The following is a 57,671-nucleotide window of genomic DNA, read 5'->3' as shown; positions in this document are numbered from 1 at the left end:
ATAAATTACATCACGTAATCTTAAATCGGAAGGGTAAACGTGATGAAGCAGACTAAAAAGCTAAAAGTAGTCGTAATTGGTGGTGGTTCGAGCTATACGCCAGAGTTGGTAGAAGGATTGTTGACTCGACATCAAGAGCTACCAATATCGGATCTTTGGTTAGTAGATATTGACGAAGGAATGGAGAAAGCAACGGTGATTGCTGATCTGACCAAAAGAATGATCGCCAAAGCCGAGTGCGACATTACCGTGCACCTGACGACAAATCGTCAACAAGCTCTAGTTGATGCAGATTTCGTTTGTTCTCAATTTCGGGCGGGCCGGATTGAAGCCCGACTACGTGATGAGAGAATAGCGTTAAAATATCGAGTTATTGGGCAAGAGACTAATGGCCTTGGGGGATTCTCCAATGCGTGTCGAACGATCCCTATAGCGTTGGAAATTGCGAAGGAGATGGAAGCGCTATGTCCTAATGCATGGTTGCTTAATTTCACCAACCCTTCGGGTATGGTTACTGAAGCGCTGACTAAGTACTCGAAAATAAAAACCGTCGGACTGTGTAACGTCCCTGTGAATATGGAGCGAGGTGCTGCTGAAATGCTGGGTGTTGATCGTAAAGACATCACTATGCAAATCGCTGGACTGAATCACTTGGTGTGGGCTCGAAAAATTCTTCATGATGGCAAAGATAAGTGTGAAGAGGTCATCAATGAACTACTTGCTGGTAACGACCGAATGACGCCGAAGAACATCCCTCCGTTTAAATGGGATGAAGGTATCATTAAGAGTTTAGGTATGGTGCCTTGCGCATACCTTCGCTACTACTATCAATCGCGTGACATTCTCGATAAAGAGTATGCTGCTTCAGCGAGTAAGAGTAATCGAGCTGATCTAGTGGCAAAAGTAGAAGCTGAGCTGTTGGAAATCTATAAAGATCCTACGTTGGATACCAAGCCTAAACTGCTTGAAGAACGTGGTGGTGCTTACTACTCTGAAGCAGCCTGTGAACTGATGAGCAGCATTCACAACAACAAGCGTTCAATCATGCATGTGAATACTCGTAATAATGGTGCGATTCAAGGCTTGCCTGATGACTGTGCGGTTGAGGTGAGCTCTATTATCACAAGTAGTGAGATTATTCCGTTAAATGTCGCGCCATTTGAAACCGGAACATTACGGCTAATTCAACTGATGAAAGAGTTCGAAACGTTAACGGTGGAAGCAGCAATTACGGGCGATATTAATCTTGCCAAGCGTGCACTCATGCTTAACCCAATTGTTGATAGTGGCCAACACATTGACGAAGCGCTAAGAGAAACGATTCGAGAGAATATAGGCTTTATGCCAGCGTTTACGCACTTCTTATAAGAATAATCAAGGTTAGTAGTTATGAAACTCATTTTGAACGCAGATGACTTTGGGCTGACTGAATCGGTGAACTTAGCTATAGCAGATTGCTTCCATGCTGGAATGGTGAAGTCGACGACGATTATGATGAATCAGCCTGCTGTAGAGCATGCCGCTGAATTGTATCGACGAGGGCTTATATCGGAGGTTGGCTTACACTTTACCGTTACCGCAGGTAGACCGATCTCAGATCCTGATCTTATCCCTAGCTTGGTGAATGATGACGGAGAATTCTTTGATAAGACGATACTGTTTAACAAATCAGATGTTTCGAGTGACGAGGTAGAAGTTGAGCTGAAGGCTCAGTACCGCGCTGCGTTAGATATGGGATTCAATATTAATCACATCGATAGTCATCATTTTGGAGGCGTCTATCGACCCCTAAAACAAGGTTTTACTCAAGCGGTGAACAAGGTTGGACTTCCCGTGCGGAGAATCGATAACATCATCCAAGGGCAAGAGTTGTTAGCTGTCCCTACACCGGATGTATTTGATATGGGGTTCTATGCTGAGGGAGCGACGATCGAACACTTAAAAGCGATGCTTCTTGCTTACCAAGAGCAAAAGCCGAGTGGTACGATAGAGCTCATGTGCCATCCCGCTCGAAAGGTTAGTGAGGAGCTTGTCGCACTCTCAAGTTACACCGACTCAAGGGTTGAAGAATGGCGAATTCTCACCAACTTAGAGATGTCATTGTGGTTGCAGCAACAAGGAATTGAGTGTGTCGGCTTTGATGCATTGAACGTATAAAATCATTTACGAAAATTCAATAGAGCAAGGTGAGGATATTCACCTTGCTCATTGGCTTGTGAAATTTAAGAAAATTAGCATAAATCTATTATTAATTAATGAGTTGCTGGCAAGGCACGATTCTCTCGACTATGTTTTAAAGTACATTAAGAACAAGGCAGTTGAGAATGAAGAGCAAGCTTTCCTTTTTGGCGATAGTCGCCAGTCTTATAAGTGGCTGTGGACAAGAACCACCGCCAATTCCTGAACCGGACTCTCGTCCAGCCAAACTGTTTAACGTCGCTGTCGGCAATAGTAAATTTGAGCGCACATTCCCTGCTACTTCAGAAGCGGGTGATAAAGCCGTTCTCGCTTTCCGTGTTCCCGGGCAATTAGAGCAAATAGTAGTCCGCGCAGGCCAACCCGTTTCTAAGGGACAATTACTTGCTCAGCTCAACCCCGACGAATATCAATTATTAGAGAAGCAAGCCAAGGCGAATTTCCAATTGGCGGATGTTCAATATCAAAGGGCTCTTAAGTTACGCAAGGATAAAGTCGTGTCCGAACAAGACTTTGACCAAGCAAAGGCAAACATGAATTCCGCTCAAGCCAATTGGTCTCAAGCTAAGGCCAATTTACGCTATACCAAATTGCTTGCCCCGTATGACGGTACTATTTCCATAATCCCTGCAGACAATTACGAGTACATTCAAGCCAAAGAAGGGGTTATGAATATCCAATCGAATCAACTTATTAAGGTTATTTTTCAGCTGCCTGATCTATTGTTGAATCGATTCCAATCGAAAAATCAAGTAGATGCTTCCATGGTCTTTGATGCTTATCCATCACGTGCTTTCGAACTAACTTTTCAAGAAATTGATACTGAGGCTGACCCAAAGACGGGCAGTTACAAAGTGACCATGATCATGGAGAGACCGACAGACGTGGGGATCCTACCTGGAATGGCTGGTCAGGTAAGCGTAGTCACTCGCAGCACTGGCGCTACGGTAATCCCTCAGTCAGCACTGTTTATGGAAGGGGATACTAAGTGTGTTTGGCGGGTTAGTGAACAAGGAATTGTCGAGAAAGTAGCAGTAGAGCTTAACGACAAGCGACAGGTTATTAGTGGGCTAAACGATGGCGATCAAATAGTAGTTTCTGGGGTGCAAGGGATTGAATCAGGTATTAAGGTCCGTGAGTGGGTCAAGGAAAGAGGGCTTTGATATGCATAGTCGCTTAGTAAGCATTCTAGTTCTTGCTGCAATAATATCAGGATGTAGCAAACCCGAAGTGGGAACGAGAGAGGAAGTTCCTAAGGTGAGAGTCACGGAGATTGGCAAAACCGAGCTGAAAAATAGTCTTTATTTTCCTGCTCTTGCTATGGCGGCGGACCGCTCTCACCTCAGCTTTAGAGTCGCAGGAGAAATCAGCTCTATCGATCTTAAAGAAGGTGATTTTGTGAAAAAAGGTGATGTGTTGGCAGTGCTTGAACCCACAGATTACCAATTGGCGGTAGATAATGCGCAAGCACGGTTTGGCGTCATTGACAGTCAATTTCGTCGCTCAAGCCCTTTGGTTAAAAAGGGACTATTAGCGCAATCACAATTCGATGAAATTGCAGCACAAAGAGCCTATGCAAAAGCGGAACTAGAGCTTGCTAAGTTACGACTATCTTTTACAGAGCTTCTTGCTCCTGTGGATGGTGTAATATCGCGAGTGTCAGCAGAACAATTTGAGAACGTTCAAATCGGTCAGCAAGTGGTCAATATCCATAGCGTTGATGAAGTAGAGGTGATTGTTCAACTCCCTGACAGCTTTTCACTAAACCAACCTACGAATCGCGATCTAGCTAGCATTGAAACTCTCGTCCGCGTGCCTTCTGGTAATGAATATACCGCACGGCTGAAAGAGTTTACCACCGAGCCTGACCCCTCCTTGGGTACTTTTACAGCTACATTAGTGCTGCCTATGCCGAAAAACGAATACATTCTAGATGGTATGGCGGTGGACGTGACATCCAAAGCTAAAGATGTTGGTCTGAATTTGACCCGAGGAGTGAGTGTTCCAATAGAGGCTGTCTTTAATCAAGATGGCGATTCGCTCAATGACAATGAGAAATTCGTTTGGCTGCTAAATGAAGACAGTACGGTAACTAAACAGAAAGTGACGACGGGTAAAGTTTCTCAAACCACAATTCAAATAGTCGATGGCTTGGAGCAAACGCAACAGATAGTGATTGCTGGTATTGCAAGGCTCAGAGACGGCATTAAAGTGGAAGTACTCTCGCAGGAGGCGAAGTGATGAACCAAGAAAAACAACAATCATTGCCTCAATCGGATGACGAGGTTACGGGCGTTGCCGCGTATTTTATTCGCAATAAAGTCATCAGTTGGATGGTGTCGTTAATATTCCTGATAGGTGGGGTTTCTGCATTCTTTGGACTGGGTCGATTGGAAGACCCGGCATTTACGATAAAAGATGCGATGGTTGTGACCTCGTACCCTGGTGCGACGCCTCAACAAGTGGAAGAGGAAGTTACGTATCCGATAGAGAAAGCTATTCAGCAGCTCACTTATGTGGATGAGATCAACTCCATATCGAGCCGTGGTCTGTCTCAGATAACTGTGACTATGAAAAACAACTATGGTCCTGATGACTTACCTCAAATATGGGACGAACTGCGTCGTAAAGTAAATGACGTGAAAGGCTCGTTGCCTCCAGGGGTGAATGAGCCATCGGTAATTGATGACTTTGGTGATGTATATGGCGTGTTGTTTGCCTTAACGGGAGAAGGATACAACTACAAAGAACTTCTAGATTATGTCGACTATCTGCGACGTGAATTAGAACTGGTAGACGGAGTCAGTAAGGTCTCGGTAACAGGTGACCAACAAGAACAAGTATTTATTGAGATTTCGATAAAACGGATCAGCGCTCTTGGTATTGCGCCAAGCACGATTTTCAATTTGCTTCAAACTCAGAACATTGTTTCTAACGCAGGTGCAACCCGAATTGGTGATGAATACATTCGTATTCAACCAACCGGAGAGTTTACGGATGTGTCGGAGCTCGGTGACCTTATCCTTACGGAAGGTGGAGCTCAAGGTCTGATCTTCTTGAAAGATGTCGCAGAGATAAAGCGAGGGTTTATCGAAGTCCCATCGAACATCATTACTTATAATGGCGATACTGCACTCAACGTAGGAATCTCGTTTGCTAGTGGCGTCAATGTAGTCGAAGTTGGTGACAGGTTATACAGACGATTAGCGGAGCTAAAATATCAACAGCCAGTTGGTATCGAAATTAACGAAGTTTATAGTCAACCAAAGGAAGTGGATAAATCAGTTCGTGGGTTCGTAGTTAGCTTGGGGCAAGCCGTTGCCATTGTAATAGTGGTGTTGCTGTTCTTTATGGGACTACGCTCGGGCTTATTGATTGGACTGATTTTACTGCTTACGGTCCTTGGGACTTTCATTTTCATGCAGTACATGGCTATCGATCTTCAAAGGATTTCTCTGGGAGCCCTAGTCATAGCGTTGGGGATGCTGGTGGATAATGCCATCGTGGTCGTTGAAGGGATATTAATAGGAACACAAAAAGGGAGGACTCGGCTTCAAGCCGCAACCGATATTGTGACGCAAACGAAATGGCCGTTGCTGGGGGCGACTGTGATTGCGGTTACTGCTTTTGCGCCCATTGGCTTGTCCGAAGACTCAACAGGCGAATATTGCGGCACGTTATTTTCCGTACTATTAATTTCACTCATGCTAAGTTGGTTTACTGCTATATCTCTTACGCCTTTCTTCGCCGATCTGTTTTTCCGAGGTATGAAGGTGAAGGAGGGAGAGGAAGGCAATGATCCTTATAACGGATTTGTTTTTGTTGCTTACCGAAAGTTCCTTGAGTTTTGTATGCATCGAGCTTGGTCGACGGTGGTCGTATTAATTATGGCACTAGTGGCGGCCTTATATGGATTTACTCAAGTTAAACAGTCATTCTTTCCAGCCTCTACAACGCCGATGTTCCAAGTGGATGTTTGGCTACCAGAAGGAACCGACATTAGAGCAACCAATACCAAGCTTAAAGCAATTGAAACTTGGATCTCTGAGCAACCAGAAGCTGACCATATCACGACAACGGCGGGTAAAGGGTTGCAGCGATTTATGCTGACTTATGCACCGGAAAAGAGTTATGCCGCTTATGGAGAAATTACCACTAGGGTCACTAGCTATGAGGCATTGCAGCCACTAATGGCTCGGTTCCGAGATTATCTAGACGCAACTTTCCCTGAGATCAACTACAAGCTTAAGCAAATTGAACTCGGTCCTGGAGGTGGTGCAAAGATTGAGGCGAGAATCATTGGCTCTGACCCGACGGTACTTAGAAGTATAGCGTCGCAAGTTATGGATATTTTGTATGCCGACCCAGGTGCTTACAACATTCGACACGATTGGCGCGAACGCACTAAAGTTCTTGAGCCTGTGTTTAATGAGAGTCAGGCTAGACGTTACGGTATTACAAAATCTGATGTGGATGATGTGCTAATGATGTCCTTCTCCGGTAAGTCTGTTGGTTTGTACCGAGATGGAACAACCTTGATGCCTATTGTGGCAAGGCTACCAGACGAAGAGCGAGTGGATATTCGTAACATAGAAGGGATGATGATTTGGAGTCCCGCACTGAGTGAGTTTATTCCATTCCAACAGGTCACACAGGGATATGATACTCGCTGGGAAGACCCGATCATTGTCCGCAAGAATCGCAAACGGATGCTGACGGTGATGGCAGATCCAGATCTACTGGGCGAAGAAACTGCTGCTACGCTCCAAAAGCGTATCCAGTCTAAAATTGAGGCGATAGACCTACCGCCAGGTTATTCATTAGAGTGGGGGGGAGAATATGAGTCTTCTGGGGACGCGCAAGAGTCTCTGTTCCAAACAATGCCTATGGGCTATCTGTTCATGTTCTTAATTACTATCTTCTTGTTTAATGCGGTGAAGGAAGCACTTATCGTCTGGCTAACTGTGCCTCTGGCCGTCATTGGTGTTACCACCGGACTACTTGCCTTAAATACTCCATTTGGTTTTATGGCATTATTGGGTTTTCTAAGTCTGTCAGGGATGTTATTAAAAAACGGTATCGTTTTACTTGACCAGATTGAGATAGAAATTAAAACCGGAAAAGAGCCGTATTTAGCGGTTGTTGATGCGGCGTTAAGTCGAGTGAGGCCAGTGTGTATGGCAGCGATCACTACTATCTTGGGGATGATTCCGTTATTACCGGATATCTTTTTCAAGCCGATGGCGGTAACAATTATGTTTGGTTTAGGATTTGCGACTGTATTGACGTTAATTGTCGTTCCAGTGCTGTATCGTATCTTCCACAGAGTTAAACCAATCTAGATATTTGGGAGCATTACGCTGCTCCCAAATACCTCTATCCATTAAGGAGAAATGAATTCGATGTGCAAACGATGCCCATGGCTTGATGAAACCAAGCAAGATTATGTGGAATATCACGATAAGGAGTGGGGTGTCCCCGTACTAGACGACCAAACTATGTTTGAGTATCTAGTGTTGGAATCCGCTCAAGCAGGATTGAGTTGGTATACCATCTTAAAACGTCGCGAAGGGTATCGAAACGCATTTGCTAACTTTGATGTAGAGAAAGTAGCCCGTTTTACCGAAGAAGATGAACGTCGTTTACGGGAAGATAGTGGGATTATTCGCAATAAATTGAAAATCAGCTCAACTATCACCAACGCTCAGCATTTCATTGAGATACAAGAAGAATTTGGTAGCTTTTGTAATTATATCTGGTCGTTTGTCGACAATAAGGTATTAGTAACTAGTCCTAAGACGCTAGAAGATTATCCAGCCACGTCTGAGGTCTCGGATCGGTTAAGTAAAGACCTTAAGAAGCGCGGCTTTAAGTTTGTTGGGTCGACCATTATCTACGCCCACCTTCAAGCGGCGGGGCTAATCAATGATCACAGTGTTTCTTGCTATCGACGCCAAGAAGTTATCGATAGCTATCCGCAGCTTGGCCTAGAATACCAGTTAGTTTAGAGGCTACTCTATGGTGTTGGAAACCTGCCCGATCCCTTCAATTGAGACCGTCACAGTATCACCCGACCTAAGTGCTCTTGTTCGACCTGGTGTACCAGCAAAAATCATATCACCAGGTCGTAGCGTAATGTATCTACTGATATAGCCAACGATTGTTGGGACATTGTGAATCATGTTTGCCAGTGTTTCTTGTTGCATGATTTTGCCATTAAGACGCGTAACGATTTCTTGTTTGCCGATATCGACATCGGTTGTAATGAAGTTAGATACAGGACCAAAACCTGTTGCACCTTTAGCACGCCACCACTGCAGGTCTTGAGCTTGCCAACTGCGCTCTGTCAAATCGTTGCCAGCTAAGTACCCAAAAACACAACTCAGTGCATTTTGATAGCTTGTGTCGTGACATGTCTTGCCGATCACAATGACAAGCTCTCCTTCAAAATGAACATTATTTGCTTCATCGGGAAATGACAATGCACCACTTAACCTAACAGCGTCGATAGACTTGAAGAAAATCTCCGGCTTTGCAGCTCCAGAGTTGCCTGCATGACTGCGAAAATTGAGGCCGACAGCGTAAACGCTACCGTGAGTAATAGGGGCCAGTAATGTTGCTTCATTAGCTGTGATTACTTTTACGGTAGAAGGACTATCAAATGGCCTTGAAGACAAAAGGTCATAGTGGTTTGGGCTTTGTTTTGAGACGCGTACCCAGTGTTGTTTGTTTTGATACTCGACGAGTCCATATTGTGCCGCTATCGATTGAAATGGTAGAAAAATCAGTAACAGTATAAGTCTCATTGCCGCCGTCCTAGAATAGGTTCCTGAATACATCTATGAAAGTGTGCTCAACAGAGTATAGTGATGAGTCATTAATTACGTGAAAATCGATGTCTGGTTCAATAGAACTTAGTAGGTAGTGGAAAGATATGGAAAAATTTGATTCGATTTACGCCAGAGCGGCAGATAGAAAAGGTGGCGAGCAAGGACTTGAGTCGATCGTCTCCAAACCACTGAGCCGAGATGAGGTGGCAGCTATTCCTGAAGATCGTTGGTTGTCTGCGTTTTCAATGAAAGTGTTCCAAAGTGGAATATCGTGGAAAGTGGTAAGAAACAAATGGCCAAACTTCGAGGAACATTTTTTCCAATTCAGAATCGACCCGCTACTAATGCTGTCTGAAGAACAGTGGGAACAAAAAGCCCAAGACCCAAAAATCATTCGTCATATGACTAAAGTCATGTCGATACCAGTTAATGCTTCGATGATCCAAGCCGCTCGCTACGAGCACGAGTCTTTTGCGCAAATGGTAGCCGATTGGCCGAAAGAATCGATCGTCGAACTCTGGGCACACCTTAAAAAACATGGCGCAAGACTCGGCGGAAATACTGGACCTTATGCGTTAAGGCAATTGGGTGTAGACACCTTTATTTTATCAAATGATGTAGAAGGCTATTTACGTAATACTAATATCATTGACTCGGGTAGAGGGACAAAACGTGCGATGAATGCTGCAAACAAAGCATTTATGGAATGGCATCAAGAGTCGGGTCGGTCACTTTCAGAAATCAGCCAAATCATTGCTTATGGTTTTGGCGATAATCGAGTTTAGCTAGGTAAGGGAGACTTTCTCTTCCAATGTCTTTGAGACATAAGTTCCCCCTGCTGCGCAGGGGGAAGATTTAGTTGGGCAAACTCTTAAGTAAATCTATTTATGATTCCAGAATCACTCGCGTATCTTCACTCAACGATTCTAACTCACTTGCCACATCTTTAATTTGCATTGCTGCAGGTATTTTGAGCGCCATTGTTGCTGTAAATAGGCTTGAACCAATACCACCGCCCCCTGCGATAAATACACGCTGGCAGTCCATATCTAGAATACGAATATCTTGCCCATCTAAGAACTGGGTGATTTCGTTAACGATACCGGCTCGGTCGTTAGCATCTAATCGTAACTGGAATACCTCTTCTTGGTCATGACGATGCTCAGCGGTATCGGTGATTTGAACTAATAACCCTTGCTGTTCACTGAAAGCACTTTTGACTGCTTGAACATTGTCCGTAGGAAGTTCGACTTTTATGACGGCGGCCACATGGTCTTCGATAAAATTCACTTTGCTCACCAGCCATTTACCGCCGTTTTCGTGGGTAACTGATGCAAGGTTTTTAATGGTGGCTGGGCTAGCTTGGCCAACAAAGTTGACAATGAAAGTACTGCTGCTCATACGATTCCCTCCACAGGTTTAAAACCAACAACTATTTGAATAGTTAACTCCAGTTTAGATCTAAAAAAGGTCGGTCGCATGATGAACGTCAAGTATTCACTCTAAAAACAAAACAAGATTATTGAACTGTAGTTAGGCGCACAATTTTCATGGTTTTTATTTGGTCAACAAAGAGTTAGCCATAATACCTCTCCCTTTCGCAGACCTAATTTACAGTTCTCTGACATTTAATTACTAGACCGACCGGTTTGTTTTGATTATTGTGTGATCACTTTCTTAGGAGGACAACCATGCAAAACACGACTTTTGATGATTTGAAACTCATTCACAAGCGATTAAAAAAGCACTATCAAAGTGAACCAATGCCAAGCTATGAGGCTCGTGTTGCCGTGCTTACGTCGTTAAAAGTGTCGTTGCAACAATTCAGTGACGCGCTTTGTGATGCTCTGGATAAAGACTATGGAAAGAGAAGCCGACAGGACACATTAGTTGCCGACGTCTTGCCATGTATTGGCAATATTGACCACACCCTATCCCAGTTAGCGCAATGGATGAGTCCATGTCCGAGAGACGCGGGCCCATTACTTTCAAGCTCAACTGTAGAGGTGGTGTATCAACCTAAAGGAGTTGTCGGCATCGTTACTCCTTGGAACTTCCCTGTCATGCTTTCTATTGGTCCTTTGATATCTGCGATTGCTGCGGGTAACAGGGCGATGATCAAACTGAGTGAGTTCACCCCTGCCACCAATTCGGTCATTCGTGAAATGCTTGCAAGCTGCTTTAGCGATACTGAGGTTGTCGTCATTGAAGGTGAGGCCGATATTGCTGCTCAGTTCACCTCTTTACCATTCGACCATTTGCTCTTTACTGGCTCGACAGAAGTTGGTCGTAAGGTCATGAAAGCTGCGTCAGAAAACCTAACGCCAGTCACCTTAGAACTTGGCGGCAAGTCGCCAGTTCTTGTCGCGGATGACGCTGAAATTGAGATGGCTGTGGAACGCATTATTTATGGCAAGAGTTTGAATAATGGTCAGGTGTGTGTAGCTCCTGATTATGTATTGATTCCCGAAGGCAAGCAGCACGCTTTTGTTAAGGCATATGTCGAGCATTATCAAAAACTGTTTCCCCAAGGGGTAAACAGCGACTCGATGACTAGTCTGATTAATCAGCGTCAGTTCCAACGTCTTCATGATTTGCTCTCCAATGAAGTAGCGGCAGAGTCTCATGTTACTGCCTGTCATAAAGAAGCGCTCGACGTGGAAAGACAACTGATGGCGACACACTTAATTGTTAATCCATCTCTGCAATCACCGGTTATGACTCAAGAAATTTTTGGTCCCTTATTGCCGATCATCACCTATTCCAACATTGATGGTGCAATTAACTTTATTACTGAGAGACCAAGGCCCCTAGCACTTTATCTGATGAGCGAAGATGACTCATTGCAACGCAAAGTTGCTAATCAGGTGCACTCTGGTGGCATGTGCATTAATGACTGCGTTTTCCACCTAGCGGTCGATGATGCGCCATTTGGAGGTATTGGTGAGTCTGGAAAAGGGGCTTACCACGGTAAAGAAGGCTTCCTAACTTTCTCTCACGCCAAGACGGTGATGACGACCGATGCACAGCAACACAATGTCAGCTTATTACTTGGCCCTGAAGATAACGAATTCAAACGTGCAGTACTAAAAACACTGTGCGCATAACTGACTAATTGGAGATTCAACTATGAATAACTTTACTTTCAACCTTAGAACCGTCGTTCACTCTGGTGCATCATCCGTAGAAGCGATCCCAACCCTGTTTAAAGCGAAAGGGGCGCAGCGAGTGTTGCTGGTCAGCGACAAAGGTCTTGAGTCATTAGGTTTTGTCGAGCGTTTGGCATCGCTGTTTTCGACGGAAGAGAACGTGAAGCTTGCGGGTATTTACACCGATATTGAAGCGGACGCGAGCTGTTTGGATATTAATCGCGCTCTGGAATTTGCAAAACAGGTGAATGCAGACAGTATTTTGGCGCTCGGCGGGGGGAGCGTTATCGATGCATCAAAAGGTATCAAATATGGTTTAGAACATAAGCTTGATGATATCCGTGATGCGATTCAAGGTGGTGGGCGTCTTGAAGTTGGTCCTGATGTAAAACCGTTTTCAATTCCTCATATAGGCGTACCGACTACGGCAGGTACAGGTGCAGAAGCATCGCCTATCGCTGTTTTTTATAATGACAGAGAGCAGGTTAAAGCGAGTTTAGTCGTCTCTGGACTTGAGTGCGATATTGCGGTTTTAGACCCTGAGCTGACAGTGAATTTGCCAGCAGCGTTAACAGTATCGACAGGTATGGACGCATTAACTCATGCTATTGAAGCGTTGGCATCGCCGTTAAGTAATACCTTCACTGATGCTTATGCGACTCAGGCGTGTCGCTTGATATTGAATAACCTACCGCAAGTACTTCAGTCTCCGCAAAATGTAGCGGCTCGTAGTGAGCTCCTACAAGCAAGTACCATGGCTATTTCTGCGTTCTATTCGTCTTTAGGTGGTATACCGATCCATAACTGCGCGCACGCATTTGGCGCGATAGCGCATATCCCACATGGTGATGCCAATAGTGTCTTATTACCAGTGGTGATTGAAGCACTTCCAGAGTTTTACCTCCCAAGCATTAACAAATTAGCAGCGGTGTTTGGTATATCACCTAGCTTAACAGACGCCGAAAAACACCAAGAGGTTGTACATTCATTACGTGCCTTCCAGACGTTAGTGAATGCGACGCAGAGCTTTGCCAAATGGAACCTAGATGACAACAAAAAAGCGCAGATTGTCTCTGGGATAGAAAAAGACATCAGTTTCCAGTTCTACCCGATTGCTCAAGAAAAGGTCACCGCAATACTCGAGACTACTTGTTAATTTTCCAACTTACTCATTGCGGCATAGGGATGTGCCTCACTTTTTGAATACTAGGAGGCAACTATGTTTTTTACTCAACACGTCAACAAGATGCTATTGGTTACCGGTATTGGGACCGCGGCGGCTTTCGCTTATGCATTTTTCCCACAATGGGCCATTACTCACATCGGGCAATTACCTTATTTGGAGCAGGATTTTGTGTTCTATCAACACTGGGGTGTCATGGTAGGCATGATGGGAGTGATGATGGTGGGTGCGGCTTTCAAACCTAAGTGGAGAGAGAGCATCATGCTTTATTCTGCGGTTGAGAAAGGCTTTATGGTGATTCTTCTTCTGCTTAACTACAACAGCCCTCATATTACCGGTTTTTTACTTGCAGGAGCCATGGATACGTTCGTTGTGATTTGGACGTTAGCATACTGGAAAGAGCAGAAAACCATACGTTTACAAGCCTCAACCTTGCAACACTAGCGTCAAACTATGAATAAACGCATTCAAAATTGGTCGCTTAGCTTTCTCTGGTCGCTTAGCTTTCTCTGTTTGCTTTTTATTGGGACGGCATGCCTGGGGTACGTAACAGACACACCAAATACCTTATCTAGTGATGTTGGTACTACGTTTCAAAACGGTTATGCGGGTGACGCTGCGGCGCAGTACGAGATTGGTATGTTTTATCTGCAAGGTGTCGAATCTGAGAGTGAATATCTTGAATCTACTCAAGAAAAAGCACGCAAATGGATATTACGAGCAGCGACTCAGGGGAATGCAGACGCTCAATTACAGCTTGGTCTTATGTACGCAGCAGGGACTGGTGGCGAGAAAGATCATTCTCTAGCGGTTAGCTGGATAGGCAAAGCCGCTGAACAGAATCATCCTAGAGCACTGGATATGCTCCATTGGATGTCACAAAGTGCTCACTAAACAAGGGTGAACCATGAATAATTCCAAAACTATCCTATGCACGGCCATAGCAGCCTCTTGTGCACCAAATGCATTTGCTACGCAGGAAAAGCCTAATATTTTACTCATCGTTGGTGATGATGTCGGATTTGCTGATACGCAACCTTATGGCTCTGAAGTGTCAACACCAAACCTGATGCAACTGGCTGAAGAGGGGGTGAAATTTACCAACTTCCACGCTTCACCCACGTCATCTGTCACTCGCTCTATGATGTTAACGGGTGCCAACAGTCATGAGGTTGGGCTAGGCACGTTCGACTATGCCGTCTATCCGCCAGCTATTGGCAAGCCAGGTTATGAAGGCTACCTCACTAAAGATGGCGTAACCGTAGCGACGTTACTTCGTGATAATGGCTATCATACTTACCTTTCTGGGAAATGGCACTTGGGTCATGATGATGGTTTCCTGCCGGATGATCGTGGCTTTGAACAGAGCTACGGGATTTTGGCTGGCGGTTCGAATCATTTCAATAGAGATATGATGTTCCCGGCGAAAAATGAAGCAACAGCAAAAGCGTTGCAAAAAGGTGAAATGCCCGGCGTAGAGGTCGAGCCGACTTATCAAAATGGTCAACAAGTAAAAGATAAGTATCCGGGAGAGTATTCAGACCAAGGTTATACCGAAGAGTTAATCAGCATGATTGATAGTAATAAGGACTCCGGAAAACCTTTTTTTGCCTATTTACCATTCACAGCGATTCACTTGCCACTACAAGCACCTAAAGCATCGTTTGAAGATAAGATTGCTTATTACGTAGAGCACGGGTGGGACTCAGTTCGAGAAGACCGCTTTAAACGAATGCAACAGATGGGCGTAATTCCAAAGAGCGCTACGATGTCCGATAGAAATTCACTGAGTAGACCATGGGATGATCTGTCAGATGAACAAAAGCAATGGTACGGCAAAAAAATGGCCATTGCTATGGGAATGATGGAGCTTCAAGACCAGCAGATAGGTCAGGTAACTGATTATTTGAAGAAGATAGGTGAGTACGACAATACGTATATTATCTATCTCGCAGACAACGGTCCGGAAGCGACGGATATTACGGGGAAAAATGTTAGTGATCTGATTCGTACTTGGACCGATTATCACTTTGACAATAGTACCGAAAATCTGGGTAACGCAGACTCAAGCGTCTCATTGGGCCCAGAATGGGCAAGTGCATCCACCGGTGGATTGTCTTGGTTTAAAGCGTACACAGCAGAAGGGGGAGTACGTGTTCCTCTGATCATCAAACCTGCCAAAGGTGTTCTCGGAGATAAGGAGTCACTGGAGGCCGGAACTCAAACTAATGAATTGGCACAAGTAAAAGACCTTGCTGCCACAATATTGGATGTGGCCGATGTTGAACCCGCTGGCGGTGAATATAAAGGCAGAAAAGTGGCCCCAATGAGCGGTCAAAGCATTATGCCCTATCTACAAGGTGAGCAAGAGACTGTCCATAGCGAAGACAATGCTATCGCGTTCGAGTTATTCGGCAGCGGCATTCTTCTTCAAGGGGACTTTAAGATCATTCGAATTTCGAAGGGGATGGGAGGGGACAGTGAGTGGCATATGTACAACACCAAGTTAGACCCTGCTGAAATGATAGACCTGAAACACCAACGTCCTGAGCAGTTCCAACAAATGTTAGCTGCTTACAAAGAGTACGAAAAAACAATGGGTATCGTACCAGTGGATGAACAATGGAATCCATTTGAAAACGTGAAGTAAAAAATTTCGCCTCAATGCAAACTGACCGGTTTGTATTGAGGCGAGTTCATCCATTTAAAAATGTTGAACAGTTTAGATACTTTCTTAAGAGGAACACACCATGTCCCACTATCATCTTAATGTACCTCAGTACCAAGGTCAGCCTCATGCTAAGTTTCAGGCGTTGGCGAAACCAATTGGAGCGGTGTGTAATATTAACTGTGACTATTGCTATTATCTGGATAAACAACAGCTACTAGAGTATCCCAAGAATCGCTCGTACAAGATGAGTGATGAGATGCTAGAGCGTTATATTCGCCAGTACATTCAAGGTCAAAACACGCCAGAGATCGTCTTCTCTTGGCATGGTGGCGAGCCAACGATGCTAGGTCTTAGTTATTTTGAGCGAATAGTAGAGCTTCAAACAAAATACGCCAAACCCTATGTGAAGATAGTGAATGATATTCAGACCAATGGGCTGTTAATCAATGACAAATGGTGTCAATTTTTGGCGAAACACGCGTTTAGTGTAGGTTTGAGTATTGATGGCCCAGAACAGCTTCACAATACATATCGCAAGAACCGCTGCGGGCAGGGGACGTTTAGCAAGGTGATTGAAGCCGCAGAACGTCTAAAGCGTCATGGTATCCACTTTGCGACGCTGACTTGTGTCAACAACGTCAATGGAAATTACCCTCTAGAGGTGTATCGCTTCTTAAGAGATGAGATTCAACCATCACAAATTCAATTTATCCCAGTTGTTGACCGAGATGAAGAGATAAAATGGGCTCAGTGTTCTGAAGCTGCAATCATCCCTGTATCCGCTCAAACAACAAGTTGGAGTGTCGCTCCGACTCAATGGGGAGACTTCTTAACGACCATTTTTGATGAATGGATGAAGCAAGATTTTGGCAAAGTTCATATTCCTTACTTTGAAAACTTTTTCGGAATTTGGATGGGTAAACCGAGTTCGATGTGTACGTTGAGCGATATATGCGGCAAGGGCATTGCTGTCGAACCTAATGGCGATGTTTACGCCTGCGATCACTATGTTCATCCTGAACACAAAATTGGCAATATTGAGCAGACGCCATTGGCGGCAATCGCTTTATCCAAACAGCAAATGACCTTTGGTTTTGCGAAACAAAGAGCGTTACCCAAACAATGTTTGGAGTGCAAGGTGAGGTTTGCTTGTCATGGTGAGTGTCCAAAGAACCGAATCATAAAAGATAAGTACAGTAACCCTGGACTCAATTACTTATGCCAAGGTTGGCAACAAATATTTCATCATGTTGACCCAGTGATTACGCATATACTTGAGCTAAATGGAATTGCGAAAACAACATGTAAAGCTATTGGGTGAGAATATGGATAGTTATTTACTACTCGGCTTGGTCATGGCGCTGCTCAGTATTTGGAAAACCTATTCTGGTCCCGCATTAGCAGGTTTTGTTGGTTTTAGTTATCCAGAGATGTTGCTGTTTAATGTGGTTCCGGCATTAATGGCAGGCTATTTCGGCTGGTTTATCGGACGATATTCCTTTTACCTTTATGCGAGAAAGAATTTTCAGCCCTACAGGCCTAAGTTGAGGAGATTCGTAACCACGTGGAAAAGGTATGGTAATAAGACTATGGCCACACTTGCTCCTGTTCTAGTTGGCATCCCTCTCTACACCTTGGTCGCTAGGCGTCTCAGGCAAAGTCACATTACTACCTTTATTTTACTTTCATTGTCTATTTTGTGTTGGAGCGGTTTGAGTTATAGCCTAGTCAATGCATTAAATCTTAGTACACATCTCAATTTACAAGGCTTACTTAGTCAGATAGGGCTTTGAGCTAACTTACTCTATTAAATCTGAAAATTTGCTTTATAGATACCAGCAACTAGTCTGTAAGAATAAACAGGAGAAGCAACATGACGCGTACACAAAAGTTCTTGTTATTGGCGGTCCTTGGATTAATCCCTATTGCCTTAATGTATGGCTTGGTTCCTAGCATTACCTTACCTTTCCTGTTTGATATTGATGCATCACCGATTAATGTGAGTCATATCTTTCGCGCTGTTATGGGGCTTTATCTTGCATTGGCGGTTTATTGGCTTATGGGGGCTTTCGGGACGCAGCAAATGGCGCGTTCTGCACTACAAAGTCTGATTGTGTTTATGTGGGGGCTGGGTTTAGGTCGTGCTATTAGCATGGTCGTCGATGGGATACCAAATGGGTTGTTAGTCGTTTATCTTCTCCTCGAAATAGGATTTGGAGTAGTAGGGATTGTGCTTCTCAAAAAAGATGATTTTGAAACCAAACGAGTCGCGTGAATATATTAGGAGGCAGGATGCACCGTATATTAATGAAATGGTTAGTGCTGAGTTTATTAGGCTTGAGTTCACTTGCGAATGCGAATGAAAAGCCACCAAACATTTTTGTTATTTTTACTGATGATATTGGTATCTCTAACCTAAGTGCTTACCATCGAGGGTTAATGAGTAGTGAGACGCCCAATATTGATAGTATTGCTGAAAAAGGAATGTTGCTGACGGACTATTATGCTCAGCCTTCTTGCACAGCAGGGCGCTCTGCGTTTATTACCGGACAGTTCCCCGTTCGTACCGGCATGCATACTGTTGGTCTTCCAGGTAGTCCAGTAGGACTGAATGCTGAAACACCGACACTGCCGGAAATACTGAAAACCTTAGGTTATACAACTGGTCAGTTTGGTAAGAACCATTTAGGTGACCGAGATGAAGTGCTACCGACAATGAATGGTTTCGACGAATATTGGGGTTGGTTGTACCATCTTAATGCGATGGAATACACTGAAGATCCTGATTGGCCAAAAGACGAAGCGTTCCAGAAATTCGCACCAAGAAATGTGATTCATTCCAAGTCAGATGGCAAGGGTGGACAAACCATCAAAGATGACGGGCCTTTGACCATCGAACGCATGCGTACTTTAGATGATGAGGTTAATAAACATGCCATCAACTTCATCGAAAATGCGGTGAAACAAGACAAGCCTTTCTTCACCTGGTATTGCCCTTCAAGAGGCCATGTTTGGACTCACTTGTCTCCAGAGTACGAAGCTATGCTCGGACAAAACGGTTGGGGCTTGCAAGAAGTCGTGATGAAAGACCTCGATGATCATGTCGGTGAGATGCTTGCCAAACTAGAAGAGTTGGGTGTAGCGGATAACACGATTGTGATCTTTACGGCGGATAATGGGCCAGAAATCATGACTTGGCCTGATGGCGGAATGACGCCTTTCCATGGTGAAAAAGGCTCAACTTGGGAAGGTGGTGTCCGTGCGCCTCTGTTGGTGAGCTGGCCAGGTAAAATTCCAGCAGGAAAAATACACAACGGGATGTTTGATGGTATGGACTGGTTACCTACGCTGGTTGAAGCCGCAGGTGGACCAAGCGATCTTAAACAACAAATGCTGACAGGGTATGAAGGCTTTAAAGCGCATTTAGATGGTTACAATCAAATATCGATGCTCACTGAACTAGCACCGTCAAATCGTAAAGAAATCATTTACTACGAACGTGACAGACTTCAAGCGGTTCGCGTTGGTGATTGGAAAGCTCATTTTGTGGTGCAAAACCATGGTTGGAGTGGACCGAAGGAAGAGCTTAATGCACCACTGCTCTTCAACCTACGCCGCGATCCTTATGAGCGCGCTGCCGAGGAGTCTGGTATGTACATCAACTGGATGGGCAAGAAAATGTGGGCATTTGGCCCAGCTCAGGCAGCGGTACAACAACACTTAGAAACCTTTAAAGAGTGGCCTCCTGTCACTTTTGAGCCGGATGCGGTGGATGCGTCCGGAATAGGGCGCTAATGGTGGTTCATTAACTCAGTTTACTAAAGGGCTGCTTGCAGCCCTTATTTTATCAGTAACTTGGTTTCCATCATGGCTTGCTCTAAATGCGTTCGGTCTTTTTGCATCGCGCAAAGTAATGTGGCACCTAACCACTTGGCATAAAGCGTTCGCGAGACCATGTATGGATTTTCTATAGCTAGCAGACCTTGCTCGTTACCAGATGCGAAATAATCCGCCATGCGATTAATGACTTTTTCAGCGCCGTTATCCAGTTCGACTTGCATACTTGATGATGTCCCAGATATTTCACCAGACAATTTCACGACTAAACATTTAATCCGAAAATCTTCCGTCACCTTTGAATCTGACCAAAACTCGAAGTAATGTAACGCGCGCTGTTCAAAGGCAATGGAGCTGTCTTCTAGATATTGACTGAGCGTGTTTAGATGGTCTTCAAAATAGTCTTCTAATAACTGGCGGCCGAAATCTTCCTTCGATTTGAAATGATGGTAAAAAGAGCCCTTCGTTGCGTTCGCTTGCTGAATGATCTTCATAATACCAATGCCAGCGAATCCATGTTCGCTAATGAGGTCAAACCCAGCGTCGAGAAGTGTTTGTTTTAAATCAGCCATAAGTCCGCCACTTGTTGAAATCGGCGACTATTGTAACTCTGAACAAACAGACCGTACAGTCTAGCAGCGTTAACATCGTTAATCGGATGATTTGCCACAAAATCGCTATTGCTATTTCAATAACTCATGTCATCCTTATGAAAAAACCTACAAGGAGAGATCATGCCTAAAATTGCAATGTTGAGTACTGGTGAAGAGGTATTGTATGGTGATATTGTTGATACCAATGCCGCGTGGCTCAGCCGTGTATTTTATGAGCATGGGTTTTCCATGTCGAAGCGCTCTACAGTAGGTGACCAGCGAGCTGAGTTGCTACAAGAAATGATCATGCTGAGTTTGAATCTGGATGTGGTGATCGTCAATGGTGGCTTGGGGCCTACGTCTGATGATCTCACTGCTGAAGTAGCAGCGGAAGCCGCGGATCAATCTTTAGTGTTGAACCAAGGTTGGTTGGAAACACTTAAAGCCTTCTATGCTCAACGCGGTAAATCCATGCCTGACAGCAACATCAAACAAGCAATGTTGCCAGAGGGCGCGGTGGTGGTCGATAACCCAATTGGCACCGCATGTGGTTTCAAAATGATGATCAATGATTGCTTGTTTTACTTCACTCCAGGTGTCCCAAGCGAATTCAAAAAAATGACGCTTGAGCAGATTTTGCCTGACTTAAAACATGAATTCCCTAATCAACAAGGTAGGGTATGCCGACGTTTATATACGTTTGGCCTATCGGAATCTGGTATTGCAGACACGCTTTCAAGTCTTAATCTACCGCCGGAATATGAGTTGGGCTATCGTTCTTATCTTCCTTTTATCGAAGTCAAACTGTTTGGTCCTTCAGACGATTTAGAAATAGGGTCAAGAGTGCTCTCGATGATAGAGAAGCTCTTGCATAGTAATGTTGTCAGTGTCGATCAACCTATGCTGGACAGAATTGGTCATTTGGTTGAGTTACATAAACCAACCATCGCTATATCTGAACATGGTACCAAGGGTTACCTAGCCTCTTGGCTTCAAGACAATGAACAGATTGAGCAATATTGCGGGGCAACATGGGTACTTGGCTCTAAAACGGCATCGCCGCTTGATAGAGACAGTGAAAGGTTGGGGGCCACTCTAGCGTTAGCAGGAGCGACAAAAAGCAACTGCAGTTCAGATATTGCCTTGTCCACAGGAAAGCTTGAAGGTGGAGAGTTCTCCGTAGCGCTTTCAACGCCCAAAGGTGAATGGGGGCAGACGCTAAAATTGCAACGAAGCTACAGCTCTCAAAGTATAAAAACGGTCATTAGTACGGTGGCGGGAGATATGCTTAGACGTTACCTAGATAATAAGCCAATGTTCCCCGATTATGGCTTTCTTACTCGTACCGAAGAGATATTTCTACCAACGGATCAGTTAACTTGATCCTACTAAGATAAATATTCAACATAGTGCCTATATTCTATTTTGTTATGTATATATGAAAATTAGATCTAGCTCACAATAAGCTGATCTCTAACAGGAATTTCAAATTCTCATTTTTGAGAGTAGCCCTTTCTTTTTATTTGATTAAAATCAATGTTCACCCTGAAAATGGTGGTGTGTAGGAGGGGTAAATATGATCCAGCAATCAAGAATAAGAGTGTTTTATCAGATCGCCAATGAGCAGATTATGCTTGGCGAAGCACTCAGCAAAAAATGCGGTGATATAGCGGCTATGTGGTTGAAGGCTCCTATGGAAGAGATCCTGTCTGATGACGGTTTTAGAATCTCGCTCTACGATGATGGTGGACGTCGCATTGCAGACAAACATGTTTCTATGGGTACAGCAGACTCAATATTGTCGACTGTCGACTGAGACCCAATTCAAGTTACTTTAGGCTGATCAATTTGATCAGCCTTTTCTTTTTCTGATGTTTATTTGTACGATTCTGTGATCCATTTTGTGCTTTTGCTCTAATTTGTCCACAGTTGCTGATTCTTGTCTCATACTTTGCGAACCCACACTTTGTGAACCAACAAAAATAAGGCCTAAATAAGGCTATGAGAAGAGAAAGTACTAGAATGAATACGCCTTCTGTTCAACAAATTAAATCGCTAATGGGAGTAGATGGTAAACCTAACTACGGTCATCTTTTATCCATTCCTGAAGCACTAGACATTGCCAGCTTTCGCTACTATTCCACAATGGATAGAGAACGCAGTTCACTCGCTAAATATTTCCATTACAAGCAGTTTCAGTTTGTCAGTATTTTTACTTCCAAATACGTTTTAGGCATAGCGATCGCTGATATTCGCTACCTTGGAACAAGTTTTTGCTATCTCTATGACATTGAAAAAAAACAACTCGTTGAAGAGAGTTGGATGCGTCCCGTGGGATTAGGGTATTCACTCACCGCGTCGCCTTGGAAAGGGAAAGCACAGTTCAATCAAGGGCAGATTTGCTTTGATATTGAAGAGGGAGAGTGGCGGGTTCGAGCTAAGTGTAAGGCGTTTGAATTGGACGTATTGCTTGATGCCGGAGATGCAGAAAGTACACCGCTAATGGTTTCATCGCCTACAGGCTACAACGGATGGACTTATACGCAAAAGCATAATGCATTGAATGTGAGGGGAGAGTTCAAGGTAGGTGGTCAAACGCAACCGATGGAAAGTTGTCTAGGGGGGTATGACTTTTCAGCAGGTTTTATGAGGCGTGAAACAAGTTGGCGCTGGGCGAGTATTAACGGTAAAGCTCAAGGTGTGACAATTGGTCTTAATCTCGCGGCTGGAGTAAACGAGACGGGGGTAACTGAAAATGTACTTTGGGTTAATGGTAAGCGTAGTCTATTAGCGGGTGTAATGTTTGATTTTGACCGACAAGTACCAGACTCTGACTGGCGCATTTTTGATGAGCAAGGGCGAGTTGATTTGACCTTTCAACCGCTTAATGCTCGTAAAGAGAAACTCAATCTTTGGGTACTTAAAAGTAATTTTCGCCAGTTCATTGGCCATTTTTCTGGTGTTGTAAAGGATGAAGAAGGTCGCGAGTATCAACTTTCGCAAGTAATGGGATTAACCGAAGACCACTTTGCAAAGTGGTAAATACAAACAAAGAATCAATGGAATATGATGGATAAACTTGTTCAAAACCCGGAGTGGTTGTTAATTGTATTAGCTCCTTTATTTGTCATTATGATGGTGCTCGAGTATTGGCTTGGTCAACGGGGAAACCGCCTGCCAAGCTCAGCCCAGTACTCTCTAAAGGAATTGGCATGTAACTTCTCGTTGGCTGGGCTTCATCAACTTACCGATCTCATTGCGGGTCTGTTTATCGCCAAACTATACTTGCTAGTGTTTGGCTGGAAACTTTTTGATATCAAGATGTCATTAGGCATGTTTTTGGCGTTAATGGTATTACAAGACTTTTTCTACTATTGGTTCCATCGAGCGAGTCATCGCATTCGCTGGATGTGGGCTGCTCACGTTGTCCACCATAGTTCCGAGAATATGAACTTCAGTACCGCATTTAGACAGAGCTTAATGTACCCGCTAGCGGGAATGTGGCTGTTTTGGATGCCACTGGTCATTATAGGTTTCGACCCTAAATGGGTGGTATTTGTAGTGCTGCTGAATCTAGGTCTACAGTTCTTTGTTCATACACAATGGATACGTCGCTTAGGGCCCCTTGAATGGGTGATTAATACCCCATCGCACCATCGGGTTCATCATGGTGTCAACGCGCAATACATAGACAAAAACTACGCGGGAATTCTGATTATCTGGGATCGAATGTTTGGGACTTTTGAGCCTGAAGTAGAAGAAGTTCGTTATGGAATCAGTAAGCCAGTTAATAGCTTCAATCCAATCACGGTTACTTTTGCCGAATGGAAAGATATGCTAAATGACTTATCACGCAAAGATCTGACGTTAAGGGCGAAAATCAAAATGATTTTATCTCCGCCAACGGATACGTATTAACCTAAGATTGATCAAATTACTGCTGTGATAAAGGTTGAGTGTTGTGACGAGAGTGAGTAAGGCGAGAGAGTCACTATAAAAGTCGCAATATTATCAAGGTGCTGAAGGCGGTAAGCACGTTGATGGATAGTGTTTATGATTAGTTATAGTGATGGTCAATGGATACTGGCCTTAGTAGTGAAGGTACTGATTATCAAGCCTGTAGTGAGAACTTTCCGATTAGCTCGTCATGGACGTTGGTAATGGTGCCAGTATGAGTAGATTCACAGTAACTAAACGCCAAATTTAGGTCTTTGGTTTTTGCTCTGGTGAGGAAGTGTCTAAGCAAAATATCGCTGTTTAGTTGGTGCGGTTCAGAGACCCAAGTTACATTATCTTTGATTGATTTAAACGTTACTTTCATATTTCTCCTATTTGGATTTTTGTGTGTTTTTAGTGGATTCACGGTTTTGGTAAAACCAAAAGCGTTTTCTGCCGATAGATCGAGACATAATTTACCTAAATATAATGATGCTAATTGTAGATTTAATACCATCAGAGAGTGATGGATGTTTGAGCGTGTTGCTTGATAGAGAAATGTATAGCGAGAACGTTTAGAGGAGAGGTTATTGCTAGTTTTTTCTAAAATCCAAAGTGAAAAGATAAGATGAAAGCGGTTAATGATGCCGCTTTCATCAATAAAATCTTATAGAGCTACAACGTTTGCAGCTTGAAGACCTTTCTGGCCTTGCTCTACTTCAAAAGACACTTTTTGGCCTTCTGCTAGAGTTTTGAAACCTTCAGATGCGATAGCACGGAAATGAACGAATACGTCAGCACCGCCATTTTCTTGAGCTAGGAAGCCGAAGCCTTTCTCTTCGTTAAACCATTTTACTGTGCCGTTTACTTTGTTAGACATGATGTGTCCCTTATATAAATTTAAAATTGTTGCGATGCGCTGATGGGCTGGAATTATTTAATGTATCGATGAAGCTTAGGGAAACACTGAGGATGACAACAATAACGAAGAGATTCTGAGAGTTTTACTTTTACAACTGGATATTTCATTTAATAACTCTGGACAACAGAGCGGAGCCAGTATGGGGCTTATAAAACACCTTGTAAAGGGTTATTTTTAATGTTGTACGATTTAGTGAAGGGAATTGCACACTCGCTGACTACACCTGCTCAAACCCGCAGCAATAAAAAACGGCTCTGGAGAGCCGTTTTGGGAATGACTTGAGCTATGCTCGCTTCTTAACTTGATGCGCAATATTGTCGAGCTCGATATCAGTTTTCGCTCGACAAATACAAGGCAGGATTTCATTGCCTTGTGTATATGCCATTGCAAACCCTACATATTCCACTTCTCCCGAAACCAGTGTACAGCGGCAAGCGCCACAGTGCCCGTCTCGACAGTTGTATTCAGGTTCTAACCCTGCTTGCTCCATAGTCTCTAAGACTGTGTTTGAAGGGTTAGACTCTATAGTGGTGATAGAGTTTATCTTAATGGTTGGCATTAAAGTTCGAAGCCCTCGAAGTCGTCAGCGTTTACTTCATTGTCGATTTGACCGACAAGGTAAGAACTGATCTCTGCTTCTTGTGGTGCAACCTGTACATTATCAGATGATAACCAAGCGTTAATCCAAGGAATTGGATTCGATGTAGCTTCTGGATAAGCTGCATCAAGACCAACTGCCTGCATACGAACGTTCGAGATATATTCAACGTATTGGCACAGGATATCTTTGTTAAGACCGATCATAGAGCCGTCTTTGAATAGGTATTCTGCCCATTCTTTTTCTTGCTCTGCCGCTTCTTTGAATAGGTCGAAACAGTCTTGCTTACATTCTTCAGCGATTTGCATGAATGAGAAATCGTCTTGACCGTTACGAAGCAGGTTAATCATGTGCTGAGTACCGGTTAGGTGCAGCGCTTCATCACGAGCAATCAGCTTGATGATTTTCGCGTTACCTTCCATCAGCTCACGCTCTGCGAACGCAAACGAACAAGCGAAACTCACGTAGAAACGAATCGCTTCTAGTGCATTCACTGACATCAAGCATAGGTACAGCTTCTTCTTCAGATCGTACAAGTTAACTTTAACTTCTTCGCCTTTGATGTTGTGTGTACCTTCACCGAAGCGGTGGTAATCGTTTGTCGCTTGAATCAAGTCATCGTAGTAGTGCGCGATGTCTTTCGCACGCTTAAGGATGTGTTCGTTTTCAACGATATCATCAAAAACCACACCTGGATCGTTCACGATGTTACGAATGATGTGCGTGTATGAACGAGAGTGGATAGTCTCAGAGAATGACCATGTCTCGATCCATGTTTCTAGCTCTGGCAAGGAAACTAATGGAAGTAGTGCAACGTTCGGACTACGGCCTTGGATAGAATCAAGCAGAGTTTGATACTTAAGGTTACTGATGAAAATGTGTTTTTCATGCTCTGGCAATTTGTTGTAGTCAATGCGATCGCTTGATACATCGACTTCTTCTGGACGCCAGAAGAAGGAAAGCTGCTTCTCAATCAGCTTTTCAAAAATCTCAAATTTCTGTTGGTCATAACGCGCAACGTTCACTGGTTGACCCAGGAACATTGGTTCTTTTAGTGCGTTATTCTTTGTTTGGGTAAAAGTACTGTAAGCCATTGTGCTGCAATCCTTTTTAAGCCCCTCCGCTTAAGGGAAGGGCGAGAAAATCTTAACTTGTTTACTGCGAGATATTAAATCTTACAGCCGCCGCCTGCGCAATCGTCATCTTGCTCAACTACTACTGTAGATTTGTCGCTTTGGTCGTCTTTCGCACCGTCACGAGTGTTATGGTAGTAAAGTGTCTTCACGCCATATTTATACGCAGTGAGTAGGTCTTGAAGCAATTTCTTCATCGGCACTTTGCCGCTTTCGTAAACGCTTGGGTCATAGTTAGTATTTGCTGAGATCGCTTGGTCAACGAATTTCTGCATGATACCTACTAGATGCAAGTAACCGTCGTTGTTGCCGATGTTCCAAAGTAGTTCGTAGTTCTCTTTTAGATTAGCGAAGTCTGGAACAACCTGTTTCAGGATACCGTCTTTTGATGCTTTCACTGAAACGTAGCCACGAGGTGGTTCAATACCATTAGTCGCGTTAGAAATCTGAGAGGAAGTCTCAGATGGCATTAGCGCCGTCAGTGTTGAGTTACGTAGACCAAACTCCATGATTTCAGAACGTAGTGCGTCCCAATCATAGTGCAGTGGTTCGTCACATACTAAATCAACATCATTCTTGTAAGTGTCGATAGGTAATAGACCTTTCGCATAGTTCGTCTCATGGAATGATGGGCATCGGCCTTGCTCTTTCGCCAGTTCAACAGACGCTTTTAGTAAGTGGTACTGAATCGCTTCGAATGTACGGTGAGTAAGGTTATTTGCAGAACCGTCAGAGTATTTAACACCATTTTTCGCAAGGTAGTAGGCATAGTTAATAACACCGACACCCAGCGTACGACGATTCATCGTAGACTTATAAGCAGCTGGTAATGGATAGTCTTGATAATCAAGTAGAGCATCAAGAGCACGAACCACGAGATCCGATAGATCTTTTAGGTCATCGAGCTCGTTGATTGCACCAAGGTTAAATGCCGAAAGTGTACATAGAGCGATTTCACCTGAATCGTCTTCTACGTTTGACAATGGCTTAGTTGGCAGTGCGATTTCTAAGCATAGGTTAGATTGGCGAACTGGCGCAACTTTCGAATCAAATGGGCTGTGCGTATTACAATGGTCTACGTTCTGAATGTAGATACGACCTGTAGAAGCACGCTCTTGCATCAGCAGAGAGAATAGCTCTACCGCTTTAACGGTCTCTTTCTTAATTGACGGATCGTTTTCGTACTTAACGTATAGACGTTCAAACTCATCTTGATCTTCGAAGAACGCATCATATAGACCCGGTACATCTGAAGGCGAGAATAGAGTGATGTTGCCGCCTTGAACTAGGCGAGCATACATGAGTTTGTTCAGCTGAACACCGTAATCCATGTGACGTACACGATTTTCTTCTACACCACGGTTGTTCTTAAGAACAAGTAGTGATTGTACTTCGCCATGCCACATTGGGTAGAACACAGTTGCTGCACCACCACGAACACCACCTTGCGAGCAGCATTTTACTGCTGTTTGGAAGTACTTGTAGAATGGGATACAACCGGTGTGGAAGGCTTCGCCTCCACGGATTTCAGAACCCAGCGCGCGAATACGACCAGCATTGATACCGATACCAGCACGTTGTGAAACGTAACGAACAATTGAGCTTGCTGTTGCGTTAATAGAATCTAGGCTATCGCCACATTCAATCAATACGCACGAACTAAATTGGCGCGTAGGAGTACGAACACCTGACATAATTGGTGTCGGTAGAGAAATCTTGAATGTTGACGTTGCATCGTAAAAGCGCTTGATATAGTCAAGACGAGTCGCTTTTGGATACTTAGCGAATAGGCAAGCCGCTACCAGGATGTAGAGGAACTGTGCACTTTCGTAAATCTGACCAGAAACACGGTTTTGAACGAAGTACTTACCTTCAAGCTGTTTAACGGCAGCGTATGAGAAGTCGTGATCTCGAGTGTGGTCGATATAGCTATCCAACTCATCTAATTCAGACTTAGTGTAATCTTCCAATAGATGTGCATCGTACTTGCCCATCTCTACCATTTTAGAAACATGGTCAAATAGCGCTGGTGGCTCATATTGGCCATACGCTTTTTTACGCAGGTGGAAGATAGCTAAGCGCGCAGCAAGATATTGATAGTCAGGCGCGTCTTCTGAAATCAAATCTGCAGCAGACTTGATGATAGTTTCGTGGATATCTGACGTAGTAATACCATCATAAAACTGGATGTGAGCCTTGAGTTCTACCTGAGATACAGAAACGTTGTTAAGCCCTTCTGCAGCCCATGCGATGACGCGATGGATTTTTTCGAGATCGATACTTTCTTTGCGGCCATTACGCTTAGTAACGGTAAGTTGTTGGTTCATTCTGAGGTGTTCCCTAACAAAACAATATGAAGCTTCACTTTTATGAAATTTTGTTGAGTCTTAGCGATAGCTTCGTGATCAATGTCACCCTATATGTTTCGGCTTCCAACACAAGATATAGGGGTCATCTTAACTACGAGTTACAAGATAGTGCTATAGCGGGAGATTTTCAAGTTTGAGAAATTGAATGTCTTGTGGATAACTAGGGGAAAGAAAAATTTCGGTTAGTAGATACTTACCATTGAAGATAGACCCGACTTAGTAGTGAAATTTGCGTGCTAGCAGATTGGTTTTCTTTTAAACAAACGCGAAAAAAAATTCCTTGATCTTTGCCAATTTTTGGTTGTTATTCTTTAGCTCAATAAAACTGCGATATCGGCACACAAAATCGGCGAAAGTGTCTTGTTTTTGTAAATGATTTGTGTGTGAAAATTAACGAAACTGAGTGCCAACTAACCGAAGGAAATTGGCACTACATTATAGAGGAACTTAAAGCGACTTTTCGGTGAACACGATGTAGTTCACGTCGACACGATTACCCAGTTTATAGGTATCGGTTAGTGGATTATAGAGAAGCCCTGTAATGCCTTTTTCCGTAAGGTCAGTTTTATCGATCATCTTGATAAGTTCTGAAGGCTTGATGAATTTGTCATGCGAGTGCGTGCCATCTGGAACTATTTTAAGCAGCTTCTCTGCACCAACGATGGCAAATAAGTAAGACTGCAAGTTGCGGTTAAGGGTGGAGAAGAATACTTGGCCACCAGGCTTAACCAGTTTTGAACATGATGCGATGACTGATGCAGGATCTGGTACGTGTTCTAGCATTTCCATGCATGTCACGACATCGTATTTGCCAGCGTTTTCAGCGGCGTGCTGTTCCACTGTACTTTGCACATAGGTAAGTTTGGTGCCCGTTTCTAGTGCATGCAGTCTGGCGACTTCAAGCGGCTCTTTACCCATGTCTAACCCTGTAACCTCAGCACCTTGTTTCGCCATGCTTTCTGCAAGGATACCGCCGCCACAACCTACATCAAGAACGGTTTTACCAAACAAGCCATTGGCCTTTTCTAAGACATAATTGAGTCTGAGAGGGTTGATTTGGTGCAGTGGTTTGAACTCACCTTCTAGATCCCACCAGCGACTTGCCATCTCTTCAAATTTCTTAATTTCGTTGAGGTCTACGTTTTGTTGCTTATCCATATATGCTAAGAGTTTTGTTCCAAGGTTGCGATGCAGTATACCGCAAATTGGTTTGGGAAATATCTTCTCGTAGGCAGAATCCTCAGAATTCTTTAGCCAGCACACTATTTATCTGATTAATTGGCCGTTTTTTCGCCGATTTTCAGGGTCATAGATTGGAAATGTGCAAATTGTGGACGTTTGAATCGCAACCAAGGTCACAACATGATAAAAGCGAAGGGAAAGTGATGCCGAACACGGTATTAATGTGTTATATTTTGTCACCTTATACGTATCGAGTATACGATCAAAATATAGAGGGATATTGGCTCTATGAGCGATCTAGCTAAAGAGATCACGCCCGTAAACATTGAAGATGAGCTGAGAGGCTCTTATCTCGACTACGCGATGTCAGTTATCGTGGGTCGTGCTCTTCCAGATGTGCGTGATGGTCTAAAACCTGTTCACCGCCGCGTTTTGTTCGCGATGAATGTTCTAGGTAATGATTGGAATAAACCATATAAAAAGTCTGCCCGTGTGGTCGGCGATGTAATCGGTAAGTATCACCCACACGGTGATAGTGCGGTATACGACACCATCGTTCGTATGGCGCAGCCTTTCTCACTTCGCTACATGTTGGTCGATGGTCAAGGTAACTTCGGCTCGATTGACGGCGACTCTGCGGCGGCAATGCGTTATACCGAAGTCCGCATGGCGAAAATCGCTCATGAGTTGCTAGCGGATCTAGACAAAGAGACGGTTGACTACGTTCCTAACTATGATGGAACGGAACAAATTCCAGCCGTACTACCGACAAAAATTCCAAACCTTTTGGTTAATGGTGCGTCAGGTATCGCTGTAGGTATGGCGACAAACATTCCACCACATAACTTAAACGAAGTTATTGATGGCTGTTTGGCATACATCAAGAATGAAGACATCACGATTGATGAGCTCATGGATTACATTCCGGGCCCAGATTTCCCGACAGCGGCACTGATCAGTGGTCGTAAAGGCATCATCGATGCTTACAAGACGGGTCGTGGTAAGGTCTACATGCGTTCTAAAGCAGAGATCGAAGAAGACAAGAATGGTCGAGAAACCATCATTGTTACCGAGATCCCTTATCAGGTGAACAAAGCTCGCTTAATCGAAAAGATTGCAGAGCTAGTTAAAGATAAGAAAGTAGAAGGCATTAGCGCACTACGTGATGAGTCTGATAAAGACGGTATGCGCATTGTTATCGAATGTAAGCGTGACGCAGTAGGTGAAGTGGTTCTAAACAACCTGTACTCACAGACTCAGCTGCAAACGACATTCGGCATCAACATGGTTGCCCTAAACAATGGTCAGCCACAGCTGTTCAACCTTAAGGACATGCTGAAGTGCTTTGTTGATCACCGCCGTGAGGTTGTGACTCGTCGTACTATCTTCGAACTTCGTAAAGCAAGAGACCGTGCTCACATTCTAGAAGCGCTATCTCTAGCACTTGCGAACATTGATGAAGTTATTGAACTTATCAAGAACGCACCAACACCAGCTGAAGCAAAAGTAGGCCTGGTTTCTCGCGGTTGGGAGCTAGGTAGCGTAGCTTCTATGCTAGAGCGTGCTGGTACCGATGCAGCTCGTCCAGATTGGCTAGAAGACCAATACGGTATTCGTGACGGTCTGTACTACCTAACGGAGCAACAAGCTCAAGCGATTCTTGAACTTCGCCTACACCGTTTAACTGGTCTAGAGCACGAGAAGATTCTTGATGAGTACAAAGCACTTCTAGAAGAAATTGCAGAACTGATGCACATTCTTGCAAGCACAGAGCGCTTGATGGAAGTGATCACCGAAGAACTTGAACTAGTTCAAGCAACATACGGTGATGAGCGTCGTAGTGAAATCACAGCGGCGGTTCACGATATTGATATGGAAGAGCTAATCGCTCGTGAAGACGTAGTAGTCACTTTGTCTCACGAAGGTTATGTGAAGTATCAAATCCTAAGCGACTACGAAGCACAGCGTCGTGGTGGTAAAGGTAAGAGTGCGACTAAGATGAAGGAAGAGGATTACATCGAGCGTCTGCTTGTTGCAAATACTCACGACAATATCTTGTGCTTCTCTACGCGCGGTAAGACTTACCGTCTGAAAGTTTATCAATTGCCACTCGCAAGTCGAACTGCTCGTGGTAAGCCTATCGTTAACATTCTTCCATTAGAAGAAGGTGAGCGTATTACGGCAATTCTTCCTGTAAGTGAATTTAGCTCAGAGAAATTTATCTTTATGGCGACTGGTGACGGTACCGTTAAGAAGACTTCTCTAGACCAATTCTCTAACGTTCGTGCAAACGGCCTAATTGCTGTAAACCTACGTGATGATGATTCGCTAATCGGCGTTGATATCACCGATGGTCAAAGTGACATCATGCTGTTCTCGAAGCAGGGTAAAGTAGTTCGATTCAGCGAAGACAAAGTACGTGCTATGGGTCGTACTGCGGCAGGTGTCCGTGGTATGAAACTGGCAGATGAAGACCAAGTGGTGTCATTGATTGTTCCTTCTAACGAAGGTGACATTCTAACCGTGACACAAAATGGTTACGGTAAGCGTACTGAACTTGAAGAGTACCCAACGAAAGGTCGTGCAACACAAGGTGTTGTATCTATCAAAGTTTCTGAGCGAAACGGCCCAGTAGTTGGCGCGATTCAAGTTGAAGAAGGCGACGAAATGATGATGATCACTGACGCAGGAACGCTAGTTCGTACTCGCGTTGCTGAAGTGAGTCAAGTTGGTCGTAATACTCAAGGTGTTACGCTTATCCGCACCGCGTCTGACGAATCAGTCGTTGGTTTGCAGCGTATTGATGAAGTCGAAGAGTTAGAGCTGCCAGAGGGCGAAGAAGTTGAAGCAAATGCAGAGACTCAAGCGCCAGAATCTGGAGATTTAGCGGCTGACGACTCAGCGGCTGACGATTCTGCTACTGAAGAGTAATCAACATTTGTAGTGAAAAACCTGTCTCAACGAGACAGGTTTTTTTTTCGTCTCTAGAACGTTCAGAGTTGCTGTTTGACTAAATCGATTGTTGTGTTGGGATTTTTATAATCAATAGGTAGCTCAACAATGATGTCATCATGGGCTAAAAATAAAGAAGGAAAGCTGTTACCGCCAATGCTACGAGCAAATTTTATCTCTTCCGAAAGCTGCTGATTGATCTCAGCTGAAAGAAAGTCATGTCTAAATGCTTCAATATCTAGTCCAACTTGTTTAGCTAAGTCGAAAAGTACTTCTGACTCACTGGGATTCTTTGCTTCAAGATAATACGCCTGCTGTATAGCACGATACATGTCTTGTTCGGACTGCTGCTTACGTGCAGCCAGCACCGCGCGGCAGGCCGGGTAAGTGGAGCGTTTAGGCGTATTCAAGGTCCAAAAATCATGATTAAACTCAGTGCCTAAATAACTTTCGATTTTGCGCCAATAAGAGGCGATTTGAGTTTGCATTTCTAATGGCATTGGTACGTTGGAGTCGGGCGCTAAGCCTCCGAGTACGTATTGAATGTCTAGTTGGTCATCCAACAGTGTCTTAATCAAATTCCAAGTAGGTGCATAACCCCAGCACCATGAGCACATCGGATCATAAACATAATACAGTTTGGCAGCTTTACTCATAAGATCATCCTTGTCTCTCGCTAAACGAAGAGTGTAATGGTTCACCATATCATGAAAAATTGTCTTATAACCCACACTTGTTTGATTTAACACCTAGACTGGTGTTTTTGATAGTGTAAATTATTCTCATCATCAAGGTGAGGTATTGAAATGAAGAGTATTACTATTTTTGGTGCAAGCAGTGGCCTTGGCTTGGCTGCCGTTCGCTATTTTGCAAGTCAAGGAGTGGAAATTATTGGTGTTGCAAGAGACCCGAAAAAGACCGACGAACTGGCCAGCTTGTGCGTTCAATTAATTGCTTGTGATGCTACTAAACAGCCGGATGTAGATGCTGCGGTGGAATGTCTTCCGAAAGACACCGTAGTGCTGTCAACCATGGGCAGCTTTAGAGCCGAAGTACCTGTCGATTATCTCGGACACCGTCACTTGATAGACGCACTGGAGACAAAAGGTATTAAACGTTTCCTGTTGGTTACTTCATTAGGATGTGGAGATTCATGGAAGTTTCTTTCGGAGCGAGCGAAAGCAGGCTTTGGGGCAGCGGTAAGGGAGAAGTCCTTAGCTGAAGCTTGGTTAGTCAGCAGTCAACTGGAATACACTGTATTGAGACCTGGTGGATTGAAGGACGGGGAGGTGACAAATTGTGGGGAGTTATCGCAAGGAGTTGAAGTACATGGTGCGATCACTCGAAGTGAAGTCGCTCGCCTTGCACATCAAATTTTGTTGAACGAGGCGTCAATTGGTCAGATATACCAGTGTGTTGATCCGACGGTTAATTATAGCTAAAGGAAATTTTGTACAGAAATACACGAAGCTCATCAACATGTTGATGAGCTTCATTGATTATCTGTAATGCTACTCTACTCGGGTGTGATTGAGTGCGTAATTCCAAACACGATAAAAGTAAAATACATAGCCGATCCCTAATGTCAGTATTGAAATAATAAACCAAAGCAATACATGACCTAAGTCGCTAAATAGATCGATATCACAGTCCATTCTTCGCTCTCGGCCGGATTCATCAATGACGTAAGTGCGATTTATGATGAACTTGGAAAATGAATAAGGGAAGAAAAATAGCGCGATGCCAAACGTGATAATGCTGAGAATTAACCAGATGAGCAAGTGGCCTAGAATGTCAAAGATGGCGACATCTGCTCGTAATCTCATAAGAGTACCTTGTCGTAAATTAAAAATAGCTTTCAACACTGAAAGCCATTTGAGGTTTATTGGGTGATAGTTTGTTCTTGTATAACGGAATTATAGCGCTCAAAGCCCTGCTTGAGATCATTAATCAGATCATCGATGCTTTCCAGCCCAATGTGAAGTCTAATTAGCGTCCCTTCAAAATTAGGGTTGGCTACCGTTCGTAATGAATTGAAGCTACTTGGTTCATTTGCCAAAACTAAGCTTTCGAATCCACCCCAAGAATAACCCATACTAAAGTGCTTCATACCATCCAAAAATGCTGTTGTTGCTTTGGTATTACTGGTCTTAAGGATAAAGCTAAATAGCCCGTTGCCGCCGGTGAAATCCCGATGGAAATATTCACTGCCAGGGCATGTATCTAGAGCAGGGTGACGCACATGGTCGACTTCAGCACGCGTTGCTAACCACTTCGCAACTTGCAAACTGTTCTCTGCATGTTGGCGCAGCCGCACATCAAGCGTACGAATGCCGCGAAGTCCTAAGTATGCATCATCTGGTGAAACACATTGTCCCATCAGATAGCTTTGTTCACGCAACTGATCCCAGTACTTTTCGTGGGTCACTGCCGTACCTAGCATAACGTCGGAGTGACCTACGATGTACTTAGTAGCTGCTTGAATAGAAACGTCGACCCCGTGTTCAAAAGGTGAGAAATTCACACCAGCGCCCCAAGTATTATCAAGCATGACGATAATATCGGTTTCGTGTGCGATCTTAGCCATCAAAGGAACGTCTTGAACTTCCATTGTGATAGAGCCAGGTGATTCCAAAAATAGAATTTTGGTATTTGGCTGAATCAGTTCACGGATGCCTTCACCAATCATCGGATCATAGTAGGTCGTTTCTACCCCCATTTTCTTCATGATTGAATCACAAAAATCGCGCGTTGGTTCGTAGCAAGTATCCACCATCAGGATATGATCACCAGTCTCAACAAACGACAAAATGGCGTTAGAAATAGCGGCCGTGCCACATGGGTAAAGCGCGCATCCCACACCGCCCTCAATTTCAGTCATAGCATCTTGAAAGGCAAAGTGCGTGTTAGTGCCTCTGCGTCCGTAGAACAGTGTCTTGTTGGCTCGGTTGATGGTGGCGTGCTTTTTTTCCGCCACGGTGTCAAAGACAACGGTAGAAGCTCGTTGTACAGGCGGGTTAACTACGCCGTTAGTCCATTTCTTACTGCGGCCAGCAGTTACAAATTTGGTGGTCTTGCTTTCTGACATTTAGATTCCCTGTCTTAGCCTTGAACTTTCGTGTAGGAAGGCGAGTTTTTAAAAGAGGATAGACGCAATAAAACACGAAGGCTAAAGAGTTTCAAGTCTTTAGCCTTCATAAAACGTTGTCGGGTAGGAGTGACATCTAAGGTCAGAGCAGTGGGTTGAAGAGATAAAATAGTCTTTCAAAAAATCTATGATAAATACTTCTTTGCTTCCACACGCAGTAGTCGACTAACTCCGAGCGCTGAATATAGCTCGATTGCAGCTGGTGCATCTCTTTGGTGAAGCTTGGATCTTCCACTGCAAGAGTCACTTCAAAGTTAAGCCACAAGCTGCGCATGTCCATATTGACGGTACCAACTAAGCAAAAGAGCTCGTCGATAACAACGGACTTAGTATGCAGTAAACCGCCATCAAACTCGTAGATTTTGACACCAGCGGAAAGTAAGTCGGTGTAAAATGCGCGTGATGCCCATTTCACCATAATCGAATCGTTATTCTTCGGGATAATGAGCTCAACGTTGACCCCTCGTTGTGCGGTTGTTTTGATCGTTTCCAACAAATCAGCACTAGGTACAAAATAAGGTGTGGTAATTCTTACCGACTCTTCTGCCTGATGCATTGCGAGGGTGAGGACTTGCCCAATTAACTGGTCTGGCATACCTGGCCCAGACGGCACGACCTGAACTGGTTTAGAGTCTTTAGGGATCTCTATAGCGCATTCAGGTTGAGCTGGTAGCTGTCGATCGCCTGTTTCTACTTCCCAGTCCCAACAATGTATTGCAGACAGCACATTGACTGTAGGACCTTCGATACGGACCATAATATCAATCCATTGGCCCACGCCGGAGTTTTGCTTGAAGTAAGCGGGGTCGACCATGTTCATTGAGCCGGTGTAAGCGACTTCATCGTCTATAACGATGATTTTTCTGTGCTGACGGAGATCTAAGCGACGTAGGAAAATACGCCAAGGAGACACTTCTAGCCCTTCGACCAGTTCAATACCCGCATCACGCATCATTTGTGCCCAATGACTCTTTTTGAAGAACGTGGGGCTACCGGCGGAGTCAAGAAGGACTTTAACGTCTACACCGCGTTTGGCGGCTTGTATGAGCGCTGATGCAACCGAATCCGCTAATCCACCCGGATACCAAATGTAGAACACCATACGAATGCTCTCTTTGGCTTGCTCAATATCTTTGATCACTGACAACAGGATTTCTTGTGGTGTGGTTTGTAGCTGAAGTTGATTACCACATAGAGCAGGAATGCCCATTCTGTTGTTACACAGATGGTCGATTTTCGAAATATGAGTGCCCAACCCATCGGTTACGTGCGCGTTGCAGTCATTCAGTTGATAAAACCAGTCACCAAATGGATGGAACATTTCCCTAGCTCTGTCTGCTCGCTTTCTACCTAGGTTAAGCTCACCAAACATGAAGTAACATAAAACCCCAACGACTGGGATGATGTATATCACCATTAACCAAGCGAGAGAAACGCTGACAGCACGGCGTTTTAGTACAACGCGCAAAGTGACACCTGCCACTAGGACCCAATAAAGTCCGATGCCTGCGAGAGTAAGAAAGTGGTATACCTTGTCCATTATGCCTCGATAGAAAGACGCTTTCGCAAATAATAAGCTCAGAATCAAGTATTTGGAATAGTTAGTTGCCTGTCAAATACAACCTGTTACACAAGCCATAAAAATTAATGAAATAGGTAATTTCTATACAAATCGGCGTTGTTTTGATGACGATGTTATTAATATCGAAGCACGGCATACCAAGTCGTAAGAGAATAGGAGAGTTGCTTAGTTGAGGGGTTTACAGTTGATGGAATAAACCGCAAACTATCGGTAAAGCGAATGGAAAATGGCCAGTTGGAAGTTTGGCACTTCCAATTTTAAAGATAAGCTGTTTTACTTGCTATATCGCTCTTGGATATAAATTCCATATGAAGTGTAAACTAAAGATTACACTCCTATGTTTAAAAGCAAAAGATCGTGAGCACAGGGATAGGCTGCCAATCAAAGGCAGCTTTTTTGTGCGCCAAAATCATCTCATGGACAGCCGCAAACTCGTCTAGTTAATAGACACATATGGTACATACTGATGGCAAGTTCCGATAGAGGCCAATTCTCTTCTCGCTTTGGCTTTATTATGGCTGCTGCTGGTTCAGCAGTGGGTTTAGGTAATGTTTGGGGGTTCCCGACACAAACAGCCAGTAATGGCGGAGCCGCATTCCTCCTTATCTATCTTTTGATGATGGCTCTACTTGCTTTCCCAATGCTTGTCGCTGAGCTTACAATTGGTCGATATGGGCAATCTAACCCCATCGGATCACTACGAAAGATTTGGACAAATAATCGTTTATTAGCGGTGTTTTTTGGTACCACTGCTATGCTAACTGCATCAATGATCTTGAGCTTTTACGCCATCTTAGCTGGCTGGTTAATTGGCTTTGGAATCTCTCCAATTATGAAGTTAATTGGCTTACAGCAGTTTTCTGAATGGTTAATCACCTTTGGAACAGGACGCAACGTCCTCTTGACCGTCATATTTATGTTGATGACAGTGTTTGTGGTACGCCGTGGTGTCGCAGATGGTATCGAAAAATGGTCATCACGATTGATGCCAGTTTTGTTTGCACTGTTTTTGGTTCTCATTATCTACATTTTCACTCAAGACGGTGCTCTCGATGGGTTAAGAATGTACCTCGTTCCTAACTGGGAGCATGTAAATGGGGGATTGGTCGTTAACGCTATGGGGCAAGCATTTTTCTCCCTGTCGCTCGGCGTTGGTGCGATGATGGTTTATGGCTCTTATCTAAGTAAAGATGTCAATATTCCCAAAACGGCGGGTCAAGTCGCCATAATTGATACTGGTGTAGCGTTTTTTGCTGGTTTACTAATTCTTCCAGCAATGTTCGTTGCAAAAGCAAATGGTGTGCAGATCTTTAGTGAAACAGGCGAGCTGATCAGTTCAGGAAATCTTGTATTTACGGTCTTACCAAGTTTGTTTGACTCAATGGGATTAGTGGGAGAGGTGGTTGGTGTCGCCTTCTTCGCTTTAATGGTGATTGCTGCCTTGACGTCATCTATCGCTATGTTGGAAGTACCAGTATCGTGTTTGCAAGAAGAATTAAAAATCAAGCGAGAGAAGTCAGCCATTATTCTGGGTGCTGTTATTCTTTTGTTCAGCGTACTCATCGCTGCGAATTTCGATACGCTATTTGATTGGGTAGCTACAGCATCAACCATGTATATGCAGCCATTGTTGGGAGTGGTTTGGGCTGTGGTTATTGGTTGGGTTTGGAGTCGGAATGCTCTGCTTAAAGAAATTCAACAAGGCAACCCAGAGATCGAGAAAACTTGGTTTTGGCGTATTTGGCCTATTTACGTCAAAGTGGTTTGTCCTATCGCCATCATAATGGTGTTTGCTTACCCATTCTTGTAAGCAATCTACACATTATCACAAACTAGAAGCTGCTCATTGAGCAGCTTTTGTGTATTATCCCTGCCCATTATTCCTTAGCGATAAGGCATCGTATGTTCGATATTCATTATGAAAATGAGGACTTTGTTGTCATCAACAAATATCCAGGAGTGAGCGTTCATAAAGATGATGGCGACACTATGTTGGTGTCGGAGGTCGCAATTGCCATTGGCGCATCGTCACTTCACCTGGTCCATCGACTCGATAAAATGACATCGGGATTACTGATATTAGCCAAGCGAGCTGAAGTCGCGGCACAGTTTTCACGCTTATTTGAGCAACGCGACATAGACAAGTATTACCTAGCTATAGGCAGTAAAAAACCAAAGAAAAAGCAAGGGTCGATAACTGGCGATATGGAGCGTTCAAGACGTTCATCTTGGAAGTTGGTTAATTCAAAGAACAATCCAGCAGTGACACAGTTTTTTTCTGCTGCAGCAGAAAACGGTGAACGGGTCTTTTTGTGCAAGCCGCTGTCCGGCAAAACACACCAAATTCGTGTTGCATTGAAGTCGATTGGTTCTCCAATTAAAGGTGATGTTATCTATAACGCGAGTGACAGTTCTGATCGTGGCTATTTACATGCTTATGCGCTGCGCTTTGAACTAAGTGGTGAGTCGTTTCAGTTTAGGTGTGACCCGCGAGAGGGTTCTCTTGGGGAAAAATGGCGCTCAGCAGAAGTTGAGGACGCTATCGATAAATGGTCACAACCATGGGAGTTAGCATGGCCGAAAAAATAGAGCAAACAAACAGCGAAAACGAGGCGATGCAAGCTAGCCAGTTAGGTGTATTCTTTGAGCAGGTCTCAATTGGGCTGTCTCAATCTAATGCAGAGGTGAGACGTCTTTTTCACGGTAGAGGAAAGTGCTGGCCAGGTTTGGAGCAATTAACTTGTGATTGGGCATCTAATCAGTTGCTGGTGAATTTGTTCAAGCCGGTTGATGAGACGTTTATGGCTGTGCTCACGCAAGGGCTTGAGGATTTATCAACTAGCGAACTTTGGCAACAAGTGCAAGGCAAGTCGATTGTCTTACAGCACCGGTACAGTGATGGCGCACCAACAGAAGTCTTATGGGGTGAGCTTGACCAAAGACCAGTTGTCTCAGAGCTAGGTTGTAAATATCAACTTGATATTGGTCGCAACCAAAACTTTGGACTTTTCCTTGATATGAGAAATGGCAGGGAGTGGGTCAAAGACCGTGCTGCTGGAAAGCGAGTCCTTAACCTTTTTGCCTACACATGTGGATTCTCCGTTGCAGCTATTGAAGGTGGGGCAGAACATGTGGTTAACGTTGATATGGCGCGCGCGTCGTTAAATAAAGGACGCGATAATCACCGATTAAATGACCATGACACGTCTAAAGTAACCTTTATGGCGCACGATATCTTTAAGTCGTGGGGGAAAATCAAAAAGCACGGTCCCTATGACATCATTGTCATCGATCCACCGTCGTTCCAAAAAGGGAGTTTTGCCTTGACTAAGGACTATAAGAAGATCTTACGACGTTTGCCTGAACTGTTGAATAAGCAAGGTGAGGTAATGGCGTGTGTGAACTCACCTAGTGTTACACCAAGCTTCCTGATTGACAGCATGAAAGAAGAAGCACCAACACTTGCTTATATTGAGCGATTAGCTAATCCATCAGAGTTTGCTGATAAAGATGACGATGCCAGTTTGAAGGTATTACTCTTTCGCTAAATAAACTTAAAATAAAAAAACGGCACATTGCGTGCCGTTTTCTATAGCAAGTCATTGGAATTAGTTCATCCAATCTTTTAATTCAAATGTGAGTGTGTGCTCAGCGCCTTTTAGCTCAAGACCGTTTTTAGTGACGGTAATATCACTCCAATCTGACAGCGTCTTAGACATGGTTTGCTCAATATCCATTGCTGTGCCAGCACACATCTTCATAGTCATCCCCATTTTTTCGATGCGGAATTGACCATCTTTAAGCTCACCTTGACCGAAGAAGTTGTTACAACCAGCGTTGCCGTTTGCCGTCATCTTTTCACCGATCTCTAGGCGAGGTGTTTGGTTCTGTTCATCAACTTGAATAGCGTTGCCGTCAATTTGAACCAAGTTCCAATTGTGGTGTTGAAGATCTTGTGCGGTTACAGCTTTCATCGCTTCCTCTTTAGTGTCGTTCGCGGCACAAGCCGTCATTAATACTGGAAGTGCAACTGCGGCAAGTAACTTCTTAGAAAAAATCTTCATATAATTTGCTCCAACTGAATGAAATTATTGACAAGCCTAACTAATAAAACACTGTTTTTTGTCAGGAGTAGGTTATGTTTAGTATAGTGGTTTTTTAATTGGATAAGTGTAAACCATTGCGTAACAGTGGTATTGGATTCGCAAAAGCCACATAAATCAGACTATTCTTACTATCCAAGTTTGTTTTCGCTCGAAGAGTGTAGTCCAAATATATGAATAAAGGATGTCGATGGAGCAACTAGAGTTTTTCACCGTACCAAGTCCATGCGTACGTGTATGCACAGTTGATGAGAAAGGGTATTGTCAAGGATGCATGCGTAAGCGTGATGAGCGTTTTAATTGGTTGAGCTTTACGACCGCACAGCAACTTCATATCATTAAATTATGTCGTCAACGTTATCGCCGCAAGCTAATGCAAGGCAAAATACCGGTGACAAACGCAATACTGGAAGACGACGACAGCCCTCAACAAGATTTGTTTTAATAACTGTTGGTGCTCGTGATTAATTATATTCCCCTGTTGACCAACTCTAAACCGCAACACAGTCCGCATTGGCTCAGTTAATTTTTGCATGCTTTAACGGTATGCTGTATTTAAAATGAAAATGTGATCTTAGTTCAAATTGATGCTGGTATCCCAGATGGAATTCTGTTTATTATAGGTTAGTCAATTATCAATAATATTAATGGATTCATGCGGATACTTATATGTGACGATTCAAAGGTAGCAAGAAGAAGTCTAGCGAGTTTTATCGCAAGCTCTTTTGATGGTGAGATCATATTTGCGGAAAATGGCCGCCAAGCACTTGAAACAATGCAGTGCGATAACATTGATATCTTATTTCTTGATTTAACAATGCCCGAAATGGATGGCTTTGAAGTACTGACAGCTCTTCAAGAATTCAGCCATCAGACCAAAGTGGTCGTAGTGTCTGGCGACATTCAAGAAATTGCCCAACAACGCTGTTTCGATCTCGGTGCTTATGCATTCATAGAGAAACCGTTAAAAGCAGAATCGGCAACTCCTCTATTTCATGATCTGCAGATCCCAATTCATCATGCGCATTCTTCAAAGCAGTCATTTAGCAAACAACAGATGTTTGAACGCTTCCAAGAAACGTCGAATATCGCTTTGGGGGCGGGTGCTGCAACGATTTCAGAACAGCTTAAAGAGTTCATCCTATTACCGGTTCCAAGAGTCGGCGAACTGACGTTTAGTGAGCTCACCATGATGATTCAAGATACCCTAAATCGTGATAATAGCTGCGCGGCGGCACAGCGGTTTGTTGGTGGTGGTTTACATGGTGAGGCATTAGTTTGTATCGAGGGTGAGTCGGTCGCACAAGTGGGACGGCGTTTGGGGTATGACGATGGTGAAATTTCCCACGATGAAATTGTTGTCAATCTAGTGAATGTCCTCGTTTCTTCTTTCTTAGTATCGTTATCGGAGCAGCTAGGGTTAGAGTTCTCGTTACGTGAGCCGCTGAGAATAGAGGATTTCAGTCCCGAAAACTCGATGCTCAATGCTAACGAACACGTATTTACGATTGAATATACCTATGATGCAGAAGCGTTAGACTTATTCTGCTCCGTATTGTTTATGTTTGATGTGGAATCCGTGGAGATTATCCACCGTCAAATGGAGCTTTTACAATGACCACTATGACACTCGAGCTTTCCGACTTTCATTGGACGATGCAGTTGCTGGATACGCTGGATGCGGGTCTTATTGTGGTAGATCGTGAATACAATGTCTGTGCATGGAATAGTTTCATGCAAAACTATAGCGGTATTAATGCAGACAGCATTATGGGCAAGTGCTTGTTTGAAAGTTATCCCAATCTTCCTGAAAAGTGGTTAAGAGCGAAACTGGAATCGACCGGAACTCTCAAAACTCGGGGGTTTTCAAACTGGGAAGATCGTCCAATTATCTTTGAATTCAAAAACTTCTCACCTGTATCACAAGGCTTGCTCAACATGTATCAGAACATGGTGATTACGCCACTTAAGTCTCCCCAAGGAGATGTCACGCATTTTGCTATTATGCTGCAAGATGTGTCGGACATTGCTAAGAGTAAAATGCACCTCAAGCGCTCCAATGAGAAGCTGACGGAGTTAGGTCGCACAGATGGTCTTACTGGACTGTTTAACCGGGCTTACTGGGAATCACAGTTTATTGAAGAATTTAATTCGGTACAGACCACTGGACGTACGTCAACGCTGGTAATGTTCGATATCGATCATTTTAAACGTGTCAATGACAACTATGGCCACGCCACTGGCGACAACGTGATCAAAGAGACGGCTCAGCAGCTGTTAAAGGCTGCGAGAGGTAGTGATGTGTGTGGTCGCTACGGCGGAGAGGAATTTGCGGTTTTACTCACCGACACGACAGCAGATCAAGCGTCGTATTTTGCAGAAAGGTTGCGTAAACGAGTAGAGGAGCTCTGTTTAGAGTTCGATGGTCAGTCACTCCAATACACCATTAGCTTAGGTATCACCGAGTGCAGCGCTGAAGATAATAATCATGTAGATTGGCTAAAGCGCGCGGATAAAGCCCTTTACCAGTCCAAAGAAGCTGGTCGTAACGCCACGTCCATCCTCTAGCACTGTTTATCTTTTAGCTCAAAGCGCTGCTGTTCAAGAGGCAGCGTTTTGGTTTTTGGCAGTTTAACTAGTACCCAACTTGCAAGCATGGCAACAACAAGACCGCTTAACGCCAAAAAGCCCATCACGTTGGCAATCTTATCGTGATCTAACAGAACCCCCACGATGTAAGTACCAATAGAGAACCCTAAGGATACGGCGGCTGCCATAAACCCTTGCGCTGTTGCAGGTCGATAAGGGCTAATTTCGTCCGCAAGAGCGGCAATAGAAATGTCGTTCCACGCACCATTGATAATGGAGATTAATATCAGAGAGAGCGGTAAAAGCGCCATAATATTGTGGCCGAACATAAACCAGATACTGATGCCTACAATTAGGTTTACTATCACGGTGATGAACCAAAGAGAGTGGGCTCCATGAGTTGCCATCCAAGTTCCTGCGGGTGTAAGTGCGACGAGGGTGACAAGTGCTGCGATAGCCATTCCGAATGCGGAACTCGATACGTTAACGCCAAACCCTTTATCAATAATGACTGGTCCCATCTCCACCATATTTGAACCCACAAACATAGACATCAATACGCAAACGACGAATCCAAACCAAACAACTTTAGAATGGCTACGATCCGAATTCGTGTTTAATTCATGAGTTTAGTAATAAAGACCAGGGTCTTCGGTGGATAAAGTGCTGTAACGACGATCAACAACAGGTCGAAGGCAAAGAGTGTGCCCAACTGTATATTCACGGGTAGCTGCAAATAGTCAAGACAAGCAATGGTTACGCCAGCCACGGCTACCCCAAGCATTTGAATTTGGAAAAGGTGTTTCAGTGCGTTTGACTGGCTTTCTGGCGAACTATTTAAGCGTAAAGCAAGCGTTGGATTGAGAATAAGCAGGAGGTTACTGCCAAGACCAATCAAACAGGCAATACCCCAGTAATGCCATTGAGTTGTAGAAACGAAAAGTAATAGCAGTAATGCGCTGGCATGACATATGAGTGCTAGTAGGTGCATAGGTTTATGAAGCGTGTATTTATCGGCGATAGAACCAAGCAAAGGAGCAGTTAAGCCACTTAAACCTAAAATCAACATCACTTGACCAACGAGTAGCGCGCTGTTGGTCCGGGATAGGATGAGAGGGGCAAGAATGATCGCGAGACCTATCCATTGAACAATGCCCATTGACGCTTGGCTTAGCTGCCATAAGTTGCTTTTTTTCATAGCAAAACCATGTGATAAATACGGCAGAAAGTATAAAAAAAAGCGAGCATCAATGATGCTCGCCCAGTGTCAACTTAATTGACTACCACATTAGCTGATCGCTAGCCTAGGGTTATTAACCATACTGTACCAACGACGTCTTTGTTCTTTTAACGTTAAATCTAATTGCTCTATTCGCACCCGCAATAAAGCTTGCTCATACTTTTCTTTGACATTGGATTTTGCCGACTTGATAAGTTGAGTCTTTAGTTCGTCGCATTCATTCAGTTTGCTGATCAAATGTTGCAATTCTTGTTCAATCACCGAATGAATTTGCTCTGCGTTGGGAAGTTGGAAGATTTTGCCCTTGGCCGTTTGCATGGTTTGCAACAGACGCGCTTTCTCAATGCGATAAGGTGACACGCGTTTTAGTCCCTTAGCTAGCCCAAGATAAGCGCAAGAGCGTATTAACCATTTAGTCGGATCAAACTGCCACCAACGAATGCCATTTCGATAGTCATGCTCAAAGATATGGTGGAAGTTGTGGTAACCCTCACCAAACGTAACAAACGCTAAAATCCCGTTGTCCCGTGCCGTGTTTTTGCTGGTGTACGGCTGAGAGCCCCAAACATGAGCTAATGAGTTAATAAAAAAGGTCGTGTGATGACTGAGTACCAATCGTAGTGCACCAACAATTAGTATGAAACCGATCAGATCGCCATAAATTGCTCCCAGAGCAATTGGGATACCGAAATTGGTGAGTAGGGCAAGGGCGACATAATGTTTGTGTTGCCACATCACCACCTTGTCTTTTTGAAGATCTCGGCAGTTACGATAATCATCGTATCGTGCGGCTTGATACTCCCTAAGCATCCATCCGATATGTGAGTACCAAAAGCCTCGCTTCGCTGAGTATGGGTCTTTGTCGTTATTGTCGACGTGTTTGTGATGAACACGATGGTCTGAAGACCAGTGCAATGCGCTATTTTGAAGAGCAAAGGCACCACCAATAGCATATAGGTATTTCAGTGAATTGTGTGCTTCGTATGCCTTGTGTGACCACAGCCTATGATAGCCCGCTGTAATGGACATACCACAAAATACAAAGGCAATGAGTAACCAAACCCAGTGTGCAAGGGTATAACCGTGTGTCACGCCATACCATGTGGTGCCTACTGTGGCTAGGATAAAAGTGCCAAGAAAAATCGTGACGTTTAACCAAATTATCGGGGGCTTGTGAGCCGTGTTCATACAATAACTCCATTTAAGCTTACAACTGTTCGCTAGAATATCAGCGTACACGTGTAAGTCAAAGAATAAGTTGTTACAGTGTTTAACGGAAAATTGCACCAATACTAGCTATCGACGGGTGAAAGTGGTGCGATATGATGCATGTAATTTGACTAAATCTTTTGAAAACAGAAGGTTAATTAATGGTATGCATATTGCTTAATCTTTGTGGTCTTAGTTGTATACAATCAAAAATACATAGGGAATCACATGGAACAGCAACATAGCAGTGACTTAATCTACGGACTGGATGATAAACCTTCGGTCAAAGCCGCGAGTTACGCCGCACTTCAACATGTTTTGGCGAGTTTTGTCGGCATTATTACCCCGACATTAATTATTGGAGGAGTGTTAGGACTTGGTGACCATATCCCATACCTTATTAGTATGGCGTTGATGGTCTCGGGAGTAGGCACTTTTATACAAGCGAAGCGAATTGGCCCAATCGGCGCTGGCATGATTTGCGTCCAAGGGACAAGCTTTGCTTTTTTAGGCTCTGTCTTGGGGGCAGGCTTTCTTGTTAAGGCTAACGGGGGAGGCCCGGATGAGATGCTCGCGACCATTTTTGGTGTGTGTTTCTTCGGTGCGTTTGTTGAAATTATTTTGTCGAGATTTATCGATAAACTAAAGGCGGTCATCACTCCTGTTGTTACAGGCATTGTTATTACGACTATTGGTATTTCGCTGATTAAAGTGGGTATTACTGACATCGCTGGTGGATTCGGCGCCGAAGACTTTGGCTCTGCATCTAACTTAGCGCTAGGCGGTGTAGTTTTGGCAACCATAGTTATTTTAAACTTGAGCCGCAATACCATGGTGAGATTATCTTCGATTCTAGTTGGGTTATTGGTCGGATGGTTAGTGGCATTGATGTTGGGAAAAGTCACCATGCCAGACTTTTCATCGCAACCATTTCTGAGTATTCCTATCCCTTTCAAGTACGGATTCGCGTTTGATTGGCAAGCTTTTCTACCGATTGCTTTTATCTATCTGATTACCGCGATTGAATCGACGGGTGACCTAACTGCCAACTGTCTGTTTTCAAGACAGAAGATTGAAGGTAAGCAGTACATAAAACGAGTAAAAGCGGGCGTATTGGCAGATGGCATAAATTCAATGATTGCAGCGGTGTTTAATACCTTCCCGAACACCACCTTTAGTCAAAACAATGGGGTGATTCACCTGACTGGAATTGCCAGTCGTTACATTGGATACTTCATTGCTGGCATCTTATTCTTACTTGGTCTGTTTCCAATACTTGGAGCTATCTTGATGACGATACCAAAGCCTGTGTTAGGCGGGGCAACCTTGGTAATGTTTGGTACTGTGGCTGCAGCTGGCATCAAAATCATCGCAAGTGAAACACTAGATAGACGCCGAATTATGACTATCGCTATTTCACTGGGGCTAGGGTTAGGCGTTATGCTGGTGCCAGATTTGCTAAAAGAAGCCCCCAAACTGGTACAAACTATATTGGGGTCACCAGTGACAATGTCGGGCATCGCGGCGTTAGTTATTACTGGATTGCTGTCATTGGTGAAAGACAAGCCGCAAGAGACAGTGCTGAAATCTCAGTCATTACCTGAGGCGTAATACCTTTCTGCAACGAACATAATCAGGTATTTAGTCGGGATGGAAAGGCCGTCGTTAACAGACGGCCCTTTGGTTATCGTTAAATTAAGCACTGTGACGAGCTTCGACCAGTTGCTGAGCCAATTCAGCAAATCCGTATCCACCATTAGCACTAGTTATATAACTGGGTTTCGCCCGCAGCTTTGACAGCAAAGGCGTTAGGTTATTTACGCCAAATGTAATGGGTAGCCAATCAAACATCGACTCGTCATTGAGTGAATCACCGATGTAGGTCAGTGTTTCCAATGCAAATACGTTCTGGTTACCGCTTACTTTAAGGTACTGTTCACTGCTGAATCGCTTACTGTGTTCACCTAGCCAAACATTGATGTGAATGGAACTCTGAGTGGCTTTCACTTTTTGTCCGTTAACGACTAGCGATCGAATCTCATTGAGTAGTCGTGTGCTAACATCGTCTGCGACAGGTTCACGGTCTTGTCCGAGGTTAATAGCAACATCGCAAAATCTATAACTTTGGTCATTAGCAAACTCGATCCCAGGGTAGTGAACAAGTAACGTTTCTAGACGCTGTAACAGTATTTTCTGGTTGCTTCTCATCTCGTCCATCGGTTGTAGTGAGTGGACGTGAAATCCTTGTTGGTTTTTCATCATCCAAAATGCACCATTTTCCCCAATGACACCATGAACTGGCCACAGCTTGGCAATTTGGTCACACCACCCAGCGCAAGCGCCAGTGACAGCAACGACTTTAACCCCACTCGACCTTAGTTTATTGAGGGCGAGTAATGTCTCGGGAGGCAATGCTCCTTCCCAAGTCAATGTATCGTCCACATCGGTGAACAGCCATTCGATCTTTCTCGCTTGATGTGGCGATAACGCAGATAACGACTTAGGCATTAATGACCTCTTGCTGAAGAGTAGTGTGATCGTTGAAATGAAGGCGCTTTGAGGTTTCACTGCTGAAAAGATGAAGATGCTGTCGATCAACATCAATACCAAGTTGGTCACCAATGGCTATTTTAGAGTGACCTTCGACACGGACGACCAGTTTTTGAGGCTCACTTCCGGATGTGATGCAATAGAGCAATAGATCAGCCCCTAATGCTTCGATGAGCTCAACTTCTACATGAAACCAAGGGTCAATGTCGTTTAGCGTCAAATGTTCAGGCCTTAGCCCTAGTTTGACTGAGCCAAGGTTAAGAGCTTTGGTATCCATTTTGAATAGCGATGAACCTAGCTCTATACCTTCAGCGGATATTTTGGCGTCGAAAATGTTCATGGATGGTGAACCAATAAAGGTTGCCACAAACAGAGATTCTGGATAGTCATAAATATCTAAAGGAGTGCCCACTTGCTCAATATTACCTTTATTGAGTACCACTAACTTATCGGCTAGTGTCATGGCTTCGACTTGGTCGTGCGTAACATATACCGATGTAGTGCCAAGGCGACGCTGTAGGCGTTTTATCTCAAGCCGCATTTGAACTCTTAGCTTGGCATCCAAGTTGGATAAGGGCTCGTCAAATAAAAAGACTTTTGGTTCGCGCACAATGGCGCGGCCCATAGCCACCCTCTGACGCTGACCTCCGGAAAGCTGCTTCGGTTTTCGGTCTAATAAACCATCGAGCTCGAGCATTTCCGCAGCTTGGCCGACAAGGCGCTGTATTTCCGCTTTTGGCGTTTTGCGATTGCGTAGTCCATAGGCCATATTGTCGTATACCGTCATATGCGGGTATAACGCATAGTTTTGGAATACCATTGCAATATCGCGTTCACCGGGTTCTAGCTCGTTCACGATGTTGTCGTCGATACGCAGAGTACCTGAACTGATTTCTTCCAATCCGGCTAGCATACGTAGCAGGGTGGATTTGCCACAGCCACTTGGGCCAACAAGGACAACCATCTCACCGTCATCGATGTCGAGGTTGATATTAGGGATCGCTTGGTAACCATTTGGGTAGCATTTAGCGATATTTGAAAGAGTAAGCGTTGACATTTATTTCTCCGAATCTACCAAGCCTTTGACGAATACTTTTTGCATAGCAATAACTACGATGACTGGCGGTAACATGGCGATGATGGTGGTGGCCATAATCTTGTTCCACTCGATCACGCCGTCGACGACGCCAAGCATTTGTTTAATACCCATCACTATGGTGTAGTACTGGGCATCAGTGGTAATGAGTAATGGCCAGAGGTATTGATTCCAACCATATATGAAAGTGATCACGAATAGTGCTGCAATATTGGTGCGTGAGAGAGGAAGCAGAATATCGAAAAAGAACTTAATCGGACCTGCGCCATCAATGCGTGCCGCTTCGACTAGCTCATTCGGCACGGTCATAAAAAACTGCCTGAATAAGAATGTTGCCGTTGCACTCGCGATGAGAGGAATGGTTAATCCCGAAAACGAGTTAAGCATGTTCAAATTAGTGATGACTTCGAACGTCGGCATGATTCTCACTTCGACCGGTAACATTAACGTGAAAAAGATCATCCAAAACGCAATCATTCGTCCAGGAAAGCGGAAAAAGACCACAGCATAAGCCGATGTTATTGAAATAGTCAGTTTTCCTATGGTGATACACAGCGCCATGATAAGAGAGTTGGTCAGCATGTGTGTGATTGGAAGCGCGTTGTTATTAAATGTACTTTCATTGCTCAGCAGGTCTGAGAACACACTAAATCCCAGATCGCCAAACCATAACGGTGTGCCTGTTGCAAACTCAGTGTTCTCATGTGTCGTCGCTACCAAAGCGATCCACACCGGTAAAGCAATAGAAACAATGCCTAGTACAAGAATAATGTGACAAAACACATTGAAAAGAGGTCTTCTTTCTACCATTAGTACGCTACCTTTTTCTCAACGTATTTGAATTGAATAACGGTCAGCATTGCGACCAAAACCATAAGAATCACTGACTGTGCTGCTGATGAACCAAGATCGAGTCCGATAAAACCATCGTTATACACTTTGTATACCAGCGTCGATGTACTGTTACTTGGACCGCCTTGTGTCATTGCATGAATAATGGCGAAGGTGTCGAAGAAGGCGTATACAAAGTTAACCACGAGTAAGAAGAAGCTGGTTGGGGAAATAAGCGGAAAGCTAATCGTGAGAAAGCGTTTCACCGGACCACTACCATCAATTGCAGCAGCTTCGTGCAACGATTTAGGGACCGATTGCAAGGCAGCTAAGAAGAAGAGGAAGTTATAACTGATCTGTTTCCAGGTTGAAGTTATTACTACCATCCACATGGCATGACTTCCGTTTAAGGTTGGATTCCAATTAACCCCAAACCAATTCAAAATATCAGTAACAACCCCGATGGTTGGGTCAAACAAAAATAGCCATAGAGATCCTGCAACAACAGGTGCTACCGCATATGGCCATATGAGAAATGTGCGATATACCGTGGCACCTCTAACAATATGCTCAGCAAAAGCAGAGAGAATAAGCGCACTGACTAATGCCAGCAGTGCAACGCTGATACTAAATTGGATCGTAGTGAAAAAGGAATCAAGGTAATAGCTATCGTTGAGAAGCTTAGTAAAGTTTTCCAGACCAACAAACTCACGGCTGATGCCAAACGCATCCTCCAACTGAGAAGACTGAAATACAGCCTGACCTGCGGGCCAAATAAAGAAGACAAGGGTAATAATAAGCTGAGGTGCAATTAACGCATAGGGCAGCCATTTATTTTTAAAAACAACTTGTGATGACATACGGTGTACCAAAGAGCCGTCACTCTCAATTAGAAAATGACGGCGAAAAGACAAAGACAATTATTTTTGTGTGCGTTCAAAGCGGCGCAATTGCTCGTCACCACGACGAACGGCATTGTTAAGTGCAGACTTAGCGGACGCTTTACCTGCCCACACGGCTTCTAACTCTTCATTAATGATGTCGCGGGTTTGTAGGAAGTTACCAAAGCGAATGCCTTTTGAGTTCGCTGTTGGTGTTGTTGATGTCATCTGCAATACCGCAGTATCCGTTCCTGGATTCGCTTGGTAGAAGCCTTGTTGTTTAGTCAGCTCGTAGGCTTGTTTGGTGATAGGTAGGTAGCCAGTGAACTGGTGCCAATCTGCTTGTACTTCAGGGCTCGACAAATACGTGAAGAAGTTAGCTACACCTTTGTATTCTTCTGACGTATGGCCTCTAAGTACCCAAAGTGATGCACCGCCAATGATGGTATTTTGTGGCTTTGCAATTAGGTCATCATCGTACGGAAGCTGCGCAACGCCTACATCAATGCCCTTCATGTTCTCTTTAATCCCCGCTAGACCTGCTGAAGAGCCCATAGTCATCGCACACTCTTGTGTGTAAAAAAGAGGCATGCCATCTGATTGACGGCCGCCATATTTGAAGATGCCTTCTTTTGACCAATCGCCCATTTGTTGGATGTGTTTTACATAAGGCGCGTCATTGAATTTAAACTCAGTATCAAAACCACCGAAGCCATTATTCTCAGTCGCCACAGGAATGTTGTTACGTGCACCGAAGTTCTCTATTTGAGTCCATGATTGCCATGTGGTTGTGAAGCCACATTTCGCTCCTGACGCTAACAGCTTACGCGAGACTGCTTCCATTTCCTTCCAGGTTTTTGGTGCTTCTTTGATACCCGCTTTTTTAAACATGTCTTTGTTGTAGTACATCACAGGTGTTGAGCTGTTAAATGGCATAGACAGCATCTGTCCATCGTTCGTAGTGTAGTAGCCCGTTACCGCGGCAAGGTAGTTATCTGCGTTAAATGGTTCTTTAGTATCAGCCATTAGCTCATAAACAGGGTAGATAGCTTGCTTAGCACCCATCATGGTTGCGGTACCTACTTCGAATACCTGTACGATTGCTGGTTGTTCTTTTGCTCTGAAAGCAGCAATGGCACTGGTCATGGTTTCTGCGTAGCTACCTTTGTACACTGGCTTAATCTCGTATTCGGATTGGCTAGCGTTAAAGTCAGCGGCAATTTCATTGACCTTTTGACCTAAAGCGCCACCCATGGCGTGCCACCATTCAACCTCGGTTTTCGCGTGCGCTTGAGCACTGATAACTGCCATTGTTGCCGCAATTGCCGTGAGGTGCTTAATAGACATATCTTTTCCCTTATGATTTTAAGTATCTGTTCAACAAGACAAGAGCAAATGTTCGCTTGTGTTGTTTTATCTGCTCCATTTGTTCAAGTGAAAGTTAAATGACGAAAATGACGCTTAGGTGACAGTTAAATGAACTTATTTGAAAGGTTTTGTTTTCACCAAAGATGGTTTTAACTGCAATACGCTTGTCATAAAGGGCTGGGATGCTGCATGTGAAAATAAATGAACATATGAGGTAAACATGAAAACAACAGCGCATCGCGGTGTATCGAGTCTGGCACCAGAAAACACATTAGTAGCATTTCAACTTGCTGCTCAACAGGGTGTCGAGTGGATTGAAATTGATGTTCAATTGAGTGCTGACAAAGTGCCTGTGGTTATTCATGACCAAACGGTAAACCGCTGTACTGACGGCAGTGGCAAGGTAGCTGATCTGTCACTGAAAAAGCTGCAAGAGTTGGACGCTGGGTTATGGTTCGGAGAACAATATAGAAATGAACGTATTCCTTCCTTGTCAGAGACATTGTGTTTTGTACAGCAACATAACATTAGCTTAAATATCGAGTTAAAGGTCTACTCAGGTGATGATATTGAATTGCTATGTCAACAGATAGCTGCAGTCGTAGCGGAGGTTGGCGTTTCCTATGAGCAATTGTTGTTTTCTAGCTTTAATACCCAAGCACTTATGGAAATGAAAGCTAAAATACCTAGTATTCGCCGTGGACAGTTGTGGCAATCAATCCCAGAGAATGCTTTAAGTGTATTAAATGAACTAGAGGCGTTTAGTGTGCATTGTGATTATCGTTTTTTGACGGAAAAGCTCGCCAAACATGTAAAAACTGCCGGATACCAATTGTATTGTTACACCCCTAATTTCCCTGAATTGGTGGAAGCGCACTGGAAATGGGGGGTTGATATGATGATCACTGACGAACCTCATTCTTATTTGATGCAAGCTGAAACGGTTTTCTCGTAGTGGTAGCTAACACTCAGTTGTTAAAATCGAATATTTTCCTAATAACAATTTTGAGTAATAAATATTGTCAATTTAAGGCTTTGAATATAGTGAGTGTTGTCCGAGTTAGTGGAGCGCATCGCTTCAGATGCTAGCGGAACGATAAGTCATTAATTTTTCAATTTAGTCGAGTAAGTAGCTATGTTATCCGTTCAATCTGACGTTTTCACCTAGCCCCTATCATGAATGAATATTCACTTAATCGTTAGGAACAACTACTGATTCAATCACAGCATTCAGATAGAGAGAGAAACTGCCAGCTAAAACAGTTATGCCCCATTATCAGTTAGGACTTTTACTCATTCATATCTTGTTATGTGAATTTGCATTACAACAAGTTATTCGAATCCTTTTCATCTAGAAACTAGGAAACTCTCAACAGTCTAACCTCCTAACGTGGTTGATAAAACATTGATTTGTAATTGAGTTGGTAAGTGAAAGGCGGCATGATGTGAGAGTGAAAAGCGGTTGCTTGCCGTCTAATTAGCGTTAGAGCTACAAGGAAAAACTAGTGATTTACGAAAGTTCTTATTGGAAGTTGCCTTTGCTAGAAAGCGCACAAAGGTTGCTCACGATGAAGTCTGAAAGTGACTTAAGTGAAGATAAATTAGCGCAAATTGAAAAAGACATTTTTATCGGTTTTTACTCAATAAGGAAGCTCTTCGATACTATTAAGGTTACAGATGCTCTGAAAAGTACCAAGTATCCTGTTACTTGGTTTCCACATCAGGGACGTGAGGTTACTTGGTTAAACAACTACAGAGTTGATGAACATTACAATTTAAATAGCAAGAATACTGAAACCAGAGATCTTTGGTTTATTGCTAGTAGGTTAATTCATAGTTTTGTCTTTCAAATAAGCCTAAGTGAACAAGGTGGTTTGGAAGGAATATTCTTTGCTTCAGACTCAGATAAGAATAAGAAAGTCTATTATCTGTCAGTTGAAGCCATCGCAGGTTTTTTCAATGATGTTGGCAATAATTATGTAACTGAAATTAGCCATTCCTATGATGATGTAACTGGTCAGTTAATAACTGTGGCAAAGTAGCTCTAACTGTTTAAGAGTGATTCGCAACGCGTGGCATTTTTACTATGCGTTTAGTGTTTAAGGTGGTATGCGGGAGCATCGGTATTGAGTTGCTCACACCTTTACAGGGAGTTATAAAGCAGAGGAACATCAGTGAAACTTGGAAGAAATGAGCCATGTTGGTGCGGCTCAAAGAAAAAATACAAACGTTGTCATTTAGGGCGTGATAAACAAGCTCCTGTTGATAAAGGCACGATAATGAAAGAGATAAATAGCTTCAACTCAAAAAAACTCTGTAGCGTGCCAGAATCGATGAAATCTGAATGTTCAAAGAAAATCATCAAAGCACATTCAGTATCAAAAAGCTCCTCTCTAAAAGCTATAGCAGTAGATGGACATGTTTACACTACTTTCAAAGCAAATCATGACTTCCCTGTATCTAAAAGAGTCGTTCCAAAGAAAGTAGGTATCAACCAAGCCTCGGTATTTACTGGTTTTTGCTCAACTCACGACAAACACATTTTTGCTCCGATTGAAGACCATGCGTTTGATAAAAGTCCATACCATTGTTTTCTCGTGGCATATCGATCTTTATGCCGAGAGCTTTTTGTAAAAGAGAGCGCTGCTACTACATTAAGCTTTGCTCAAGAGTTAGATAAAGGCAAATCTCTTAGTGAACAAGTCATGATACAACAAATGGCTAAATACTATGGTTCAAATAATGCTCTTACAATGGGAGACCTACGGTACCTAAAGCAGAAGCTTGATCACATGTTTACGGCTGCTGCCTTTGATGACTTACATCACTTAGTCATGGAGCTTGAACTACCTCCGAGGGTCATGACTAGTGCGGTATTAGGGTATACGGTTGGTTTCGATGGTGAACTGCTTCAAACAATATCTAATGATCCCAAAGATATACCAGACTATGTATTCATTAACTCTTTTGCATCTGAAAACAAAGGGTACATTGTCTTGTCGTGGTTGAAAGAGCATTCAACAAGCAACTTAAAATTTGTTAACCAACTCCTTCAGACAGGTTCTGTGTCAAACTCAATTTCTATTTTCACCTTCGCAATGGTTGAAAATATTTACATATCACCAGAATGGTGGGAAAGTTTAAACGAAGCAGAGCAAGAAAAAATTTGTGTTATTTATGCTCAAGGCGCTACCGAGCATACAGAGAATGATGTGTTAGTTGGAATTCCTGTCTTGGATGAAAACCCTCTAATAAATACGGTCACAGTTGGGGAGTTTGCTTTATAACAAGCATTTAAGACTTCAACATACTTTTTCTAATCCATTTTCGGCACGTTAGAATCCATACTCTAACGTGCTTCTGTCCAATAGCGAGTTAATTTAATCACTGGTCGCTTTGTGATCACCAAGCGATTCTGTCGTACCTTAATTACCAAGCGACTTTGTCATTACAATAACTACCGAGGGAAAATGTCGGGACTGATTTAGCGTACTTTTTAAAGTAATCAAATGAGCTTTAAAGG

At 43.7% G+C, this 57,671-nt stretch carries 54 protein-coding genes; 32 read left to right on the top strand and 22 right to left on the bottom strand.

What is annotated here, in order from left to right; translation table 11 throughout:
* Nucleotides 1-42 precede the first annotated feature (42 nt).
* The 6 genes from VME0621_RS12765 to VME0621_RS12740 all read left to right on the top strand — a co-directional run bounded on the left by VME0621_RS12765 (nt 43) and on the right by VME0621_RS12740 (nt 8,204).
* On the top strand, nt 43-1,368 hold the full coding sequence (locus VME0621_RS12765; protein ID WP_062460964.1) for a 6-phospho-beta-glucosidase: 1,326 nt from the start codon (nt 43-45) through the stop codon (nt 1,366-1,368).
* Between the two features lie 21 nt (nt 1,369-1,389).
* Nucleotides 1,390-2,157, top strand: a complete 768-nt coding sequence (locus tag VME0621_RS12760) for a carbohydrate deacetylase (protein WP_062460967.1) — start codon at nt 1,390-1,392, stop codon at nt 2,155-2,157.
* Between the two features lie 167 nt (nt 2,158-2,324).
* Nucleotides 2,325-3,359 (top strand): efflux RND transporter periplasmic adaptor subunit, encoded by a 1,035-nt coding sequence (locus VME0621_RS12755; RefSeq protein ID WP_006073890.1) that lies wholly within the window; start codon nt 2,325-2,327, stop codon nt 3,357-3,359.
* 1 nt (nt 3,360) lies between these two features.
* Nucleotides 3,361-4,437, top strand: coding sequence for an efflux RND transporter periplasmic adaptor subunit (locus VME0621_RS12750; protein WP_038222853.1), 1,077 nt, complete (start codon nt 3,361-3,363; stop codon nt 4,435-4,437).
* Nucleotides 4,437-7,538, top strand: coding sequence for an efflux RND transporter permease subunit (locus VME0621_RS12745; RefSeq protein WP_062460970.1), 3,102 nt, complete (start codon nt 4,437-4,439; stop codon nt 7,536-7,538). The genes VME0621_RS12750 and VME0621_RS12745 overlap by 1 nt, the downstream gene beginning before the upstream one ends.
* A 60-nt stretch (nt 7,539-7,598) precedes the next feature.
* On the top strand, nt 7,599-8,204 hold the full coding sequence (locus VME0621_RS12740; protein WP_197498259.1) for a DNA-3-methyladenine glycosylase I: 606 nt from the start codon (nt 7,599-7,601) through the stop codon (nt 8,202-8,204).
* Nucleotides 8,205-8,207: 3 nt separating this feature from the next.
* Here the strand turns inward: VME0621_RS12740 and VME0621_RS12735 are convergent, their stop codons facing one another.
* The gene (locus tag VME0621_RS12735) at nt 8,208-9,002 is read right to left on the bottom strand and encodes a fumarylacetoacetate hydrolase family protein (protein ID WP_062460975.1); all 795 of its coding nucleotides are present in this window, start codon (nt 9,000-9,002) and stop codon (nt 8,208-8,210) included.
* A 128-nt stretch (nt 9,003-9,130) separates the two neighbouring features.
* Here VME0621_RS12735 and VME0621_RS12730 point away from each other — a divergent pair, with 128 nt between their 5' ends.
* Nucleotides 9,131-9,811 (top strand): DNA-3-methyladenine glycosylase I, encoded by a 681-nt coding sequence (locus tag VME0621_RS12730; protein WP_062460977.1) that lies wholly within the window; start codon nt 9,131-9,133, stop codon nt 9,809-9,811.
* A 100-nt stretch (nt 9,812-9,911) separates the two neighbouring features.
* Here VME0621_RS12730 and VME0621_RS12725 read toward each other — a convergent pair whose 3' ends face one another.
* Entirely contained in the window at nt 9,912-10,427 is a 516-nt protein-coding gene (locus VME0621_RS12725; RefSeq protein ID WP_062460980.1) for a glycine cleavage system transcriptional repressor, read from the bottom strand.
* A gap of 290 nt (nt 10,428-10,717) precedes the next feature.
* Here VME0621_RS12725 and VME0621_RS12720 point away from each other — a divergent pair, with 290 nt between their 5' ends.
* The 9 genes from VME0621_RS12720 (at nt 10,718) to VME0621_RS12680 (ending at nt 19,824) form a co-directional block, all read left to right on the top strand.
* On the top strand, nt 10,718-12,133 hold the full coding sequence (locus VME0621_RS12720) for a coniferyl aldehyde dehydrogenase (RefSeq protein ID WP_062460983.1): 1,416 nt from the start codon (nt 10,718-10,720) through the stop codon (nt 12,131-12,133).
* 22 nt (nt 12,134-12,155) lie between these two features.
* On the top strand, nt 12,156-13,331 hold the full coding sequence (locus VME0621_RS12715) for an iron-containing alcohol dehydrogenase (RefSeq protein ID WP_062460987.1): 1,176 nt from the start codon (nt 12,156-12,158) through the stop codon (nt 13,329-13,331).
* Nucleotides 13,332-13,394: 63 nt separating this feature from the next.
* Nucleotides 13,395-13,802: a hypothetical protein gene (locus tag VME0621_RS12710; protein WP_062460990.1), complete on the top strand. Its 408-nt coding sequence runs from the start codon at nt 13,395-13,397 to the stop codon at nt 13,800-13,802.
* A gap of 9 nt (nt 13,803-13,811) precedes the next feature.
* Entirely contained in the window at nt 13,812-14,252 is a 441-nt protein-coding gene (locus VME0621_RS12705; protein WP_062460994.1) for a tetratricopeptide repeat protein, read from the top strand.
* Nucleotides 14,253-14,265: 13 nt separating this feature from the next.
* A complete protein-coding gene (locus VME0621_RS12700; protein ID WP_065311690.1) occupies nt 14,266-16,008 on the top strand; it encodes an arylsulfatase in 1,743 nt (580 codons plus the stop codon).
* Between the two features lie 100 nt (nt 16,009-16,108).
* Nucleotides 16,109-17,350 carry an anaerobic sulfatase maturase gene (locus tag VME0621_RS12695; RefSeq protein ID WP_062460998.1) on the top strand — a complete coding sequence of 414 codons (1,242 nt, stop codon included), beginning with the start codon at nt 16,109-16,111 and terminating at the stop codon, nt 17,348-17,350.
* Nucleotides 17,351-17,354: 4 nt separating this feature from the next.
* A complete protein-coding gene (locus VME0621_RS12690) occupies nt 17,355-17,822 on the top strand; it encodes a hypothetical protein (RefSeq protein WP_062461001.1) in 468 nt (155 codons plus the stop codon).
* 80 nt (nt 17,823-17,902) lie between these two features.
* Nucleotides 17,903-18,304: a DUF4345 domain-containing protein gene (locus tag VME0621_RS12685; RefSeq protein ID WP_062461004.1), complete on the top strand. Its 402-nt coding sequence runs from the start codon at nt 17,903-17,905 to the stop codon at nt 18,302-18,304.
* Nucleotides 18,305-18,321: 17 nt separating this feature from the next.
* Nucleotides 18,322-19,824 (top strand): arylsulfatase, encoded by a 1,503-nt coding sequence (locus VME0621_RS12680; protein ID WP_006073916.1) that lies wholly within the window; start codon nt 18,322-18,324, stop codon nt 19,822-19,824.
* A 44-nt stretch (nt 19,825-19,868) separates the two neighbouring features.
* Here VME0621_RS12680 and VME0621_RS12675 read toward each other — a convergent pair whose 3' ends face one another.
* Entirely contained in the window at nt 19,869-20,438 is a 570-nt protein-coding gene (locus tag VME0621_RS12675) for a TetR/AcrR family transcriptional regulator (protein WP_006073917.1), read from the bottom strand.
* Nucleotides 20,439-20,600: 162 nt separating this feature from the next.
* On the opposite strand from VME0621_RS12675, the gene VME0621_RS12670 reads away from it, so the two are divergent.
* From VME0621_RS12670 to VME0621_RS12655, 4 genes are all read left to right on the top strand, one after another.
* Nucleotides 20,601-21,842: a CinA family nicotinamide mononucleotide deamidase-related protein gene (locus VME0621_RS12670; RefSeq protein ID WP_062461006.1), complete on the top strand. Its 1,242-nt coding sequence runs from the start codon at nt 20,601-20,603 to the stop codon at nt 21,840-21,842.
* 193 nt (nt 21,843-22,035) lie between these two features.
* A complete protein-coding gene (locus tag VME0621_RS12665; RefSeq protein WP_006073920.1) occupies nt 22,036-22,275 on the top strand; it encodes a hypothetical protein in 240 nt (79 codons plus the stop codon).
* Nucleotides 22,276-22,481: 206 nt separating this feature from the next.
* The gene (locus VME0621_RS12660) at nt 22,482-23,501 is read left to right on the top strand and encodes a DUF2804 domain-containing protein (protein ID WP_062461009.1); all 1,020 of its coding nucleotides are present in this window, start codon (nt 22,482-22,484) and stop codon (nt 23,499-23,501) included.
* A 24-nt stretch (nt 23,502-23,525) separates the two neighbouring features.
* Nucleotides 23,526-24,377 carry a sterol desaturase family protein gene (locus VME0621_RS12655; RefSeq protein WP_082795545.1) on the top strand — a complete coding sequence of 284 codons (852 nt, stop codon included), beginning with the start codon at nt 23,526-23,528 and terminating at the stop codon, nt 24,375-24,377.
* 193 nt (nt 24,378-24,570) lie between these two features.
* On the opposite strand, the gene VME0621_RS12650 is transcribed toward VME0621_RS12655, so the two are convergent.
* From VME0621_RS12650 to ubiG, 6 genes are all read right to left on the bottom strand, one after another.
* Nucleotides 24,571-24,780, bottom strand: a complete 210-nt coding sequence (locus tag VME0621_RS12650; RefSeq protein ID WP_038222859.1) for a hypothetical protein — start codon at nt 24,778-24,780, stop codon at nt 24,571-24,573.
* Nucleotides 24,781-25,062: 282 nt separating this feature from the next.
* Nucleotides 25,063-25,275: a transcription antiterminator/RNA stability regulator CspE gene (cspE, locus tag VME0621_RS12645; protein ID WP_006073927.1), complete on the bottom strand. Its 213-nt coding sequence runs from the start codon at nt 25,273-25,275 to the stop codon at nt 25,063-25,065.
* 325 nt (nt 25,276-25,600) lie between these two features.
* Entirely contained in the window at nt 25,601-25,876 is a 276-nt protein-coding gene (yfaE, locus tag VME0621_RS12640) for a class I ribonucleotide reductase maintenance protein YfaE (protein ID WP_006073928.1), read from the bottom strand.
* A complete protein-coding gene (nrdB, locus tag VME0621_RS12635; protein WP_006073932.1) occupies nt 25,876-27,009 on the bottom strand; it encodes a class Ia ribonucleoside-diphosphate reductase subunit beta in 1,134 nt (377 codons plus the stop codon). The genes yfaE and nrdB overlap by 1 nt, the downstream gene beginning before the upstream one ends.
* A 74-nt stretch (nt 27,010-27,083) precedes the next feature.
* Entirely contained in the window at nt 27,084-29,375 is a 2,292-nt protein-coding gene (gene nrdA, locus VME0621_RS12630; RefSeq protein ID WP_062461019.1) for a class 1a ribonucleoside-diphosphate reductase subunit alpha, read from the bottom strand.
* A gap of 489 nt (nt 29,376-29,864) precedes the next feature.
* On the bottom strand, nt 29,865-30,575 hold the full coding sequence (gene ubiG / locus VME0621_RS12625) for a bifunctional 2-polyprenyl-6-hydroxyphenol methylase/3-demethylubiquinol 3-O-methyltransferase UbiG (protein ID WP_038228201.1): 711 nt from the start codon (nt 30,573-30,575) through the stop codon (nt 29,865-29,867).
* A 312-nt stretch (nt 30,576-30,887) separates the two neighbouring features.
* Here ubiG and gyrA point away from each other — a divergent pair, with 312 nt between their 5' ends.
* Entirely contained in the window at nt 30,888-33,530 is a 2,643-nt protein-coding gene (gene gyrA, locus VME0621_RS12620) for a DNA topoisomerase (ATP-hydrolyzing) subunit A (RefSeq protein WP_062461023.1), read from the top strand.
* A gap of 62 nt (nt 33,531-33,592) precedes the next feature.
* Here gyrA and VME0621_RS12615 read toward each other — a convergent pair whose 3' ends face one another.
* Nucleotides 33,593-34,207, bottom strand: coding sequence for a DsbA family protein (locus VME0621_RS12615; RefSeq protein WP_062461026.1), 615 nt, complete (start codon nt 34,205-34,207; stop codon nt 33,593-33,595).
* A 150-nt stretch (nt 34,208-34,357) separates the two neighbouring features.
* Between VME0621_RS12615 and VME0621_RS12610 the strand changes: the two genes are divergently transcribed.
* Complete coding sequence (locus VME0621_RS12610; protein ID WP_062461030.1) at nt 34,358-34,993, top strand: SDR family NAD(P)-dependent oxidoreductase; 636 nt, start codon at nt 34,358-34,360, stop codon at nt 34,991-34,993.
* Between the two features lie 69 nt (nt 34,994-35,062).
* Here VME0621_RS12610 and VME0621_RS12605 read toward each other — a convergent pair whose 3' ends face one another.
* The 3 genes from VME0621_RS12605 to cls all read right to left on the bottom strand — a co-directional run bounded on the left by VME0621_RS12605 (nt 35,063) and on the right by cls (nt 38,239).
* The gene (locus VME0621_RS12605) at nt 35,063-35,377 is read right to left on the bottom strand and encodes a DUF6693 family protein (RefSeq protein WP_038228205.1); all 315 of its coding nucleotides are present in this window, start codon (nt 35,375-35,377) and stop codon (nt 35,063-35,065) included.
* 56 nt (nt 35,378-35,433) lie between these two features.
* Nucleotides 35,434-36,639, bottom strand: coding sequence for a cystathionine beta-lyase (locus VME0621_RS12600; RefSeq protein ID WP_062461033.1), 1,206 nt, complete (start codon nt 36,637-36,639; stop codon nt 35,434-35,436).
* A 142-nt stretch (nt 36,640-36,781) separates the two neighbouring features.
* Nucleotides 36,782-38,239, bottom strand: a complete 1,458-nt coding sequence (cls, locus tag VME0621_RS12595; RefSeq protein WP_062461036.1) for a cardiolipin synthase — start codon at nt 38,237-38,239, stop codon at nt 36,782-36,784.
* A gap of 508 nt (nt 38,240-38,747) precedes the next feature.
* On the opposite strand from cls, the gene VME0621_RS12590 reads away from it, so the two are divergent.
* The 3 genes from VME0621_RS12590 (at nt 38,748) to VME0621_RS12580 (ending at nt 41,829) form a co-directional block, all read left to right on the top strand.
* Entirely contained in the window at nt 38,748-40,091 is a 1,344-nt protein-coding gene (locus VME0621_RS12590; protein WP_062461039.1) for a sodium-dependent transporter, read from the top strand.
* A gap of 92 nt (nt 40,092-40,183) precedes the next feature.
* Nucleotides 40,184-40,870 carry a TIGR01621 family pseudouridine synthase gene (locus VME0621_RS12585; RefSeq protein ID WP_062461042.1) on the top strand — a complete coding sequence of 229 codons (687 nt, stop codon included), beginning with the start codon at nt 40,184-40,186 and terminating at the stop codon, nt 40,868-40,870.
* Between the two features lie 26 nt (nt 40,871-40,896).
* Complete coding sequence (locus VME0621_RS12580; protein WP_062461076.1) at nt 40,897-41,829, top strand: class I SAM-dependent methyltransferase; 933 nt, start codon at nt 40,897-40,899, stop codon at nt 41,827-41,829.
* Nucleotides 41,830-41,889: 60 nt separating this feature from the next.
* Here the strand turns inward: VME0621_RS12580 and VME0621_RS12575 are convergent, their stop codons facing one another.
* Entirely contained in the window at nt 41,890-42,345 is a 456-nt protein-coding gene (locus tag VME0621_RS12575; protein WP_006072222.1) for an META domain-containing protein, read from the bottom strand.
* A 229-nt stretch (nt 42,346-42,574) separates the two neighbouring features.
* Between VME0621_RS12575 and VME0621_RS12570 the strand changes: the two genes are divergently transcribed.
* The 3 genes from VME0621_RS12570 (at nt 42,575) to VME0621_RS12560 (ending at nt 44,952) form a co-directional block, all read left to right on the top strand.
* A complete protein-coding gene (locus VME0621_RS12570) occupies nt 42,575-42,829 on the top strand; it encodes a DUF1289 domain-containing protein (protein WP_006072224.1) in 255 nt (84 codons plus the stop codon).
* Nucleotides 42,830-43,039: 210 nt separating this feature from the next.
* Nucleotides 43,040-44,002 (top strand): response regulator, encoded by a 963-nt coding sequence (locus tag VME0621_RS12565; RefSeq protein ID WP_062461046.1) that lies wholly within the window; start codon nt 43,040-43,042, stop codon nt 44,000-44,002.
* Entirely contained in the window at nt 43,999-44,952 is a 954-nt protein-coding gene (locus tag VME0621_RS12560) for a sensor domain-containing diguanylate cyclase (protein WP_006072227.1), read from the top strand. Before VME0621_RS12565 ends, VME0621_RS12560 begins: the two co-directional genes overlap by 4 nt.
* On the opposite strand, the gene VME0621_RS12555 is transcribed toward VME0621_RS12560, so the two are convergent.
* The 3 genes from VME0621_RS12555 to VME0621_RS12545 all read right to left on the bottom strand — a co-directional run bounded on the left by VME0621_RS12555 (nt 44,949) and on the right by VME0621_RS12545 (nt 47,401).
* Nucleotides 44,949-45,527, bottom strand: coding sequence for an MFS transporter (locus VME0621_RS12555; RefSeq protein WP_062461048.1), 579 nt, complete (start codon nt 45,525-45,527; stop codon nt 44,949-44,951). The two genes, VME0621_RS12560 and VME0621_RS12555, sit on opposite strands and share 4 nt — an antisense overlap.
* Before the next feature lie 62 nt (nt 45,528-45,589).
* Nucleotides 45,590-46,171, bottom strand: coding sequence for an MFS transporter (locus VME0621_RS12550; protein WP_062461050.1), 582 nt, complete (start codon nt 46,169-46,171; stop codon nt 45,590-45,592).
* Between the two features lie 90 nt (nt 46,172-46,261).
* Entirely contained in the window at nt 46,262-47,401 is a 1,140-nt protein-coding gene (locus VME0621_RS12545) for an acyl-CoA desaturase (RefSeq protein WP_062461053.1), read from the bottom strand.
* A gap of 249 nt (nt 47,402-47,650) precedes the next feature.
* Here VME0621_RS12545 and VME0621_RS12540 point away from each other — a divergent pair, with 249 nt between their 5' ends.
* Nucleotides 47,651-49,033, top strand: a complete 1,383-nt coding sequence (locus VME0621_RS12540) for a nucleobase:cation symporter-2 family protein (RefSeq protein ID WP_062461056.1) — start codon at nt 47,651-47,653, stop codon at nt 49,031-49,033.
* Nucleotides 49,034-49,117: 84 nt separating this feature from the next.
* On the opposite strand, the gene VME0621_RS12535 is transcribed toward VME0621_RS12540, so the two are convergent.
* From VME0621_RS12535 to ugpB, 5 genes are read right to left on the bottom strand one after another with little or no spacing between them, the layout of a single operon-like run.
* A complete protein-coding gene (locus tag VME0621_RS12535) occupies nt 49,118-49,930 on the bottom strand; it encodes an HAD-IIB family hydrolase (RefSeq protein WP_062461059.1) in 813 nt (270 codons plus the stop codon).
* The gene (locus VME0621_RS12530) at nt 49,923-51,029 is read right to left on the bottom strand and encodes a sn-glycerol-3-phosphate import ATP-binding protein UgpC (protein WP_062461063.1); all 1,107 of its coding nucleotides are present in this window, start codon (nt 51,027-51,029) and stop codon (nt 49,923-49,925) included. The genes VME0621_RS12535 and VME0621_RS12530 overlap by 8 nt, the downstream gene beginning before the upstream one ends.
* Nucleotides 51,030-51,878, bottom strand: coding sequence for a sn-glycerol-3-phosphate ABC transporter permease UgpE (gene ugpE, locus VME0621_RS12525; RefSeq protein WP_006072237.1), 849 nt, complete (start codon nt 51,876-51,878; stop codon nt 51,030-51,032).
* Nucleotides 51,878-52,759, bottom strand: a complete 882-nt coding sequence (ugpA, locus tag VME0621_RS12520; RefSeq protein WP_006072238.1) for a sn-glycerol-3-phosphate ABC transporter permease UgpA — start codon at nt 52,757-52,759, stop codon at nt 51,878-51,880. Before ugpA ends, ugpE begins: the two co-directional genes overlap by 1 nt.
* Nucleotides 52,760-52,819: 60 nt before the next feature.
* Entirely contained in the window at nt 52,820-54,127 is a 1,308-nt protein-coding gene (gene ugpB, locus VME0621_RS12515; RefSeq protein WP_062461066.1) for a sn-glycerol-3-phosphate ABC transporter substrate-binding protein UgpB, read from the bottom strand.
* A 241-nt stretch (nt 54,128-54,368) separates the two neighbouring features.
* Between ugpB and VME0621_RS12510 the strand changes: the two genes are divergently transcribed.
* The 3 genes from VME0621_RS12510 to VME0621_RS12500 all read left to right on the top strand — a co-directional run bounded on the left by VME0621_RS12510 (nt 54,369) and on the right by VME0621_RS12500 (nt 57,435).
* Nucleotides 54,369-55,103 carry a glycerophosphoryl diester phosphodiesterase gene (locus tag VME0621_RS12510; protein ID WP_062461069.1) on the top strand — a complete coding sequence of 245 codons (735 nt, stop codon included), beginning with the start codon at nt 54,369-54,371 and terminating at the stop codon, nt 55,101-55,103.
* Between the two features lie 613 nt (nt 55,104-55,716).
* Nucleotides 55,717-56,190 (top strand): hypothetical protein, encoded by a 474-nt coding sequence (locus VME0621_RS12505; RefSeq protein ID WP_197498258.1) that lies wholly within the window; start codon nt 55,717-55,719, stop codon nt 56,188-56,190.
* Nucleotides 56,191-56,322: 132 nt separating this feature from the next.
* Nucleotides 56,323-57,435: a YecA family protein gene (locus tag VME0621_RS12500; RefSeq protein ID WP_062463932.1), complete on the top strand. Its 1,113-nt coding sequence runs from the start codon at nt 56,323-56,325 to the stop codon at nt 57,433-57,435.
* The last annotated feature ends 236 nt before the right edge of the window (nt 57,436-57,671 follow it).

The sequence above is a fragment of the Vibrio mediterranei genome, from assembly GCF_900088415.1.
Lineage (GTDB): Bacteria > Pseudomonadota > Gammaproteobacteria > Enterobacterales > Vibrionaceae > Vibrio > Vibrio mediterranei.
This window is presented reverse-complemented; position numbering and strand designations above follow the sequence as displayed.

Coding starts and splice junctions, on each gene's coding strand:
- VME0621_RS12765 (WP_062460964.1), top strand. CDS start 43: ATGAAGCAGACTAAAAAGCTAAAAGTAGTCGTAATTGGTGGTGGTTCG.
- VME0621_RS12760 (WP_062460967.1), top strand. CDS start 1,390: ATGAAACTCATTTTGAACGCAGATGACTTTGGGCTGACTGAATCGGTG.
- VME0621_RS12755 (WP_006073890.1), top strand. CDS start 2,325: ATGAAGAGCAAGCTTTCCTTTTTGGCGATAGTCGCCAGTCTTATAAGT.
- VME0621_RS12750 (WP_038222853.1), top strand. CDS start 3,361: ATGCATAGTCGCTTAGTAAGCATTCTAGTTCTTGCTGCAATAATATCA.
- VME0621_RS12745 (WP_062460970.1), top strand. CDS start 4,437: ATGAACCAAGAAAAACAACAATCATTGCCTCAATCGGATGACGAGGTT.
- VME0621_RS12740 (WP_197498259.1), top strand. CDS start 7,599: ATGTGCAAACGATGCCCATGGCTTGATGAAACCAAGCAAGATTATGTG.
- VME0621_RS12735 (WP_062460975.1), bottom strand. CDS start 9,002: ATGAGACTTATACTGTTACTGATTTTTCTACCATTTCAATCGATAGCG.
- VME0621_RS12730 (WP_062460977.1), top strand. CDS start 9,131: ATGGAAAAATTTGATTCGATTTACGCCAGAGCGGCAGATAGAAAAGGT.
- VME0621_RS12725 (WP_062460980.1), bottom strand. CDS start 10,427: ATGAGCAGCAGTACTTTCATTGTCAACTTTGTTGGCCAAGCTAGCCCA.
- VME0621_RS12720 (WP_062460983.1), top strand. CDS start 10,718: ATGCAAAACACGACTTTTGATGATTTGAAACTCATTCACAAGCGATTA.
- VME0621_RS12715 (WP_062460987.1), top strand. CDS start 12,156: ATGAATAACTTTACTTTCAACCTTAGAACCGTCGTTCACTCTGGTGCA.
- VME0621_RS12710 (WP_062460990.1), top strand. CDS start 13,395: ATGTTTTTTACTCAACACGTCAACAAGATGCTATTGGTTACCGGTATT.
- VME0621_RS12705 (WP_062460994.1), top strand. CDS start 13,812: ATGAATAAACGCATTCAAAATTGGTCGCTTAGCTTTCTCTGGTCGCTT.
- VME0621_RS12700 (WP_065311690.1), top strand. CDS start 14,266: ATGAATAATTCCAAAACTATCCTATGCACGGCCATAGCAGCCTCTTGT.
- VME0621_RS12695 (WP_062460998.1), top strand. CDS start 16,109: ATGTCCCACTATCATCTTAATGTACCTCAGTACCAAGGTCAGCCTCAT.
- VME0621_RS12690 (WP_062461001.1), top strand. CDS start 17,355: ATGGATAGTTATTTACTACTCGGCTTGGTCATGGCGCTGCTCAGTATT.
- VME0621_RS12685 (WP_062461004.1), top strand. CDS start 17,903: ATGACGCGTACACAAAAGTTCTTGTTATTGGCGGTCCTTGGATTAATC.
- VME0621_RS12680 (WP_006073916.1), top strand. CDS start 18,322: ATGCACCGTATATTAATGAAATGGTTAGTGCTGAGTTTATTAGGCTTG.
- VME0621_RS12675 (WP_006073917.1), bottom strand. CDS start 20,438: ATGGCTGATTTAAAACAAACACTTCTCGACGCTGGGTTTGACCTCATT.
- VME0621_RS12670 (WP_062461006.1), top strand. CDS start 20,601: ATGCCTAAAATTGCAATGTTGAGTACTGGTGAAGAGGTATTGTATGGT.
- VME0621_RS12665 (WP_006073920.1), top strand. CDS start 22,036: ATGATCCAGCAATCAAGAATAAGAGTGTTTTATCAGATCGCCAATGAG.
- VME0621_RS12660 (WP_062461009.1), top strand. CDS start 22,482: ATGAATACGCCTTCTGTTCAACAAATTAAATCGCTAATGGGAGTAGAT.
- VME0621_RS12655 (WP_082795545.1), top strand. CDS start 23,526: ATGATGGATAAACTTGTTCAAAACCCGGAGTGGTTGTTAATTGTATTA.
- VME0621_RS12650 (WP_038222859.1), bottom strand. CDS start 24,780: ATGAAAGTAACGTTTAAATCAATCAAAGATAATGTAACTTGGGTCTCT.
- cspE (WP_006073927.1), bottom strand. CDS start 25,275: ATGTCTAACAAAGTAAACGGCACAGTAAAATGGTTTAACGAAGAGAAA.
- yfaE (WP_006073928.1), bottom strand. CDS start 25,876: ATGCCAACCATTAAGATAAACTCTATCACCACTATAGAGTCTAACCCT.
- nrdB (WP_006073932.1), bottom strand. CDS start 27,009: ATGGCTTACAGTACTTTTACCCAAACAAAGAATAACGCACTAAAAGAA.
- nrdA (WP_062461019.1), bottom strand. CDS start 29,375: ATGAACCAACAACTTACCGTTACTAAGCGTAATGGCCGCAAAGAAAGT.
- ubiG (WP_038228201.1), bottom strand. CDS start 30,575: ATGGATAAGCAACAAAACGTAGACCTCAACGAAATTAAGAAATTTGAA.
- gyrA (WP_062461023.1), top strand. CDS start 30,888: ATGAGCGATCTAGCTAAAGAGATCACGCCCGTAAACATTGAAGATGAG.
- VME0621_RS12615 (WP_062461026.1), bottom strand. CDS start 34,207: ATGAGTAAAGCTGCCAAACTGTATTATGTTTATGATCCGATGTGCTCA.
- VME0621_RS12610 (WP_062461030.1), top strand. CDS start 34,358: ATGAAGAGTATTACTATTTTTGGTGCAAGCAGTGGCCTTGGCTTGGCT.
- VME0621_RS12605 (WP_038228205.1), bottom strand. CDS start 35,377: ATGAGATTACGAGCAGATGTCGCCATCTTTGACATTCTAGGCCACTTG.
- VME0621_RS12600 (WP_062461033.1), bottom strand. CDS start 36,639: ATGTCAGAAAGCAAGACCACCAAATTTGTAACTGCTGGCCGCAGTAAG.
- cls (WP_062461036.1), bottom strand. CDS start 38,239: ATGGACAAGGTATACCACTTTCTTACTCTCGCAGGCATCGGACTTTAT.
- VME0621_RS12590 (WP_062461039.1), top strand. CDS start 38,748: ATGGCAAGTTCCGATAGAGGCCAATTCTCTTCTCGCTTTGGCTTTATT.
- VME0621_RS12585 (WP_062461042.1), top strand. CDS start 40,184: ATGTTCGATATTCATTATGAAAATGAGGACTTTGTTGTCATCAACAAA.
- VME0621_RS12580 (WP_062461076.1), top strand. CDS start 40,897: ATGCAAGCTAGCCAGTTAGGTGTATTCTTTGAGCAGGTCTCAATTGGG.
- VME0621_RS12575 (WP_006072222.1), bottom strand. CDS start 42,345: ATGAAGATTTTTTCTAAGAAGTTACTTGCCGCAGTTGCACTTCCAGTA.
- VME0621_RS12570 (WP_006072224.1), top strand. CDS start 42,575: ATGGAGCAACTAGAGTTTTTCACCGTACCAAGTCCATGCGTACGTGTA.
- VME0621_RS12565 (WP_062461046.1), top strand. CDS start 43,040: ATGCGGATACTTATATGTGACGATTCAAAGGTAGCAAGAAGAAGTCTA.
- VME0621_RS12560 (WP_006072227.1), top strand. CDS start 43,999: ATGACCACTATGACACTCGAGCTTTCCGACTTTCATTGGACGATGCAG.
- VME0621_RS12555 (WP_062461048.1), bottom strand. CDS start 45,527: ATGTCTATGTTTGTGGGTTCAAATATGGTGGAGATGGGACCAGTCATT.
- VME0621_RS12550 (WP_062461050.1), bottom strand. CDS start 46,171: ATGAAAAAAAGCAACTTATGGCAGCTAAGCCAAGCGTCAATGGGCATT.
- VME0621_RS12545 (WP_062461053.1), bottom strand. CDS start 47,401: ATGAACACGGCTCACAAGCCCCCGATAATTTGGTTAAACGTCACGATT.
- VME0621_RS12540 (WP_062461056.1), top strand. CDS start 47,651: ATGGAACAGCAACATAGCAGTGACTTAATCTACGGACTGGATGATAAA.
- VME0621_RS12535 (WP_062461059.1), bottom strand. CDS start 49,930: ATGCCTAAGTCGTTATCTGCGTTATCGCCACATCAAGCGAGAAAGATC.
- VME0621_RS12530 (WP_062461063.1), bottom strand. CDS start 51,029: ATGTCAACGCTTACTCTTTCAAATATCGCTAAATGCTACCCAAATGGT.
- ugpE (WP_006072237.1), bottom strand. CDS start 51,878: ATGGTAGAAAGAAGACCTCTTTTCAATGTGTTTTGTCACATTATTCTT.
- ugpA (WP_006072238.1), bottom strand. CDS start 52,759: ATGTCATCACAAGTTGTTTTTAAAAATAAATGGCTGCCCTATGCGTTA.
- ugpB (WP_062461066.1), bottom strand. CDS start 54,127: ATGTCTATTAAGCACCTCACGGCAATTGCGGCAACAATGGCAGTTATC.
- VME0621_RS12510 (WP_062461069.1), top strand. CDS start 54,369: ATGAAAACAACAGCGCATCGCGGTGTATCGAGTCTGGCACCAGAAAAC.
- VME0621_RS12505 (WP_197498258.1), top strand. CDS start 55,717: ATGAAGTCTGAAAGTGACTTAAGTGAAGATAAATTAGCGCAAATTGAA.